Annotated in this window: 49 protein-coding genes and 1 pseudogene (1 of these 50 running past the window's edge); 27 read left to right on the top strand and 23 right to left on the bottom strand. The window is 70.7% G+C overall.

The window, feature by feature from the left end; translation table 11 throughout:
- On the bottom strand, window positions 1-72 hold the 5' portion of the coding sequence (locus AB0I15_RS47285; protein WP_358112135.1) for a 2,3,4,5-tetrahydropyridine-2,6-dicarboxylate N-succinyltransferase. It extends 762 nt beyond the left edge of the window; 72 of the gene's 834 nt are visible here — the first part of the coding sequence; its start codon is at window positions 70-72; its stop codon lies off the left edge, out of view.
- A gap of 37 nt (window positions 73-109) precedes the next feature.
- Between AB0I15_RS47285 and AB0I15_RS47280 the strand changes: the two genes are divergently transcribed.
- Window positions 110-925 carry a hypothetical protein gene (locus AB0I15_RS47280; protein WP_358112132.1) on the top strand — a complete coding sequence of 272 codons (816 nt, stop codon included), beginning with the start codon at window positions 110-112 and terminating at the stop codon, window positions 923-925.
- A 23-nt stretch (window positions 926-948) separates the two neighbouring features.
- Here AB0I15_RS47280 and AB0I15_RS47275 read toward each other — a convergent pair whose 3' ends face one another.
- The 3 genes from AB0I15_RS47275 to fdxA form a co-directional block, all read right to left on the bottom strand.
- The gene (locus tag AB0I15_RS47275; RefSeq protein ID WP_358112128.1) at window positions 949-1,605 is read right to left on the bottom strand and encodes a DUF4178 domain-containing protein; all 657 of its coding nucleotides are present in this window, start codon (window positions 1,603-1,605) and stop codon (window positions 949-951) included.
- Between the two features lie 91 nt (window positions 1,606-1,696).
- Window positions 1,697-2,767, bottom strand: coding sequence for a succinyldiaminopimelate transaminase (gene dapC / locus AB0I15_RS47270; protein WP_358112125.1), 1,071 nt, complete (start codon window positions 2,765-2,767; stop codon window positions 1,697-1,699).
- Between the two features lie 108 nt (window positions 2,768-2,875).
- Complete coding sequence (fdxA, locus tag AB0I15_RS47265) at window positions 2,876-3,202, bottom strand: ferredoxin (RefSeq protein WP_358112122.1); 327 nt, start codon at window positions 3,200-3,202, stop codon at window positions 2,876-2,878.
- A gap of 105 nt (window positions 3,203-3,307) precedes the next feature.
- Here fdxA and AB0I15_RS47260 point away from each other — a divergent pair, with 105 nt between their 5' ends.
- From AB0I15_RS47260 to AB0I15_RS47220, 9 genes are all read left to right on the top strand, one after another.
- Window positions 3,308-3,538 carry a hypothetical protein gene (locus AB0I15_RS47260; RefSeq protein WP_358112119.1) on the top strand — a complete coding sequence of 77 codons (231 nt, stop codon included), beginning with the start codon at window positions 3,308-3,310 and terminating at the stop codon, window positions 3,536-3,538.
- Window positions 3,539-3,555: 17 nt separating this feature from the next.
- Window positions 3,556-4,626 carry an ABC transporter substrate-binding protein gene (locus tag AB0I15_RS47255; protein WP_358112116.1) on the top strand — a complete coding sequence of 357 codons (1,071 nt, stop codon included), beginning with the start codon at window positions 3,556-3,558 and terminating at the stop codon, window positions 4,624-4,626.
- A gap of 102 nt (window positions 4,627-4,728) precedes the next feature.
- Complete coding sequence (locus AB0I15_RS47250) at window positions 4,729-5,505, top strand: methyltransferase domain-containing protein (protein ID WP_358112113.1); 777 nt, start codon at window positions 4,729-4,731, stop codon at window positions 5,503-5,505.
- A gap of 196 nt (window positions 5,506-5,701) precedes the next feature.
- The gene (locus tag AB0I15_RS47245; RefSeq protein ID WP_358112110.1) at window positions 5,702-8,140 is read left to right on the top strand and encodes a hypothetical protein; all 2,439 of its coding nucleotides are present in this window, start codon (window positions 5,702-5,704) and stop codon (window positions 8,138-8,140) included.
- Window positions 8,141-8,146: 6 nt separating this feature from the next.
- On the top strand, window positions 8,147-9,967 hold the full coding sequence (locus AB0I15_RS47240; RefSeq protein ID WP_358112107.1) for a UvrD-helicase domain-containing protein: 1,821 nt from the start codon (window positions 8,147-8,149) through the stop codon (window positions 9,965-9,967).
- Window positions 9,968-10,084: 117 nt separating this feature from the next.
- Entirely contained in the window at window positions 10,085-11,860 is a 1,776-nt protein-coding gene (locus tag AB0I15_RS47235) for a sigma factor-like helix-turn-helix DNA-binding protein (protein WP_358112104.1), read from the top strand.
- A gap of 20 nt (window positions 11,861-11,880) precedes the next feature.
- On the top strand, window positions 11,881-13,311 hold the full coding sequence (gene cysS / locus AB0I15_RS47230; RefSeq protein ID WP_358112101.1) for a cysteine--tRNA ligase: 1,431 nt from the start codon (window positions 11,881-11,883) through the stop codon (window positions 13,309-13,311).
- A gap of 693 nt (window positions 13,312-14,004) precedes the next feature.
- The gene (locus tag AB0I15_RS47225) at window positions 14,005-16,491 is read left to right on the top strand and encodes a penicillin acylase family protein (protein ID WP_358112262.1); all 2,487 of its coding nucleotides are present in this window, start codon (window positions 14,005-14,007) and stop codon (window positions 16,489-16,491) included.
- A 275-nt stretch (window positions 16,492-16,766) separates the two neighbouring features.
- Window positions 16,767-17,618: a hypothetical protein gene (locus AB0I15_RS47220; RefSeq protein ID WP_358112098.1), complete on the top strand. Its 852-nt coding sequence runs from the start codon at window positions 16,767-16,769 to the stop codon at window positions 17,616-17,618.
- A gap of 16 nt (window positions 17,619-17,634) precedes the next feature.
- On the opposite strand, the gene AB0I15_RS47215 is transcribed toward AB0I15_RS47220, so the two are convergent.
- Window positions 17,635-18,057 (bottom strand): hypothetical protein, encoded by a 423-nt coding sequence (locus AB0I15_RS47215; RefSeq protein WP_358112095.1) that lies wholly within the window; start codon window positions 18,055-18,057, stop codon window positions 17,635-17,637.
- A 75-nt stretch (window positions 18,058-18,132) separates the two neighbouring features.
- On the opposite strand from AB0I15_RS47215, the gene AB0I15_RS47210 reads away from it, so the two are divergent.
- Window positions 18,133-19,077: a hypothetical protein gene (locus tag AB0I15_RS47210; RefSeq protein WP_358112092.1), complete on the top strand. Its 945-nt coding sequence runs from the start codon at window positions 18,133-18,135 to the stop codon at window positions 19,075-19,077.
- 508 nt (window positions 19,078-19,585) lie between these two features.
- Here the strand turns inward: AB0I15_RS47210 and AB0I15_RS47205 are convergent.
- From AB0I15_RS47205 to mshB, 3 genes are read right to left on the bottom strand one after another with little or no spacing between them, the layout of a single operon-like run.
- On the bottom strand, window positions 19,586-20,080 hold the full coding sequence (locus AB0I15_RS47205; RefSeq protein WP_358112089.1) for a flavin reductase family protein: 495 nt from the start codon (window positions 20,078-20,080) through the stop codon (window positions 19,586-19,588).
- 33 nt (window positions 20,081-20,113) lie between these two features.
- A complete protein-coding gene (locus tag AB0I15_RS47200) occupies window positions 20,114-20,548 on the bottom strand; it encodes a DUF6113 family protein (protein WP_358112086.1) in 435 nt (144 codons plus the stop codon).
- A gap of 11 nt (window positions 20,549-20,559) precedes the next feature.
- Window positions 20,560-21,465 (bottom strand): N-acetyl-1-D-myo-inositol-2-amino-2-deoxy-alpha-D-glucopyranoside deacetylase, encoded by a 906-nt coding sequence (mshB, locus tag AB0I15_RS47195; protein ID WP_358112082.1) that lies wholly within the window; start codon window positions 21,463-21,465, stop codon window positions 20,560-20,562.
- 44 nt (window positions 21,466-21,509) lie between these two features.
- Between mshB and AB0I15_RS47190 the strand changes: the two genes are divergently transcribed.
- Both AB0I15_RS47190 and AB0I15_RS47185 read left to right on the top strand, forming a co-directional pair.
- A complete protein-coding gene (locus AB0I15_RS47190; RefSeq protein WP_358112079.1) occupies window positions 21,510-23,576 on the top strand; it encodes a prolyl oligopeptidase family serine peptidase in 2,067 nt (688 codons plus the stop codon).
- Between the two features lie 635 nt (window positions 23,577-24,211).
- On the top strand, window positions 24,212-25,672 hold the full coding sequence (locus AB0I15_RS47185) for an alpha/beta fold hydrolase (protein ID WP_358112076.1): 1,461 nt from the start codon (window positions 24,212-24,214) through the stop codon (window positions 25,670-25,672).
- Window positions 25,673-25,714: 42 nt separating this feature from the next.
- On the opposite strand, the gene AB0I15_RS47180 is transcribed toward AB0I15_RS47185, so the two are convergent.
- From AB0I15_RS47180 to AB0I15_RS47170, 3 genes are read right to left on the bottom strand one after another with little or no spacing between them, the layout of a single operon-like run.
- A complete protein-coding gene (locus AB0I15_RS47180; protein WP_358112073.1) occupies window positions 25,715-27,472 on the bottom strand; it encodes an ABC transporter ATP-binding protein in 1,758 nt (585 codons plus the stop codon).
- Window positions 27,473-27,475: 3 nt separating this feature from the next.
- The gene (locus AB0I15_RS47175) at window positions 27,476-29,164 is read right to left on the bottom strand and encodes an ABC transporter ATP-binding protein (RefSeq protein ID WP_358112070.1); all 1,689 of its coding nucleotides are present in this window, start codon (window positions 29,162-29,164) and stop codon (window positions 27,476-27,478) included.
- A 54-nt stretch (window positions 29,165-29,218) separates the two neighbouring features.
- Window positions 29,219-30,385 (bottom strand): MFS transporter, encoded by a 1,167-nt coding sequence (locus AB0I15_RS47170; RefSeq protein ID WP_358112067.1) that lies wholly within the window; start codon window positions 30,383-30,385, stop codon window positions 29,219-29,221.
- 45 nt (window positions 30,386-30,430) lie between these two features.
- Here AB0I15_RS47170 and AB0I15_RS47165 point away from each other — a divergent pair, with 45 nt between their 5' ends.
- Genes AB0I15_RS47165 through AB0I15_RS47140 form a run of 6 tightly spaced genes read left to right on the top strand, consistent with a single transcriptional unit; the run spans window position 30,431 to window position 38,268 of the window.
- Window positions 30,431-33,928 carry a nitrate reductase subunit alpha gene (locus AB0I15_RS47165; RefSeq protein WP_358112064.1) on the top strand — a complete coding sequence of 1,166 codons (3,498 nt, stop codon included), beginning with the start codon at window positions 30,431-30,433 and terminating at the stop codon, window positions 33,926-33,928.
- Window positions 33,928-35,514: a nitrate reductase subunit beta gene (gene narH, locus AB0I15_RS47160; RefSeq protein ID WP_358112061.1), complete on the top strand. Its 1,587-nt coding sequence runs from the start codon at window positions 33,928-33,930 to the stop codon at window positions 35,512-35,514. Before AB0I15_RS47165 ends, narH begins: the two co-directional genes overlap by 1 nt.
- Window positions 35,511-36,065, top strand: a complete 555-nt coding sequence (narJ, locus tag AB0I15_RS47155; protein WP_358112059.1) for a nitrate reductase molybdenum cofactor assembly chaperone — start codon at window positions 35,511-35,513, stop codon at window positions 36,063-36,065. Before narH ends, narJ begins: the two co-directional genes overlap by 4 nt.
- Entirely contained in the window at window positions 36,062-36,793 is a 732-nt protein-coding gene (gene narI / locus AB0I15_RS47150; protein WP_358112056.1) for a respiratory nitrate reductase subunit gamma, read from the top strand. The genes narJ and narI overlap by 4 nt, the downstream gene beginning before the upstream one ends.
- A complete protein-coding gene (locus tag AB0I15_RS47145; RefSeq protein WP_358112053.1) occupies window positions 36,790-37,410 on the top strand; it encodes a phosphotransferase in 621 nt (206 codons plus the stop codon). Before narI ends, AB0I15_RS47145 begins: the two co-directional genes overlap by 4 nt.
- Before the next feature lie 51 nt (window positions 37,411-37,461).
- Complete coding sequence (locus AB0I15_RS47140; protein WP_358112050.1) at window positions 37,462-38,268, top strand: NAD(P)H-binding protein; 807 nt, start codon at window positions 37,462-37,464, stop codon at window positions 38,266-38,268.
- Between the two features lie 24 nt (window positions 38,269-38,292).
- Here the strand turns inward: AB0I15_RS47140 and AB0I15_RS47135 are convergent, their stop codons facing one another.
- From AB0I15_RS47135 to AB0I15_RS47120, 4 genes are read right to left on the bottom strand one after another with little or no spacing between them, the layout of a single operon-like run.
- Entirely contained in the window at window positions 38,293-38,964 is a 672-nt protein-coding gene (locus AB0I15_RS47135; protein WP_358112047.1) for a phosphotransferase, read from the bottom strand.
- Between the two features lie 9 nt (window positions 38,965-38,973).
- Window positions 38,974-39,552: a DUF305 domain-containing protein gene (locus AB0I15_RS47130; protein WP_358112044.1), complete on the bottom strand. Its 579-nt coding sequence runs from the start codon at window positions 39,550-39,552 to the stop codon at window positions 38,974-38,976.
- 53 nt (window positions 39,553-39,605) lie between these two features.
- Window positions 39,606-40,451, bottom strand: coding sequence for a DUF1996 domain-containing protein (locus AB0I15_RS47125; RefSeq protein WP_358112041.1), 846 nt, complete (start codon window positions 40,449-40,451; stop codon window positions 39,606-39,608).
- Window positions 40,452-40,468: 17 nt separating this feature from the next.
- On the bottom strand, window positions 40,469-42,187 hold the full coding sequence (locus AB0I15_RS47120; RefSeq protein WP_358112038.1) for a discoidin domain-containing protein: 1,719 nt from the start codon (window positions 42,185-42,187) through the stop codon (window positions 40,469-40,471).
- A gap of 311 nt (window positions 42,188-42,498) precedes the next feature.
- On the opposite strand from AB0I15_RS47120, the gene AB0I15_RS47115 reads away from it, so the two are divergent.
- The 4 genes from AB0I15_RS47115 to AB0I15_RS47100 all read left to right on the top strand — a co-directional run bounded on the left by AB0I15_RS47115 (window position 42,499) and on the right by AB0I15_RS47100 (window position 46,067).
- Window positions 42,499-43,488, top strand: a complete 990-nt coding sequence (locus tag AB0I15_RS47115) for a LacI family DNA-binding transcriptional regulator (RefSeq protein ID WP_358112035.1) — start codon at window positions 42,499-42,501, stop codon at window positions 43,486-43,488.
- A 105-nt stretch (window positions 43,489-43,593) separates the two neighbouring features.
- Complete coding sequence (locus AB0I15_RS47110) at window positions 43,594-44,148, top strand: hypothetical protein (protein WP_358112031.1); 555 nt, start codon at window positions 43,594-43,596, stop codon at window positions 44,146-44,148.
- 81 nt (window positions 44,149-44,229) lie between these two features.
- Window positions 44,230-45,060 (top strand): helix-turn-helix transcriptional regulator, encoded by an 831-nt coding sequence (locus AB0I15_RS47105; RefSeq protein WP_358112028.1) that lies wholly within the window; start codon window positions 44,230-44,232, stop codon window positions 45,058-45,060.
- Window positions 45,061-45,104: 44 nt separating this feature from the next.
- Window positions 45,105-46,067 carry a zinc-binding dehydrogenase gene (locus AB0I15_RS47100; protein WP_358112025.1) on the top strand — a complete coding sequence of 321 codons (963 nt, stop codon included), beginning with the start codon at window positions 45,105-45,107 and terminating at the stop codon, window positions 46,065-46,067.
- 65 nt (window positions 46,068-46,132) lie between these two features.
- Here the strand turns inward: AB0I15_RS47100 and AB0I15_RS47095 are convergent, their stop codons facing one another.
- The 5 genes from AB0I15_RS47095 to AB0I15_RS47075 form a co-directional block, all read right to left on the bottom strand.
- The gene (locus tag AB0I15_RS47095; RefSeq protein ID WP_358112022.1) at window positions 46,133-47,320 is read right to left on the bottom strand and encodes an RtcB family protein; all 1,188 of its coding nucleotides are present in this window, start codon (window positions 47,318-47,320) and stop codon (window positions 46,133-46,135) included.
- 117 nt (window positions 47,321-47,437) lie between these two features.
- Window positions 47,438-47,944, bottom strand: a complete 507-nt coding sequence (locus tag AB0I15_RS47090; RefSeq protein ID WP_358112019.1) for a PepSY domain-containing protein — start codon at window positions 47,942-47,944, stop codon at window positions 47,438-47,440.
- Window positions 47,945-48,192: 248 nt separating this feature from the next.
- The gene (locus AB0I15_RS47085) at window positions 48,193-48,504 is read right to left on the bottom strand and encodes a cupin domain-containing protein (protein WP_358112016.1); all 312 of its coding nucleotides are present in this window, start codon (window positions 48,502-48,504) and stop codon (window positions 48,193-48,195) included.
- Between the two features lie 71 nt (window positions 48,505-48,575).
- Window positions 48,576-49,361, bottom strand: coding sequence for an SDR family NAD(P)-dependent oxidoreductase (locus AB0I15_RS47080; RefSeq protein ID WP_358112013.1), 786 nt, complete (start codon window positions 49,359-49,361; stop codon window positions 48,576-48,578).
- Window positions 49,358-50,764, bottom strand: a complete 1,407-nt coding sequence (locus AB0I15_RS47075) for a DHA2 family efflux MFS transporter permease subunit (protein WP_358112009.1) — start codon at window positions 50,762-50,764, stop codon at window positions 49,358-49,360. Before AB0I15_RS47075 ends, AB0I15_RS47080 begins: the two co-directional genes overlap by 4 nt.
- A 79-nt stretch (window positions 50,765-50,843) precedes the next feature.
- Between AB0I15_RS47075 and AB0I15_RS47070 the strand changes: the two genes are divergently transcribed.
- The 3 genes from AB0I15_RS47070 (at window position 50,844) to AB0I15_RS47060 (ending at window position 52,201) form a co-directional block, all read left to right on the top strand.
- Window positions 50,844-51,464: a TetR/AcrR family transcriptional regulator gene (locus tag AB0I15_RS47070; protein ID WP_358112006.1), complete on the top strand. Its 621-nt coding sequence runs from the start codon at window positions 50,844-50,846 to the stop codon at window positions 51,462-51,464.
- Window positions 51,465-51,535: 71 nt separating this feature from the next.
- On the top strand, window positions 51,536-51,781 hold the full coding sequence (locus AB0I15_RS47065) for a hypothetical protein (RefSeq protein WP_358112004.1): 246 nt from the start codon (window positions 51,536-51,538) through the stop codon (window positions 51,779-51,781).
- A gap of 12 nt (window positions 51,782-51,793) precedes the next feature.
- Window positions 51,794-52,201: a hypothetical protein gene (locus AB0I15_RS47060; RefSeq protein WP_358112002.1), complete on the top strand. Its 408-nt coding sequence runs from the start codon at window positions 51,794-51,796 to the stop codon at window positions 52,199-52,201.
- Window positions 52,202-52,210: 9 nt separating this feature from the next.
- Here the strand turns inward: AB0I15_RS47060 and AB0I15_RS47055 are convergent, their stop codons facing one another.
- The 3 genes from AB0I15_RS47055 to AB0I15_RS47045 all read right to left on the bottom strand — a co-directional run bounded on the left by AB0I15_RS47055 (window position 52,211) and on the right by AB0I15_RS47045 (window position 57,357).
- Window positions 52,211-53,377: a CU044_5270 family protein gene (locus AB0I15_RS47055; protein WP_358111999.1), complete on the bottom strand. Its 1,167-nt coding sequence runs from the start codon at window positions 53,375-53,377 to the stop codon at window positions 52,211-52,213.
- Window positions 53,374-53,925: an RNA polymerase sigma factor gene (locus AB0I15_RS47050; protein ID WP_358111996.1), complete on the bottom strand. Its 552-nt coding sequence runs from the start codon at window positions 53,923-53,925 to the stop codon at window positions 53,374-53,376. Before AB0I15_RS47050 ends, AB0I15_RS47055 begins: the two co-directional genes overlap by 4 nt.
- Window positions 53,926-54,159: 234 nt before the next feature.
- Window positions 54,160-57,357, bottom strand: a complete 3,198-nt coding sequence (locus AB0I15_RS47045; protein ID WP_358111993.1) for a BTAD domain-containing putative transcriptional regulator — start codon at window positions 57,355-57,357, stop codon at window positions 54,160-54,162.
- Between the two features lie 141 nt (window positions 57,358-57,498).
- Here AB0I15_RS47045 and AB0I15_RS47040 point away from each other — a divergent pair.
- Window positions 57,499-57,671 (top strand): annotated as a pseudogene (locus tag AB0I15_RS47040) (cytochrome P450); the annotation flags it as partial.

Raw genomic sequence — 57,671 nt, 5'->3', positions numbered from 1 at the left:
CAACTCAGCGCGGCGCTCCCACAACTCGTCCACCACAGGGGGTATCGGTGACGAGGTGCTCACGTGACTCATGGCCACGGAGCTTATCCGGCCGGGTAGGTTTTTCAGGGTGCGCCTGCGCTTCTCCCGTGGAGTCATCACCATCGCGATCATCGTCGTCGTGCTCGCGGTCGGCATCTCCGTGGGCCTCTACCACCTGCTGAAGAAGGCGACACCGCTGGCCGTGCCGGAGGCCCACTGCACCGTGCGCACCCCGGACGGCGAGCTCTACCTCAGCCCGGAGCAGGCCCAGATCTCGGCCACCATCGCGGCCGTGGCGGCTCGGCGCAGACTGCCCGAGCGGGCCGTGGTGATCGCGTACGCGACGGCGCTGCAGGAGTCGAAGCTCGAGAACCTCGACTACGGCGACCGCGACTCGGTGGGGGTGTTCCAGCAGCGCGAGTCGCAGGGCTGGGGCAGCAAGAAGCAGCTCATGGATCCGGTCTACGCCACGAACAAGTTCTTCGCCGCGCTGGTCAAGGTGAAGAACTATCGCAAGATCCCGCTGGCGGAGGCGGCCCAGGCAGTGCAGCGGTCGGCGGGCGGCTACGCGTACGCGCCGCACGAGTCCGACGGGAAGATCCTGGCGGGCGGCTTCACCGGGCGGGTGCCCCAGGCCGTCCACTGCTGGTATCCCCCGGGCAAGAGTCCCGTGCCGCAGCCCAAGGCCACCGATGCGCGCAAGCAGCTCGCCAGGGCGCTCGGCAGCACGGTCATCACCACGAAGAAGCGCGGGTGGCTGGTGGCGGCCTGGTCGGTGGCCCACGCCGAGAAATACGCGCTCAACCGGGTCGGCTACAGCGGGGCCACCTGGGTCAACAACGTCGAGCTCGAAGGCTGGCAGACCGGCGGCAAGTCCGGGACCCGCCAGGTCGACCTGAGCTAGCCCGCCCCCTGGCCCGCGCGGGGTCAGGAGGCGCGGCGGACGATGGAGATCGAGCCGGGCGGGAGGGGCTGGGCGTAGCTGGCGGTCCAGGCGCTGCCCTGGATGCGCTCGAAGGAGAGCAGCCGCCCGTCGGAGGCGCGGTAGTCGGCGAAGTCGAGCAGCCCCCGGTCGGGGTTGCCGGTGTCGCCCTCGCTCCTGAAGGCCGCCGTCCCCCGCTCGATCGGGAAGAACTCCACGCCCTCCATGATGAGCATGCTCTTGGCCGGGACCATGCCCTGCGTGGGCACCTCGGTCCAGAGCTGGACCTCCAGATGCGGCGGGTCGCCGGCCCTGACCTCCACCGAGAGCCACTGGAAGCGCCGGGAGACGTCACGCAGCAGGTATTCGGTCCACTGCTGCCCCTGCCAGGAGATGTACATGGCGCCGAGCACGCGCGCGGGTGACCCGTGCACCTCGATCCGGTCGCCGACCCGGATCGTGCGCGGGTCGGTGTAGTCGGTGCCGGCATGCCCGGGAGCACTCACCGGTGCCGGCATCGGGCTCTCGATCGGAGCGACCTCGGCCGGCGGCGCGCTCGTGCGGCCCTTTCTGTCCTGCCGCAGGGTGGTCAGAAACGCCCCCAGCAACAGCAGGACGGTGGCGATGCTCAGCCCGAGAACGACCATGGAGGTCATGCTCATCGATCAGCTCGCTCCACTCGCGGTCTGCCTCGGCATAAGCCCTTATCAATTTATGCGGGTAAGCCCGTTCGGCTGGCTATGACGCGCGATCCTACTGGAGCCGGAGCACTGCCGCACCGATCCGCTCATCTGATGCGGTGAGCGCGATGCGGATGTGGCGTCCACCTGCTGATCCGTAGAACTCGCCCGGCGCGACCAAAATGCCGATTTCGGAGAGTTTGCCCACTTGATCCCAAGCGCTCTGCCCGTTCGACGCCCAGAAGTACAGACCCGCCGTCGAATGGTCGATGCTCCACCCCGCCTTCTCGAGCGCGGGGCGCAGCAGGGCGCGGCGGGCGCCGTAGAGCTCGCGCTGGCGGTCGGCGTGCGCGTCGTCGCCGAGCGCGACCGTCATCGCGGCCTGTACGGGCTGGGGCATCAGCATGCCGGCGTGCTTGCGCGTCTCCAGCAGGCGCTTGACCAGGACGGGATCGCCCGTCACGAACCCGGCGCGGTAGCCGGCCAGGTTGGAGCGCTTGGAGAGCGAATGGACCGCGAGCAGCCCCTCGTGGGAGCCGCCGCAGACGTCGGGGTGCAGGATGGAGACCGGCTGCTCGTCCCAGCCGAGCTCGATGTAGCACTCGTCGGAGGCCACGACCGTGCCGCGCTCGCGCGCCCAGGCCACGACCTTGCGCAGGTGCTCGACGGGCAGCACCCGCCCCGTGGGGTTGCCGGGCGAGTTGATCCAGAGCAGGTCCACGTGCTCGGGACCGAGCGCGATCGTGCTGTCGGACGCCGTGCCCACCGCTCCGGCCAGCCGGGCGCCCACGTCGTAGGTGGGGTAGGCCAGCTCGGGGAAGACCACCCGCTTGGCGCCCAGGTAGGTGGGCAGCCAGCCGACGAACTCCTTGGAGCCGATCACGGGGAGCACGTCCTGCGGCTCCACCGTGACGCCGTGCCTGCGCCGCAGCCACCCGGCCGCGGCCTCGCGCAGCGCCTTGGTGCCACGGGTCAACGGATAGCCGGGACTGTTGGCGGCGTGCGCGAGCGCGTCCTGGACGATCTGCGGCACCGGATCGACGGGCGTGCCGATCGAGAGATCGACGATCCCGCCGGGATAGCCCAGCGCACGCTCTTTGTACGGCTCCAGCCGATCCCAGGGGAAGTCTGGCAGCTTGTTCACGATTCTCCAGGGTGTTGCGTTTGCCGTACTGAGGCGCGTGCGTACGCCGCGTGAACGGGGCGCATCCTCCTGGATGCCCCCGCGCACGGCGTGTCCATCGGGACCTCGCTAGTGGCCCTCGCTCTGCGGTGGCAGGACGGACACCACCGCGTGGTCCTTCTCGATCTTGCCCACCTTCGACGCACCTCCGGGCGAACCGAGGTCTTCGAAGAATTCCACGTTCGCCTTGTAGAAGTCCTTCCACTGCTCGGGAAGGTCGTCCTCATAGAAAATCGCCTCGACGGGGCACACAGGCTCGCACGCGCCGCAGTCCACGCACTCGTCGGGGTGGATGTAAAGCATGCGCTCGCCCTCGTAGATGCAATCGACGGGGCATTCCTCGATGCACGCCTTGTCCAGGACGTCCACGCAAGGCTGCGCGATGACGTAGGTCACCTCGAGCTCCTTCTTCTCCGCACCATGGCATGACTTCGACCGCGGTTTGCTACGCCCTAGTATTGCCGTGCTTGCCGGCTGGCCGAAACGGAGGGTGGCAAACTCGTGGCCGCACGCCTTGTCATCGCCATCACAAGTCAGGACATCGGCACCCGGATCACCACCCGCAGGCGCGTTCCTGAAGGGTTCCGCGACGCGGTCGGGATCCTCGTGTCGTGGGAGGACGGAGTTCTCAAAGTCCGCAAAAGGGACGGCACTGTGGTGGAGATCCCGGAAGAGACACTGGTAGCGGCCAAGGTCGTTCCGGCCGCGCCTCCTCGACCTGGGCGAATGTAACAGTAAGTATTCGTTGTGTGACTGTACGTACCTGCGCCGCCGCAGCAGCCATCCTCGCCAGCGCCGGGTGCGGCGCGTCGTCCACGGAGCCCACCTCCACCGACACCAAGAATCTTCCGCCGGTCAACGCGCGCGCGACCTCGATGAAGGCCGGCTTCGGCACCATGGAGCGACTCGCCGAGACCGCCAAGCGCGAAGGCCAGCTCAACGTGATCGGGCTGCCCCGCGAATGGGTCGGCTTCGGCGAGATCATCGACACGTTCGCCGACAAGTACGGGCTCAAGGTCGTCGAGCTGGAGCCCGGCGCCAGCAGCCGGCGCGAACTGGACGCCGCAGCCGCGCTCAAGCCCGACGTCTTCGACCTGACCATGGACGTGGCGGTCTCCGGGGCCGACCGGTTCGCGCCGTACAAGGTGCAGGGCTGGCAGGACGTGCCCGACGACGTCAAGGAGCCGTCCGGCGCCTGGTACGCCGCCTACGGCGGCTACATGTCCATCGGGTACGACCCCCGCGCGGTCAAGCCCCCCGCCTCCTTCGCCGACCTGGTCAATCCCGGCTACCGCGTCGCGCTCGACGGCGACCCGCTGCGTTCGGCGGCGGCCTTCGACGGGGTCATGGCGGCCTCCATGCGCTCCGGGGTCCCGGAGCCCGAGCAGGGCGTGGCGCTGTTCGGCAAGCTCAAGCAGGCCGGGCGGCTCACCGATCCGTCCAGGGCCAACACGATCGTCGCCTGGGACCACCTGAACGCCGCCCGCAGCGCCCACGGGCCCGAGACCTGGAAGGTGACGATCCCGAGGGACGCGCCGCTCGGCGGCTACCACGTGCAGGCGATCAACGAGGCGGCCCCGCATCCGGCCGCGGCCCGGCTCTGGCAGGAGTTCCTGTTCTCGGACGAGGGCCAGAACCTGCTCCAGAAGGGGTTCGCCAGGCCGGCCCGGGGCGAGGCGATGCTCATGAAGGGCACCCTCGACACCGAGCAGGCCGCGAAATTGCCCAAGACGCCCGGTCCTCCCGTGCTCATGACGATTCCGCAGGCAGATGCCGCGAAGGCGTACCTGAAGAGGGAATGGACCAAGAGTGTGGGATGAGTCCGTTGTGACTTGATATGTCGTAGGGACGTTCAGGCTCTAAAGTGAACGGACAGCACGGCCACGGGGGCCCGATGTCTGATCGAATGAGAGCTGATCGTCTTGCGATATGACACACCGGGATTGGAGCGGTGGAACAGTCGCGCCTACGACAGCAGCTTCGGCTACGTCTCTACGCAGGGCGCGCCGCTGCTCGACCTACTCGACCCCCGGCCCGACGAGCGGGTGCTCGACCTCGGCTGCGGCACGGGGGTGCTGACCGCCCAGATCGCCTTCAGAGGCGCGGACGTCCTCGGCATCGACGGCTCCGCGGCCATGATCGAGAAGGCTCTGGCGCAGTTCCCCGGCATCGACTTCATCATCGGCGACGGGCATGACTTCACGGTCGTGGACCCGTACGACGCGGTCTTCTCCAACGCGGCCCTGCACTGGATGAGCCGCGAGCCCGGCGCGGTGATCGCGAGCGTCCGCGAGGCTCTCAAGCCTGGCGGGCGCTTCGTCGCGGAGATGGGCGGGGCCGGCAACTGCGCCGAGCTGACCGCCGCGATGCTGACCGCGTGGCGCGAATACGGCCTGCGCGAGCCCGAGCTCCCGTGGTACTTTCCCACGCCTGCCGAGTACGCCCGCCGCCTCGAGCAGGAGGGGTTCGTCGTCAGGTTGCTCGAATACTTCGACCGGCCGACCCCCCTTGACGAGTGCCCCGGCGGGGCTGCCGACTGGGTGCGCATGTTCGCCGCCTCGGTGCTCGAAGGGCTTCCGCCGGAGATCGTGGAGCCCCTGCTCCGTCGCGTCAACGAACTGGCCGCGCCCGCACTTCGCAGGGAGACTGGCTGGATGGCCGACTACGTGCGTCTACGCTTTGCCGCTGTTCGGCGTTGATGCGTCGTGCGGGATGCGTAGGGCTGTTTTGCCGGACTATGGTCTGTTCCGTGGGCGGCGAGATTATGGCTGCACCGCTGCGGCGGCGTGAGGGGCTGGTGAACGGAACGGGATGAACTTCTGCCTGAGCGACCTCGTACCACCGTTGAGGTGGAGCGACGCGTCGACGATCACGCTACTCACCGGGCAGCCGGACTTGCCGGACGCATGGTGGCGCAGTCTGCCGATACCGCGGGTCCTCGCGGCGATCGGCCCCGACTCGCTGGGTGAGCTGCTGACGGAGATCGCCCTGGAGCACTGGCCCGCGGCGGCGGTGGGCGACGTCCTGCCGGCGCTGTACGTGCTGGACCCGGACGACGCCGACGAGCCCGCCGTCGCGATCGCCCTCGACCGGGCCGGCTCGTGGGCCGGGCTGCTGGCGCTGACCAGCAGGGAGCTGGTGGACCAGCCCTTCATCCAGGCACGGCCGGTGCTGAACACGCTGTTCTCGGCCATCCTGGTCCGTCTCGCGCACCCGCACCTGGCCGGGATCGCCCTCCCCGGGCGAGACACGGCCGGGCGGGACTCGGCGGGACGGGACGCGGCGGGGCGGGACGCGGCGGGGCGGGACGCGGCCGGGTCCGACGCGGCCGGGCGGGCCGCGCAGGAGCCTCTGGCGCACGAGCCCTTCGCCCACGAGCAGGCCGCGCACGAGCAGGCGGCCCATGACCACGCCCGCCAGGAGCAGCCGGCCGCCTACGAGCAGGCCGGGCACGAGCCGTTCGCCGCCGGGGACGTGCTCGACGGCCCCGAGCAGCCGGCCGGGCACCTGGCCAAGGCGGCCGAGGCGGTCGTCGGGGGACGGGTGGCCGAGGAGGAGCACGAGCGGCTCTCCGAGATCCCCTCACCGATCCCCGCACCGATCCCCGCGCCCGGGATCGTGGCCCAGTTCCCGTCCATCGGGCTGGTTCGCGTCGAGGATGAGGACGTCGTCCATCCGGTTGTCCATCCGGTCGTCCATCAGGAGGATGCTGCCCTTCAGGAGGGTGCGCCCGACGAGGCCGAGCGGGTGGTGGACGCGGACGCCGAGCCGGTCTCGGATGAGGGCCCTGAGCCTGAGCCTGAGTCCGTGCCTGTGCTGGACGCGGCCGAGGATCCCGAGCCGGAGCCGGCGGCCGAGGAGGCGGTCGCTCTGGAGGCCGCGCAGGCTGAGGAAGCCGAGCAGTCCGAGCGGCCCGAGGAGCCTGAGCAGTCCGAGCGGCCCGAGGAGGAGGCCGCCGGGACGCCGGGCGTCGAGGAGCGGGAGGCGGCCTGGGAGCAGGAGAGCGCCGCCCACCAGCAGGCCGACCTCGCGGACCAGCAAGGCGACCTCGCGGACCAGCAAGGCGACCTCGTGGAGCGTGCGGACGCCGCCGAGCGTGCGGGCGCGTTCGAGCAGGCCGACGTCTTCGAGCAAGCCGACGTCTTCGAGCGCGACGACGCCGAGGCGCCGGTCTCCGAGCAGGAGCACGCGGCCGAGCCCGTCGCCGAGGCGGATGCCGGTGCCGAGATCGCCGAGCCCGTCGCCGCCGACCCCGGGATGAACGGGCGGGGCGATGGCGAGGGGCAGGAGCTGCCCGAGCTCATCGAGGCCGCGTTCGCCGGGCTCGACGACAAGAGCTGGGCCGTGGCGCAGAACCGGGTCTTCACCGACGAGCCCTCGGCGGTCGACCAGCTCGCCAAGCTCTTCGCCGTCCCCCCGGCCGAGATCGCCGCCACCGAGGACGAGCTGCGTACCCGTCTCGACCACTGGCTGGCCAGCGAGGAGGCGGCCCCGTACCGGGCGCATCTGGACGAGCTGGTCAGGACGCTGGGCCCGGCCGCTCCCAAGGAGCAGCTCATCGGCGCGGCCGACTGGCACAACGTGGAGATCCGCGCGCTGGAGGTGCCGGCCTGGCAGTTCGTGCTGGCCACGCTGGCCCCGCCGCCGCAGGCCGAGCCTGTCCAGGCGCAGCAGCAGCCGGTGGAGGTGCCGCAGTCGGCGTTCGGGCCGGTGGAGCTGGTGCCCCCGCCGGGGCCGCCGCAGTTCCAGGCGTTCACGCCGGTCGCCCCGCCGCTCAATGAGCTGAACGGCGGGCAGGTCGAGGAGGAGCAGGAGGATCAGCCGCCCAAGGACGTCTCCCAGACCAGGCGCTGCTTCCGTCAGCCCGACGGCCGGTGGTGGCTGCGCATCGACGTGACCGCCGAGCAGCTCGCCGGAGGTGAGTGCGCGTTGCCGACGGGGTTCGCGTCGTACCTGGGGCTGGCGCCGAGCGAGAGCAGGACGGTCAGGAGCGCCGCGGGCGAGCTGACCATGACCTGGCACGGCAGACCGGTGCTCGAGTCCATCGAGCGCCTCCTCATGGACGTGGGCGCCAGAGAGGGCGGTCACCTGTTCCTGACGCTGTCCGACGAGGGCGTGCTGCGGGCCAGGCACCTCCCGGTCGCCGCCCAGGGCGCCGAGAAGATCACCAAGGCGCTGCGCCTCGTCGGGTACACGGCCCCTGGGGGCACCCGAGACCAGGCGGCCAGGGTGATCGCCACGAGGGTGGGCATGACGGGCCCCGTGGTCCTGCCGGAACTGCTCGACAGGCTCCGCGAACGCGGGGACCGCGATCTGCTCGAACTCTTGGACTGAGCCCCCGTGCCGCGGCTCGCGATCGGCCCTGAGTTTCCCAGGGAGCTCAGCGCACTGGACCAGCCGGTGCGCAGGGACGCCGTGGTCGCGCTGCGCCGATTCCTGCTGAACGTGTCCGGCGCCCCGCACCCCGAGAGGGTCAGGGGCGCCAGGGACCCGAGGGTCGCGACCCTGCGCCTGGCGCCGGGCCATCGTGGGGTGGTGGTGCGCCAGCGGGACGTCTACTGGCTGCACGCGGTGCTGCCCGACCCGGAGGCCTGGTCGTACGGCCGCCGCCACCGTTACGGCGTCAACCCCGTGATCGGCGTCGTCGAGGAGTGGGACGCCGAGGCCCTCGAACGGGTCGAGCCGGCATTACGCAGGTCCGCCGGGTCCACGCGGCTGTTCGACCCGATCTGCGACGGCGACCTGCTGGGGCTCGGCCTGGACGCGCACGCGCTGCCGCTGTTCCGGCTGATCACGACCGAGGCGGACGTGGCGGCGCTCGAACCGCTGCTGCCGCCCACCCAGTACGTCCCGCTCGCCGTGCTGGCCCGTGGCGGCACGCTGGCGGAGGCGTGGCGGGAGCTGGACGCCTGGCGCTCCTCCGACGAGGAGAGCGGGCCGATCGACCCCGAGGACCTGTACGCGGCGCTGCGGCGCAGCCCCGACCGGGCGGTGTTCGTCCCCGACAAGGTGGCGCTCGACCGGGTGCTGGAGGCGCCCCAGTGGTGCGTGTTCCTGCACCCGCCCCAGCACCGGCTGGCCAGGGCGGCCCGTTTCGAGCACCCGGCGCTGGTCGTGGGCGGCGCGGGCACCGGCAAGACCGTCATCGCCCTGCACCGGGCCGCCCACCTGGCCACGCGCGGCGCCGGGCCCGTGCTGCTGGTGACGTTCTCGCAGGGGCTGGCCGAGGAGCTGTCGGCGAAGCTGGACCTGCTGATCGAGGACGAGGTGATCCGCAAGCGGGTCGAGGTGGACAACCCCGAGCGCCTGGCCCTGCGCATCGTGGCCGACGCGGAGGGCCGCCGGCCCGCCCTGGTCGGGCCCGGGGCGCGCTCGCTGGCCGAGCTGACCGACGAGGCGCTGAGGTTGCTGTCGATCGCCACAGGTGATCTGCTCGACGACGTGGATCCGGCGCACAAGCCGTACCGTCACATCGTTGTGGACGAGGCTCAGGACATCAGCACGGCGCAGTGGCGGCTGCTGCGGGCGGCGGCGCCGCACGCGCGCGACGACCTGTTCATCGTCGGCGATCCGCACCAGCGGGTCACCGACACGCGGGTGGCGCTCGGCGCGATCGGGATCCCCGCCGCGCAGCACACGCTCAAGCTCTCCTACCGCCTGCCCCAGGAACTGCTCTCCTTCGTCGTCCGGCTCCGCGGCGGCGGCCCCTCGACCGGCCTGGTCAAGGGCGCCACCGACATGTACGGCTTCACCGCCACGCACAACGGCGAGCGGCCGATCGTCAGGATGTACGACACCCCGGAGGCCGAGCTGGCCGGGCTGCGCGCCATGGTCGAGTCGTGGCTGGCGGACGGTGTGCCGGCCGGGGAGATCGCGGTCGGCGCGCGTACGCCGCGGCTCGTGCGGGCGGCCAGGAAGGCGATCGACGGCCTGGACGTACGGGCCTCGACCTTCCAGCATCTCAAGGGACACGAGTTCGAGCGGGTGGCCCTCGTCGGCGTCGCGGAGGGCGTGGTGCCCGAGCCGCCGCCGGAGGATCCGTACGACCGGGCTCGTGCCCTGCAGCGCGAACGGAGCATACTGTTCGTCGCCTGCACCCGTGCCCGCTCGATGCTCTATATCTCCCATTCCGGAAGAGGCAGCCCGTTTTTACCCCTCTGATCACATAGTCTGAACTGCGGATATCTTCCCTTTGCCGGTTGGACCTCAATGAACCTCAGCCTGAGCGACCTCGCGCCACCCCTGCGCTGGACCTCCCCTGGTCTGATAGCGCCGATCGTGGAGGAGCCCCAGCTGCCCGAGGCCTGGTGGCAGGCGATCCCCCTCGACCGCGCGTGCGGCATCGTGGGGGCGCAGACCGTGGCGGGCCACCTCGCCGACCTGGCCGTGGCCTCCTGGGGTCATCTCATGCTGGGCGACATCCTGCCGCTGTTGCGCTTCTCCGACCCCGCCGAGGCGGAGCGGACGCCGGAGACGCTGGGCAAGGACGTGGTGCAGAAGCTGTTCATCGGCGTGTTCGAACGGCTGTTCGAGCCCGCGCCCGAGGCGGTTCCCGCGCCGTCCCGGCCGGACAAGCCGCTGCCCGACCTGATCGACGAACTGTTCGGCGCCCTGGACGACCGGCAGCGGGCCATCGCCCGCGACCGGCTGTACGCGGCGCAGCGGGCCACGCTGGACGAGCTGGCGCAGCGCTTCTCGGTGACGCGGGAGCGGATCCGCCAGATCGAGCGCGACCTGCGCGAGCACGTGGAGGCCTGGCTCGGCAAGCCGGACGCGGCCCCGCTGGTGGCGCACGTCGCCTGGCTGCGCGGGCGGCTGGGCTCCGCGGTGCCGGCCGACGACCTGCAGGCCGCCGTGCCGTGGCACCGGGCCGACCTGCGCTCGCTGGGGATCCCGGCATGGCGGTTCGTACGCACGCTGCTGACCGGCTACGAGCAGTCCGACGGCTGGCTGGTGGCGGGCGGGGCCGACGACCTGAGGGAGAAGACGCGCCAGCTCTTCGCCGACGGGCCGCGCCCGCTCGGTGAGGCGGTGTCCATGGTGGCCCAGCTCGGGGTGCGCGAGGACGTCGCGGAGCGGTGGATCCTGGCCGTCCCGCAACTGCGCCTGCTGGGCCAGCACGTGGTGCCGTGGCCGCGCAGCATCAACGAGAAGGCCGAGGCGGTGCTGGCGGTGGAGGGAGCGCCGCTGACGCCGGAGGAGATCCAGGAGCGCATCGGCGAGGACTACAGCCTGGTCGGCATCCGCAACCAGCTCACCGCCGACGAGCGCTTCCGCCGGGTCGACCGGAACAAGTACGGCCTGACCAGGTGGGGCGGGGACGAATACCTGGGGATCAGGGAGATGATCGCCAGGGAGATCGAGCGGGCCGGCGGCGAGGCGTCGGTGAGCACGATCGTGACGAACCTGACCGCCCGCTACGACGTGAGCGAGAGCTCCGTACGCGCGTACTCGGGCGGGCCGGGGTTCGAGCGGACCCAGCGGGGGTGGATCCGGGTGGCGGGCACCGCGCCCGGTGGGGAGGCGGAGCCGTACCAGCCGCGTAAGGACGTCTCGGAGACCCGGCGCAGCTTCCGCTCGCGCGACGGGCGCTGGTGGCACCGGGTGGACGTCAACGCCGAGCACCTGCGCGGGTCCGGGTCGCCGCTGCCGACAGGGTTCGCGGCGTACCTGGGGATGGCGCCCGGCGGGCAGCTCACCGCCTCCGCGCCGTCCGGCGACGTGGTGATCAGCTGGCACAACCAGCCCACCATGGGGTCGATCAGGAACGTGCTGGCGGAGTACAAGGCGAACGAGGGCGACCACGTCTTCCTGACCGTGTCGGACGGGGGCGAGCTGCTGACCCGCTACCTGCCCGCCGCGCCCGTCGGGATGCCGCCCATCAACCGGGCGCTCTACCTGTTCGGCTACACCGCTCCGGTCAGCTCGGAGATGGAGGGGTTGCGGCTGATCGGGGCCAGGATCGGGCTCCCCGACACGGCGACGCGCGAGGAGGTTCTCGGCAGGCTGCGCGAGCGCGGCGACAGGGACATCCTCGGTTTCCTGGGCGGATGACGCCGGGCTAAGCTCGGGAGATGTTGCGGATCTACGACACGCGTACCCGGCAGGTCGAGGAGATCGCCGCCGGGCGGGCGCTGCGGATGTACACGTGCGGGCCGACGGTCTATCGCCACGCGCATGTGGGCAATCTGCGCACCTACCTGCTGTCCGACCTGATCAGACGGGTCCTGGAGCGGCGGCGGGTGCGTGTCGTGGCGTGTCAGAACATCACCGACGTCGGCCATCTCATCGAGGACCCCTCCGGGGAGGCCGCTCTCGGCGACGTGGCTTCCGGCGAGGCTGCTTCCCGCCAGGCGGTTTCCCACGAGGGTGAGGACAAGGTCCTGGCGCAGGCGCGGGCCGAGGGGCGCTCGCCGCTGGAGCTGGCGCGCTTCTACGAGAGCTCCTTCAGGAGCGACACGGCCGCGCTCAACCTGCGCCCGCCTGAGCACACGCCCCGGGCGAGCGAGAGCATCGACCTGATGGTGGAGCTGATCGCCAAGCTGATCGAGAAGGGGCACGCGTACGCGGTGCCCGACGGGTCGGTGTTCTTCGACGCACGAACGTTCCCCACCTACGGCGAGATCTCCGGGAACCGTCTCGACGCGCTCAAGCCCGCCCACCGCATCGACGCGGTCGATCCCCGCAAGCGCTTCCACGCCGACTGGGCCCTGTGGAAGCCCTCCTCGGAGGGTGAGCTGACCTGGGACACGCCGTGGGGGCGGGGCTTTCCCGGGTGGCACGTGGAGTGCTCGGCCATGTCGCTGCGCTTCCTCGGGTCGAGCTTCGAGCTGCACATCGGCGGGATCGACCTGCGGTTCCCGCACCACGAGGACGAGCGGGCGCAGTCCGACTCGGCGGCCGGGCACGAGGTGGTGCGCCACTGGGTGCACGGGGAGCACCTGCTGTTCGACGGGCGCAAGATGGCCAAGTCGACCGGGAACGTGGTGCTGCTGTCCGACGTGGTGGCGGCCGGGCTCGATCCGCTGGCGGTACGGATGGCGTTCCTGGAGCATCGCTACCGGCAGCAACTGAACCTGACGTGGGACACGCTGAAGGCCGCCGACCGCACGGTGCGGAGGTGGCGGACACGGGTGGCCGAGTGGTCGGAGTCGATCAGCGCGCCCATGGCCACCGCGTACGCCGAGCGGGTGGAGTCGGCGTTCGACGACGACCTGGACACGCCGGCGGCGCTGCGGATCCTGCGGGAGCTCGAGCGGGACGAGTCGGTGGCGCCGGGGGCCAAGTTCGAGACGTTCCTGCACCTGGATCAGGTGCTGGGGCTGGACCTGTCGGCGGACATCGGCAAGGCGCGGGTGCTGCCGGCCGGGGCCGGGGAACTGCTGGAGGCGCGGGCGCGGGCCAGGGACGCGAAGGACTGGGAGGCCGCGGACCGGCTGCGGGACGAGCTGGCCGAGATGGGGGTGCGGGTCTCGGACACGTCCGAGGGTCAGACCTGGGCTTGACGTGAGGGTCGGGCCGAGGTCTGACGTCAGGCCCCCGCCCCACCCCGACGTGACGCCCTGCCGGACCCTGGCGTCAGGCCCGCCTGAGTCGCGACGCTCTGCCGGACTGTGGCGTGCGGCACGCCTGCGGTCGCGACGCTCTTTACCGGACTCTCCGGCGTGAAGCCTGGCTGAGTCTCGACGCGACGCCCTGAGTGGCGCGAGCCGCCGATGGTGGGCGCGGACCCTTTGTACGCCCGCGCCCACCGCCCTTCATGGCCTCTGACGCCCTCTCAGCCGCGCCTCGCCCCCTCCCTCCACGCGCCCATCCCCTTCCTGCACTCGCCTTCGCCCTCTTCGCTCACCTCTTTTCCACGCCTCCGCATGCCACCTTCGCGCATCCCCGGGCACACATATGCACTCGTGAGAGCCGCCTTCGTACACCCCGCAAGGCACCTCTGTAAGCTCCCGCATGCCCTCGACCCCGCCCCTCACCGAACATGTGCCGATCGCCGCGAGACGCTCCCCCATGGCGCGGCCCGCCCTCAGGGCGGGCGGCGGGCGCGGGTTGTGAGCCCTTCGTTCTCCCCTGTGACGACCGTCCCGAATGTCCTTTCCGGCAGTGTTGAAGGCGGCCGGAGGAGTGATCGCGAACTGCCAAACTTGATGCGGCGAATTCGCAAAGAGGAGGTGTCGGTGAGGCCTTACGCGTGGATGCCGTGGCCGTTGCGGTGGTTCGCTCGGGTGTTGACCGTGCTCCTCGCCCTGGCCCTCGTACTGGCCGGGGTCCTCGTCTACACGGTGCGCAAGTCGTTCCCGCAGCTGGAGGGATCGTTACGCCTGCCCGGCTTAACCGGAAGTGTGGAGATTTATCGTGATAAATCAGGAATCCCGCACATCTACGCTGACAACTCCGCGGACCTCTTCATGGCCCAGGGCTTCGTCCACGCCCAGGACCGCTTCTACGAGATGGACTTCCGCCGCCACCTGACCTCCGGCCGCCTCTCCGAGCTGTACGGCCGGGCCACGCTCGACCAGGACAAGGCGCTCAGGACCATGGGCTGGCGCAAGGTCGCCGAACAGGAGCTGCCCGAGCTGGCCCAGCAGACCCAGGGCTACCTCAACGCGTACGCCAAGGGCGTCAACGCCTGGCTCAGCGCCAACCCGAACGCCTCCGACCGCAGCCTCGAATACTCCGTACTCAAGATCCAGAACGGCGAGTACACCCCGGAGAAGTGGACCACGGTCGACTCCGTGGCCTGGCTCAAGGCCATGGCCTGGGACCTGCGGTCCAACATGGAGGACGAGATCGACCGCGCGCTCGCGCTGACCAAGCTCCCCAGGGAGCGCGTCGAGCAGCTCTACCCCGGCTACCCGTTCGACCGCCACACGCCGATCGTCAACGAGGGCGCCGTCGAGCAGGACCGCTTCGACCAGCGCGCGGTGCCGAGGGTTCGCTCGAACCGGGTGTTCACGCAGGCGGCCAGGACGCTGGACTCCGTACCGAGCACGATGAGCGCCGCGGACCGCGAGGGCATCGGGTCGAACTCCTGGGTGATCTCCGGCGAGTACACCGCCAGCGGCAAACCCCTCCTGGCCAACGACCCGCACCTGTCGCCGCAGTTGCCGTCCGTCTGGTACCAGGCCGGGCTGCACTGCCGGAAGATCACCGAAGACTGCCAGTACGACGTCACCGGCTACACGTTCTCCGGCGTCCCCGGCGTGATCATCGGGCACACGGACAAGATCTCGTGGGGCTTCACGAACCTGGGGCCCGACGTGGCCGACCTCTTCCTTGAGCAGGTGGAGGGGGACACGTACCTGTACAGGGGCCAGCGGCTCAAGCTGGAGACCAGGAAAGAGCAGATCAAGGTGGCCGGGGGCGCCCCCGTCACGATCACGGTCAAGAGCACGCGGCACGGACCACTGATCAACGAGGTGATGGCGGACGCCCGTCCCAGCGGCGAGGCCAACGCCGTGGCGCTGCAGTGGACGGCGCTGACGCCCGGCCGGACGGTGGACGCCATCTTCGCGCTGAACAAGGCGGGCGACTGGGAGGAGTTCAAGGCGGCCGCCTCGCTGTTCGAGGTGCCCGCCCAGAACCTCGTGTACGCCGACACGGCGGGCAGGATCGGCTACCAGGCACCGGGGCGCATCCCCGTACGCGAGAAGGGCGACGGCACCTGGCCGGTGCCCGGCTGGACGGGCGAGTACGACTGGAAGACCGCCCCCATCCCGTACGACCAGCTCCCTTCCGTGCAGGACCCGGCCGACGGTTTCATCGTCACCGCCAACAACGCCGTCATCGACCCCAAGCGGTACAAACCCCTGCTGACCGCGGACTGGGCGCAGGGCTACCGCTCCGAGCGCATCCGCGACCTCATCAAGGAGGCGATCAAGAAGGGCCCGATCGACGCGGCGACCATGGCGAGGATCCAGCAGGACACCCACAACGGTTTCGCGGAGACGCTGGTCCCGGCCCTGATGGCGGTGGACCTGGCCGGTCCCGCCGGCGAGGCCAGGCAGTTGCTGAAGACGTGGGACCGCAAGCAGGGCCTCGACTCGGCCGCCGCCGCCTACTTCAACGCGGTGTGGCGGCAGGTGCTCAAGCTGACGTTCGACGACGACCTGCCGGAGGCGGCCAGGCCCGCCGGAGGCGACCGCTGGTACGAGGTCATCAGGGGGCTCCTCAACCTCCCGGACGACCCCTTCTGGGATGACGTCACCACCAAGAACCTCACCGAGACCCGCGACGACATCCTCCGCCAGGCGATGGCCTCGGCCCACCAGGAGCTGGCCGAAGCGCTCGGCGAGGACGTCAAGTCATGGCGCTGGGGCGACCTGCACCGGCTGGAGCTGGTCAACGGCACGCTGGGGACCTCCGGTATCTGGCCGATCGAGGCGCTGTTCAACCGCGGGCCGCTCGGCGTGCCCGGCGGCAAGGACGCGGTGAACGCCACGGGCTGGAACGTCCAGAGGGGGTACGGGATCACCGCCGTACCCTCGATGCGCATGGTCATCGACCTGTCCGACCTGGACAAGTCCCGCTGGATCAACCTGACGGGCGCTTCGGGGCACGCCTTCCACACCAACTACTGGGACCAGGCGGAGGCGTGGGCGAAGGGGGATCTGCTGCCGATGTACTCCAAGCCGGAGTCGATCAAAAAAGCCGCGACCCACCTACTCGAACTCTCCCCCTGACCCCACGACCATCATCACGTCAGACCATCACGCCGTACGCACGGCCGACCTCGAACGTACGGCCGACCTGACCCCAGCCCATCACCCCGCACGTACGGCGTTCGTTGCCTCAGCCCGCCCCGCTGTCGCCGGCCAGGCTGCCCCGCCATCGTTGCCTCAATCCGCCCCACCGTCGCTGCCTCAGACCATCGCCCCGAACGTACAACCGTCGTCGTAGTCGAGATCCAGCCCCTGGTCCGACGCGCCCGGCCCCGCCCGGCTGCCAGCATGGCGCCATGCCTCGCCTCTGCTACCTCATCGGTGCCCTGCTCGTGCTCGCGGGCCTCGTTCACCTGGGTGTGTTCGTCGTGGACGGCGGCCCGTGGGAGGGCGCGGTGTCGTGGCGCAAGCCGTTCACGTTCGGCGTGTCGTTCGGGCTGAGCGTGCTGACCCTGACCTGGGTCTCACGATTCCTGCGGCTGCGTGCCGGGCCCTACCTGATCGGCGCGTTCGCGGTCGCGTCCACGGTGGAGGTGACGCTCATCACCGTGCAGGCGTGGCGAAGCGTGCCTTCGCACTTCAACATGGAGACCGCGTTCGACACGGCCGTCGCGCGGACGCTGGCGGCGGGCGGCGTCGTGCTCATCGCCATCGCCGTCACCATGACCATCGCCGTGTTCCGTCCCGGGCCGGGTCTGGCGCCGAGCATGCGCCTGGCCGTGCGGGCCGGCTTCGCCACGCTCCTGGCCGCCATGGTGTTCGGCGGCATCATGATCGCCCGTGGGGTGGTGGAGGTGGTGACGGGCGACCAGCGGCTGGCGTACACGGTGGCCACGGCGCTGAAACCCGCCCATGCGGTGTTCATGCACGGCGTCCTCCTCTTACCGGCCCTGGCGTGGCTGCTCACCCGCACCTCGCACCCGGAGGAAGCGCGCCTCCGGCTGGTGCGCCTGGCGACGTGGATCTACGTGACCGTGGCCACGGCCGTCTCCGCCCTGGCCGTCGCGGGCGTCACCCCCGTGTCTCCGTCCACCGCGTCGATCCTCTGCGCGGGCGCCATCTCGGGCTTGGCCATCGCCGTCCTGGCCCTCGGTTGGATCAAGGACCGGCGGCGGCGCGGCCCTCACAAGGTGACACAGCGCGTGTGAAATTTACATGCGGTTGTCAACCGGCCCTTTTTGATCTTCTCCACCACAGCGCCTTGCGAGGGTAGCCGCCGTCATCCAGGTCGGCGAGACGTTCGAAGATGTTGTACGAAGCCTGGTGACCACAGACGACCACGGAGAGAAGCATGGCCAGCAGATAGAGCGGCACCATGGGCAGCCCGACGCACCAGGCCCACTGCGTGGCATGTCTCCCTTCGTGGCGGATGAGCTGCTCCTCCAGCGAGTCTCGCCTGGTCAGGACGACATTTCCGACCGTGAACGCCCCCGCGATGGGGAAGCGGTAGCGGTAGCCGAAGGCCAGGATGAGCCCGTCGGGGCCGGGTCGCCTGGCCGCACCACCGACCATCGAGATCAGCAGACCGAGCGGCGTGGAGAGATTGATGTAGTTCGCCGCACGCCGGAACCGGAAGCGCCTGTCCATGCGTCTCAGTCTTGACCAATCTTGACAAGTCGGAATAATGATCCCCGTCCTGAAATCTCCCACAAGAGCAGGATTATGAGATTCTCCATCCTGGGCGCGCTGCTCGGCACCGTCGCACTGGCAGGAGCCGGCGGAGTTGCGATCACCCAGACGTCAGCGACCGATTCCCTACCCATCACTGGCTCTCCTCTCAACGCACGGGTGGCGTTAGCCGCCGACCCGTCCACGTCACCACCAGCGGATCCCTCAGGCTCGCCGAGTCCGTCGGCGACCCCCACGAACGGGGAGTACACCGCCAAGACACAGGTGGTCAAGAGAAGAGGCGCCTCATACCTGAACGTGTCCGTCACGTACGAGGGAGCGGCACTCTTCAACGTCACACAGAAGGTGTGCAAGAGGAGAACCTGTAAGACCGCGAGCACGGACATCACGGTCGTCAACGGTCAGGCGAAGTCCACGACGAGACTGGGCTCCGGTACTTACAGGAAGAGAGGGCAGGCCGGTGTCAGCATGGCGCCCCTGCCGACCGTCACCGTGAGAGAGACGGTCACCGTCACCGAACCAGGTCCCACGGTCACGGTCACCGAACCCGGCCCGACGGTCACTGAGACGTTCACCTGTCAGCCGTACGTCGAGCCGACGGACACGATTCCTCCCTCCGAGGAACCCACGGGCTCCGTCTCCCCGACCGACTCCGTGTCCCCGACCGTTACGGACACGGCGCCACCGTCCGAGACGCCGACCCCCACCCCGTCGGACACCGTCACCCCAACCGTGACCCCGACCAGCACTCCCACCGAAACCCCGACCGTGACACCACCGACCGTCACGCCGACCGTCACCCCGACGGACACCGTGTCTCCCACGGTGAGCCCGACGGAGATCCCCACGTGTCCGCCGCCGTCATCGGAGCCTCCGCCCGACACCCCCACGGAAACACCTACGGAGACCCCGACCGCGACCCCGACCGACACCACCACGGCCACGCCGTCGGAGTCGATCAGCGCTCCCACCCAGTAAGACCAACCGGGACGCGACGAACGTGATCCGGGCCAGGCCACCACGCGCCTGGCCCGCTTCACGAGGCTTACCTGGGCCGAGTCCCCCACCTATCGGACGCGCTCTGCCCCGCTGGAGAAGCCTCCAAAAGAAGGCCGCACCCCTCAAGGAGTCGCACCTTTTGCGGAGCCGTACCCCGTTGCGAGCCGCACCCGTTACGAAGCCCTACCCGTCGCGAGCCGCGCCCGTTGCAGAGCCTGCCCCTTGAGAAGGCGCCCGTCCCTTGAAGGACGCCGCTGATCGAAGCGACTCGGCGGTGGAGAGCCCGCCTTACCTAGGTGAGCACGCACGGTCGGCTGAGAGATCCTTCTCACCCGCCAGGGCCGCCCGTTCGGAGAGGCCCCGCGACCCACCAGGGCCGTCCACCTGGAGAGACCTGCTCGCCCGCCAGGCCGGCCCGTCTGGAGAGACCAAGCGCCTACCCACCGGCCTCGCCCTCTCGGAATGGCCCGCCGCGCCCGGGGCTGCGTCAAAGGGTCTTGTATTGGCCCTCGTGGTAGATCAGCGGTGGCCCGTCGGAGGGTGTGTCCAGGGCAGTTACCTCGCCCACCACGATCGAGTGGTCCCCACCGTCGTGCACGGCCGTGGTGGCGCACTCCACCGTCGCGATCGCCCCGTCGAACAGCGCCACCCCCGACTCCCCCCGATGGTGCGGCCACCGCGCGAGTTGCCCGTTCAGCGGCCGCCCCCGGTGGGCGAAGAACCGCGAGGCGCCCTCCATCGAGGCGGGCAGTATCGAAACCCCCCACACCCCGGCCTCCATCACCGCGTCGTGGAACCTGGCCACCTTCTCCGCGCAGAACAGCACGAGCAGGGGGTCGAGGGAGACGGAGGTGAAGGAGTTCACCGTCATCGCGTGATCGACGTCGCCCATCCTGGTGGTGACGATCGCGACTCCGGTGGCGAAACGGCCGACGACCTTGCGATAGCTCCCCGGGTCCACGTGCCGCTCTATGGAATGCACGAAGTTACTTTATGCCTCTACTACTTTGTGACTCTACGTCGGGTTCTTCGGGGGATATCCGTGCATCAACCATGACCCTCCGCCCGACGAGGGCGAAAGCAGGTAGGCCGCCACAAGTGCCACGAGGCCCCCGTACAGGTAGATGTAGCCTGCCGCCCCCTGGGCGATCACGAGGTCGCCCGACCCCAGCTCCAGCGTGAACGGCATCGTCACCAGCAGCCAGCCGATCGCCGTCGCCATGGCTCCGAGCCGCGCGCGCATCAGCTTGCCCGCGCCCAGGCACACCCCGAACAACGCCAGCACCCAGGCGACCGCCGAGACCGGGAGCTGGCCGATGAGGGGCACCGGACCGGGCTGCCAGGCGGGATGCGTGAACCCGCCCACGACCGCCATGACGACTCCCAGCACGAACAGCATGCCGTACGCGGCCCCGCCCAGCGCCGACTCGGCCTGGCTGCGATGTTCCATGTCGAATGAGGTTAGTGGATGCCCGAGAAGAGATCGTTCTCGCGGTTGTGCGGTTCGCCCAGGCCCCCGGCCTCGATGGGAGGGCCGGGCACGGGAGGACCGGGCACGCCGATGGCCAGCGTGTAGTGCTCGACGCCCAGCACCTCCTGGCCGATGTTGTTCGACAGGGCGAACCAGGGGTCGTCGACGCTGATCTGGGTGGCGTGGGCGCGCATGGCCTCCATCTTGTTGCCGATCCAGGGGCGGGCGTCGATCTCGGTGGTGATCTCTTCGTCCTCGCTGCCGAAGCCCATGTCGTCGACGTTCTCGGTGACGAAGTCGATGTCGGCCGCGCGCATAGCCTCGTCCGCGCGGCGCATGACGGACTTGGCCATCGCCGTGTGGTAGAACTTCGCGATCTGCCAGGGCTCGCCCTCGCCGAAGTCGGGTTTCGCGGCCAGCTCGAACGCTCTGCGCGAAACCCGGTGGGCCTGGATGTGGTCGGGGTGGCCGTAGAAGCCGTTGTCGTCGTACGTGACGAGGACCTGGGGGCGTACCTGGCGGATGACCTTGACCAGCTCGCCCGCCGCCTCGTCGAGGTCGGCGCGCCAGAACGCCTTCGGGTGGTCGTTGGACGCGACGCCCATCATGCCCGAATCACGCCAGCGCCCCGGCTCGCCGAGGAAGCGGTGATCCTCGACGCCGAGCGCCTGGCAGGCGGCGGCGAGCTCGCCGATCCGGTACGGGCCCAGCGCGTCGTCCTGATCGGCGGCCAGGTGGGCGAGGTCGCTGGGGATGACCTCTCCCTCCTCGCCGAGTGTGCAGGTCACGAGCGTGACGTGGGCACCCTCGGCGACGTATTTGGCCATGGTCGCGCCGGTGCCGATCGACTCGTCGTCCGGATGGGCGTGCACGAGCAGAAGCCGTCGATCAGTCATGACCACGAGCGTAACAATGGCGTGTTCCTGGCAGGATTGACCCCATGAGTGAGAGCTTCCCGCGTCTGTCTGCCCGGACCCGCCGGTTCACCCTCGGGGTGCCCAGGGGGTTCACGATCTCCCCCGACGGCGGCCGGGTGGTCTTCCTGCGGACGAAGTCGGGCACCGATCCGGTGACCTGCATGTGGGAGCTCGACACGGAGACCCATGTCGAGCGCCTGGTGGTCGACCCGCGCACGCTCCAGGGCGATGAGGAGGAGCACCTGCCGCCGGAGGAGCGGGCCAGGCGCGAGCGCAGCCGCGAGGCGGCGGGCGGCGTGGTGGCCTACGCGACCGACTCGTCCGCGACCTGGGCCTGCTTCGCGCTGTCCGGCGCGCTCTTCGTGGTCGAGCTGGCGAGCGGGCAGGCACGCGAGCTGGACACGCCGGGTGCGGTCATCGATCCGCGTCTGTCGCCCGACGGGCGTTATGTCGCCTACGTCACCGGTGGCGCCCTTCGCGTCCAGGACCTGGCCACGGGCGACGACCGCGCGCTGGCCACGCCTGAGTCGGAGACGGTGACGTACGGGCTGGCGGAGTTCATCGCGGCCGAGGAAATGGACCGGATGCGCGGCTACTGGTGGGCGCCGTCGAGCGACGCGCTGCTGGTGGAGCGGGCCGACGAGGCTCCCGTGGACGTCTGGCACATCGCCGACCCGGCCAACCCCGACCGCCCGGCCGTGGCCCAGCGCTATCCGGCCGCCGGGACGCCCAACGCGGTCACCGAGCTGTTCGTGCTGGGGCTCGACGGGTCGCGGGTGGCGGTGCCGTACGAGGAGGAATACCTCACGACGGCCGCTTGGGACTCCCACGCGCTGTCGATCGTGACGCTGACCCGCGACCAGAAGACGATGCGGCTGTTCCGGGTCGATCCGGCGACGGGCACGTCCACTCTGGTGCGCGAGGACACCGACCCGGCCTGGGTCGACATCGTCACCGGCGTGCCCGCCCACCTCGACGACGGGTCGCTGGTCTGGGTGGCCGACTCGGAGGGCGGGCACCGGCTGTTCGTGGGCGACCGGGCGGTCACTCCGCCGACGCTCCAGGTGCGGGCGGTGCTCGACGTCGATCACGACAGTGTGCTGTTCAGCGCGAGCGGCGACCCGACCGAGATCCACCTGTGGACCTGGGACGGGCACTCGCTGCTGCCCGTCTCGACCCGTTCCGGGGTGTTCTCGGGGCGGATGTCGGGCGGGGTCGGCGTGCTGAGCGAGCAGAGCCTCGACGCCGAGGGCGTGTCGACCACGGTCGTACGACGTGACGGCATGGCGGTGCCGATCCCCTCGTACGCGGAGCGCCCCGGCCTCGACCTGCGCGTCTCGCTGGGCCGTTCGGGGCGCCGCGAGCTGGCCACCGCCGTGGTGCTGCCCTCGTGGTACGAGCAGGGGTCGGGACGGCTGCCCGTGCTCATGGACCCGTACGGGGGGCCGCACGCGCAGCGGGTGCTCAACCGGCGCGGGGCGTACCTGGAGAGTCAGTGGTTCGCCGAGCAGGGCTTCGCCGTCATCGTGGCCGACGGGCGGGGCACCCCCGGCAGGGGCACCGACTGGGAGCGGGCCGTGCTCAACGACCTGGCGACCCCGGCGCTCGAGGACCAGATCGACGCGCTGCAGGGCGTGGCCGAGCAGTACCCCGACGACCTCGACCTGACGCGGGTGGCCATCCGTGGCTGGTCCTTCGGCGGCTTCCTGGCCGCCCTGGCGGTGCTGCGCCGCCCGGACGTGTTCCACGCGGCCGTGGCGGGGGCGCCGGTGACGGACTGGCGCCTGTACGACACGTGCTACACCGAGCGATACCTGGGCGATCCGGGTACGCAGCCGGAGGTGTACGAGAACTCGTCACTGTTCGGCGACGCGGTCAAGCTCGAACGACCGCTGCTGCTGATCCACGGCCTGGCCGACGACAACGTGGTGGCCGCCCACACCCTCCGCCTGTCGTCGGCCCTGCTGGCGGCCGGTCGTCAGCACAGTGTGCTGCCGCTGTCCGGGGTGACGCACATGACGCCGCAGGAGGTGGTGGCGGAGAACCTGCTGCTCCTCCAGGTGGACTTCCTCAAGAAGTCCCTGGGCTGACCACCCTCCGGGAGCCACCCCGGCCCGTACGGGAGGTCGCTCCCGTACGGGCGGGCGTACCCAGATGGGCAAGCACGCCCTTACGGAAGAACGCGCCGGTACGAGCGCGGCACCCTCACACGAGTCCCCCGCCGTACCCGAGCCCGCACCCTCACACAAGTCCCCCGCCGTACCCTCACCCGAGCGAGACCCCCTTACTGAAAGCGCGCCCTCACGCGAGTCCGCCCCTCACCCGAGACCGCCATCTCACCCCGCGAGCCCGCCTCTCACCCACGACCTACCGCCCTACCCCAAGCGCGCGCCTCACCCACAACCGCCATCCGCCCCCAAGAGCGCACCCTCACTCCATAGACCGCCGTCCCACCCGAAGCGTGCCGTCGCCCAAGGCCCGTCCTCTTACCCCGAGACCCGCCGCCAACTGCGGGAGGCCGCCTGCACCCTCCCGAGGCTGCCCCATTACCCACAGACCAAGACCGGCCCATTCCCCGGTCCGCCACATTCCTGGGCTGCCTCATCCCGGTTTGTGCCATCCCTGGGCCATCCCTGGTCTGTCAGCCCCTGGTAGGACTTCACCCCCCGAAAACCAAACCCTGGTCCGACGCGATCCAGCCACCCGCTCCGCCATCCTGAACCGCATGCTGAAGCCCCTCGCGATCACCCTGACCCTTCTAGGAGCCGGCCTACAGGCCACCCCAATCGCCACCGCGACGACCACCACCGCCACCTCGGCCACCACCGCCCAGGCAGGCTCAAGAACCGGCACCAACTCGGCAGGGGCGTCCTCCGCCCTGGAGTGGCAGGCGTGCCCCAACGACAAGATCGGCATGCAGTGCGCCGACCTCCAGGTCCCGGTCAACTGGCAGAAACCCGACGGCCGCAAGATCACCCTCAAGTTGGGCCGCCTGAAAGCCACCGGCACCTCGGAGGGCTCGGTTCTCGTGGCCTACGGCGGTCCCGGCGCCCCCGGCATCGCCATGACGCAGTCCCTCCCCACCTGGTGGGCCAAACTGCGCGACCGCATGGACATGGTCACCTGGGACACCCGCGGCTACGGCGAGCAGTTCCAGGGCCTCAGCACGGGCCTGCAGTGCGCCTGGACCCGAGTCCCCATCGCCGACGCCCCCGAAAACGACGCCGACTTCGGCCGCCTCTCCGACACCAACCGCGGTTACGCCGAGGCGTGCCGCCTCAAGGATCCCGAGCTGTTCGCCAACATGAGCTCGGCCGATCACGCCAGAGACATGGAGGCGATCAGGAAGGCCCTGGGCGACGACAAGCTCAACTACTACGGCGCCTCCTACGCGGGTTTCTTCGGCCAGACCTACGCCCGCCTGTTCCCCGGGCAGATCCGCACGATGGTCCTCGACGGCACGTGGAACCACAACGCCACCGACTGGCAGCGCGAGATGGAGGAGATGGCCAAGAGCAATGAGCAGTTCCTGCGGCGCTTCTTCACCTGGTGCGACACCAACGACTGCGAGGACGTGCCCGGCCTCTGGCGGGCGCTGATCGCCAGGGCCGACCGCAAACCGATCCCCACCACGACGGCCAACATCGCCTACAAGGCCCGCGATCTGCAGTCCTTCGCCCTCGGTCTGGCCCGCCAAGGTGAAGCCGGCTGGCCCAAGCTGGTCCAGGCGATCCGTAGGGCGAGCAAGGGCGACGCCTCCGACTTCGTACCGGCCAGGGGCGCCCGCTACCCCGACCAGACCACCGGCGTGACGGAATGCACCGACTGGCCCCGCTTCGCCACCCGCAAGGAGATGACGGCCGCCTACAACCGCCTGCGCGCCGTGGCCCCCAACGCAGGCACCGCCAACTCGCTCGCCTCGGCCACCCTCAACTGCATCGGCTGGCCCGTACCGGTCACCAACCCCCCGGCGGCCCTCCCCAAGGGCGTCCCACCCATCCTAGGCGCGGGCGCATGGGGTGAGTCGGACGCGGTAGAGCGCGCCCTCTCAACCGTGCCAGGCAGCAGCACCATCCACCACGACGGCCCAGGCCACACCCTCTACGGCACCAACACCTGCGCCCGCGACCACATCAACCGCTACTTCGCGGACCGCACGCTGCCTCCCAAGAAAACCCAGTGCTGACCACCCCACAGCACCAACCCCCTCCCAAAACGAAAGAGGGCCTTACCGGCTCAGGCCGGTTGGGGTGCCGTGCCAGCTTGTCCAGAGGGCCGCGTACGACCCGCCCTCGGCCACCAGCTCCTCATGCGACCCCAGCTCACTGATCTGCCCGTCCTCCACCACGGCCACCCGATCGGCATCGTGCGCCGTATAGAGCCGGTGGGCGATGGCGATCACCGTCCGCCCCGCCAGTACGGCGGCCAGGGATCGCTCCAGGTGCCTGGCCGCCCGGGGGTCGATGAGGGAGGTGGCCTCGTCGAGCACCAGGGTGTGCGGGTCGGCCAGCACCAGCCGGGCAAGGGCGAGCTGCTGCGCCTGCGCGGGAGAGATCGCCAGCCCGCCGGACCCTACGGAGGTGTCCAGTCCTGAGGGCAGCGCCAGCACCCACTCCAAGGAGTCCACCGCCGACAGCGCCTTCAGCACGGCCGGGTCGTCGGCCTCGGGCCGGGCGATGAGCAGGTTGTCCCGAAGCGACCCCTTGAACACGTGATGTTCCTGGGTCACCAGCGCGACGTGCCCCCGCAACTCGTCGAGGGGCAGGTCGACCAGTGGCACCCCGCCCACGGTCACCGACCCGGTGCGTGGCCCGTGGATCCCGGCCAGCAGCCGTCCCAGCGTGGACTTGCCGGCCCCGGAGGGCCCCACCATGGCCAGCCGTTCCCCGGGCCGCACGGTCAGGGAGACGCCGTGCAGCACGTCGCGCCCCTCGCGGTAGGCGTACCGCACCCCGGATGCCTCCAGGGACTCGCCGGCGGGCTGGGCGGAGGAGGGGACGCGGTCGTCGGGGACGTTGGCCACGCCCAGGAGCCGGGCCATCGAGGCCCCGCCCACCTGCAGTTCGTCGATCCACATGAGGAACCGGTCGAGCGGGTCGATGAGCTGCTGGGCGTAGAGGGCGGCGGTCGCCACCTGGGCCAGCGTGACCCAGGAGTTGGCGTAGAACAGTCCGCCGACCAGCAGCGCCGCGACCACGGGGATGACGTAGCCCAGCTCGACGGCCGGATACCAGCGGGTGCGCAGGCTCAGTGTGTACCGCTCGGCGGCGAACGATCGCGCGATGTCCTCGTCAGTGCGCCCCCGCCGCCGCTCCTGCAGCCCGAGCGCCTCCACGGCCCGGGCGCCATCGACGGTCTCGGCCAGTCCTTCCGTCATGTCGGCGTAGGCGGCGTTCTCGCGCAGGTAACCGTCGCGGGCCCGCCGCAGGTACCACCGGGTGGAGGTGTGGATCAGCGGCCCGGCGATCAGCATCGGCAGCATGAGCAGCGGGCTGACCAGCAGCAGCGCCCCGATGGTGATGACGAACGTGACCAGCGCGATCAGCGTCTCGGGCACGGCGTGGCGGACGGTGCGGGACAGGGCGTCGACGTCGCGGGAGGTGCGGGTGATCAGGTCACCGGCTCCGGCCCGCTCGACGGTGGACAGCGGCAGGGCGAGCACCCGGCCCACGAACTCTTCGCGCAGCTCGGCCAGCACCTTCTCGCCGAGCTTGGCCGAGGCCAGCACGGCGTAGCGCATGAGGGCGCCCTGCAGCACCAGGAAGGCCCCGATGGCGGCGGCCACGAGGGCGACGTTGACCTCGGCGCCGTATTGGAGGTCCTGCACCAGGGCGCCGAGCTGCCACGGGACGACGAGCCCCGCGATGGCCGCCAGCCCGTGCAGGAGCAGGGCGAAGGCCAGCCGGCGCGGGTATTTCACGGTCAGCCGCCGCGCGTAGGCGCGCACCTGTTTGCGATCTGCCACCGGCAGGATCTCGCGGGCCATGCGTCAGTCCTCCCCACGAGTCACGGTCGCGGCGTATTCGGGCGAGCTGTCCAGGAGCTGCCGGTGAGTGCCTTCGGCCAGCACCCGGCCGCCTTCGACGTAGATGACGTGGTCGGTGCGGTCGAGCACCAGGGGGCTGGTCGTGCAGATCAGCGTGGTGCGGCCGGCGCGCGCCTTGGCCAGCCGCTCGGCGATGCGGGCCTCGCTGTGGGCGTCGACGGCGCTGGTGGGCTCGACCAGGATGAGCACCTCGGGGTCGGCGAGCAGCGCCCTGACCAGCCGCAGGCGTTGCTGCTGCCCGCCGGAGAACTCGCGCCCGGCCTCGGCCACCCGTGAGTCGAGCCCTTCGGGCAGGGCCTCCACGATGTCGGTGGCGCAGGCGGCGTGCAGCGCCCGGCGCACCTCCTCGCTGGAGGCGCCACCGCGCACGTCGAGCTCGTCGCGCAGCCGCCCGGTGAACAGGCGGGCGCCGTTGTCGGCGACCAGGATACGGGCGCGGACCTCGTCGATGGGCAGTGAGCGCAGCTCGGCCGGGCCGAACGAGACGTCCCCGTCGGCGTAGCGGCCGAGCCGGTCGGCGATGGCGATGGCGTCGTCGGGAGTGCCGGAGGCGATGGCGGTGAGCGCGCCGGGCTGGAGGGTGACGCCGCTGAACGAGTCGCGCAGGACGCCGCCCTCGCTGGTGCCGGTGCCGCCGCCGACCTCGGGCTCGATGGACAGGATCCGGATCACGCGCCCGGCCGCGACATGGCCCTTGGTGAGCTTGTCGGCGGCCTCGGTGAGCGTGCGCATGGGGCCGATGAGGAACACCGCGTAGAGGTAGAAGGCGACGAGCTGGCCGGTCGGGATCTCGCCCGCGACGGCGAACGAGGCGCCGATGCCGGTGACGATCGCGATGAGCAGGCCGGGCAGCACGATCTGGGCGCCTTCGAGCACCGACTCGACCCGGGCGACCCGCACGCCGGCGTGCCGCACCCGCTGCGACTCCTCGCGGTAGTGCTCGGCGAAGACCTGCTCGCCGCCGATGCCGCGCAGCACCCGCAGGCCGGCCACGATGTCGGCGGCCCGGGTGGACAGGTCGCCGGTCAGCTCGCGCTGGCTGCGCTGCCGCCTGTGCAGGGGTCGCAGCAGCGGCCCGACGGCCAGGGCCATGAGCGGCACCCCGAACAGCACGAGCAGCCCGAGCGGCAGTGAGGTGGAGATGAGGATCACGGTGACGGTCACGATGGCCACGACCGCCCCGGTGCCGCGCAGCAGGATGTCCATGGAGCTGCCGATGTGGGCGATGTCGGAGTTGCCGACGCTGACGACCTCGCCGGTCGAGAGCCGTTTGGGCAGCGTGGCCCCGAGCCTGGCGGCCTGACGGGCGGTGAGCTGCACGGTGCGGTAAGCCGCCGCGAGCCAGTTGTAGACGGCCATCCGGTGCCGCATGACCCCGGTGAACGCCTGCACCAGCCCGAGGGCGAGCAGGATTGACGACCACAGCAGCAGCGCCCTGGTGTCCTTGGCGGTGACCGCCTCGATGCCCTTCCCGAGCACGGCCGGCATCAACGCCTGCACCAGCCACCACAGGGTCGCGAACCCGATGCCGGCCAACAGCGACGCGGCCTGCCGGCGGGCGTTCCACCACAGGTAGCGCAGCGGGCTGCGGATGTCGGGCACGCCGGGATCGGCCTCAGGAAGGGAGCGCATAGCCTGACAACATTGACAAGGTACCCCCTCGCCCGGCAAACCATTTTCGTCGGCTCACAAGGCCCGAAATGCCCGTTTCGTATAGACCAGTGCGACCAGGGCGGTGATCGCGAGCAGGACGTACCCGATCAGGTACGCCCCCGTCGCCGTGTAGACGACCCCCATCACGAGCGGCGGAAAATATCCGCCCAGCCCGCCCGCCGCCCCCACCAGCCCCGTCACCGTCCCCACCCTCGACGCCTCCACCAGCCGCGCCACCAGCGCGAAGACGCCGCCCGTGCCCAGCCCCAGGAAGAACGCCATCAGCACGAAGCTCACCCCGGCTGGCACCTCGGCCGGCGGGCGCAGTGCCAGCACGAGCGCCATGAGCGCCGTGCCGCCGAACGAGATCAGCAGCACCTTGACCGGCCCGATCCGGTCGGAGAGCGTGCCGCCGAGCGGCCTGGACAGGACGGCCGCGATCGAGAACCCGGCCGTGCGCAGCCCGGCGTCGGTCTGGAGGAAGTGGTAGACGTTCTGCAGCAGCGTCGGCAGGTACGTCGAGAAGGCCACGAACCCGCCGAAGGCCACCGCGTACAGGAAGGCGCACTGCCAGGTGGCCTTGAGCTTCGTCGCCTCCCGCATCCTGGGCAGCGCGGGGACGGTCGCGGGCGACCACAGGGGCGAGTCGCGGCTGGCGCCCAGCATGATCACGCCCGTCAGCGCGAGCAGCGCCGCCATGAGCAGGTGCGCGCCGGGCCGCCCGAGCACCTCGACCAGGCGGGGTGTGCAGAACGCCGACAGCGCCGTGCCGCCCATCCCCGCGCCGAACACGCCGGTGGCGAAACCCCGGCGCGCGGGCTCGTACCAGGCGTTGACGAAGGGGATGCCGATCGCGAACGACGTGCCCGGGATGCCCAGCAGGAACCCCCAGAACAGCAGCCACCCGTACGAGTCGGACCAGCCGACGAACAGTACGGGGACGATCGAGACGAAGCAGATGATCGCGAACATCCGCCGCCCGCCGAGCCGGTCCGCCAGCATCCCGACCGGGATCCGGCCGAGCGAGCCGACCAGCACCGGGATCGCCACCAGCAGCGAGGTCTGCGTCGGCGAGAGCCGCAACAGCCTGCTGTAGCTCCCCGAGAGCGGCCCGATGAGGTTCCACGCCCAGAACGTCACCGCGAACGCCGCCGTGGCCAGGACGAGGTTCCGCACCTGACCTTTACGAGGCTCACCCATACACCCTGTGTAACAGACGGTCACCATCTGTGATGAAGTGGGGGCATGAGCGCCGAAGAACTCCTCCTGCGGACCGGCCGCTTCCTCCGCAGGACGACCACCAGCGCCGACCTGCGCACCCTCTACCTGACGGGCGGCACGGAGGGCGACGCCTTCTACCGTGACCGCTGGAGCCACGACAAGGTGGTCAGGTCCACGCATGGGGTGAACTGCACGGGTTCGTGCTCGTGGAAGGTGTTCGTCAAGGACGGCATCATCACCTGGGAGACGCAGGAGACCGACTACCCGAGCGTGGGCCCCGACCGCCCCGAGTACGAACCGCGCGGCTGCCCGCGCGGCGCCGCCTTCTCCTGGTACACCTACTCACCGACCCGGATTCGCTACCCGTACGCGCGGGGCGTGCTGGTCGAGCTGTACACGGAGGCGCGGACCCGGCTCGGCGACCCGGTGGCCGCCTGGGCGGAGATCACCACAGATCCGGACAAGCGGCGCACCTACCAGAGCGCCCGCGGCCACGGCGGCCTGGTCCGCGTCACCTGGGACCTGGCCACCGAGATGATCGCCGCCGCCCACGTCCACACCATCCAGGCGTACGGCCCCGACCGCGTCGCCGGCTTCTCCCCCATCCCCGCGATGTCGATGGTCTCCCACGCCGTCGGCGCCCGGTTCGTGTCGCTGATCGGCGGCACCATGCTCTCCTTCTACGACTGGTACGCCGACCTGCCCGTGGCCTCTCCCCAGGTGTTCGGCGACCAGACGGACGTGCCGGAGTCGGCGGACTGGTGGGACGCGGCGTACTTGATCATGTGGGGCGCGAACGTCCCCGTCACCCGCACCCCCGACGCCCACTGGATGACCGAGGCCCGCTACCGGGGCCAGAAGGTCGTGGTGGTCTCGCCCGACTACAGCGACGCCGCCAAGTTCGCCGACGAGTTCCTGAGCATCCACCCCGGCACCGACGGCGCCCTGGCCATGGCGATGGGCCACGTGCTGCTCAAGGAGTTCTTCGTCGACCGCGACACCCCCTTCTTCACCGACTACGTCAAACGCTTCACCGACCTGCCCTTCCTCGTCACGCTCGAGCAGCACGGCGACGCCTACGTGCCCGGCGCCTTCCTCACCGCCCGCGACCTCGGCTCCCAGGAGGAGGCGGCCGAGTGGAAGACCGTGCTCATGTCGCGGACCGGCGACCCGGTGGTCCCGAACGGCTCGGCGGGCTTCCGCTGGACCCCCTCCGGCGAGGGCCGCTGGAACCTGGACCTCGCGGACACCGACCCCCGGCTCACCCTGTACGGCGGCGAGACCGCACCGGTCCTGCTCCCGCGCTTCGACGGCGGCCACACGGTACGCAGGGGCGTCCCCGTCGCCAGGATCGGCGACCACGTCGTCACCACGGCCTACGACCTCCTCCTGGCCCAGTACGGCGTGCACCGCCCCCACCTGCCCGGAACCTGGCCCACCGGTTACGACGACGCGGCCGAGCCCTACACCCCGGCCTGGCAGGAGCCCATCACCGGAGTGCCGGCCCGGCGGGCGGTGAAGATCGCGAGGGAGTTCGCGAAGACCGCCGAGACGACCCGGGGCCGATGCATGATCATTCTGGGCGCCGGCACCACCCAGTGGTTCCACGGCGACACGATCTACCGGGCGTTCCTGTCGCTCCTCCTCCTGACCGGCTGTCAGGGCCGCAACGGCGGCGGCTGGGCGCACTACGTGGGACAGGAGAAGTGCCGCCCGCTGGGCGGCTGGTCCCTGCTGGCGGGCGCCCTCGACTGGGCGCGGCCGGCGCGGCAGGTCCCCGGCACCCCGTTCTGGTACCTGCACACCGACCAGTGGCGCTACGACCGCTTCGACGCCGGCGACCTGACCAGCGCGCTGGCCAAGGGCGCCTTCCGGGGCAGGCACACGGCCGACCTGGTCACCGAGGCGGTCCGCCACGGCTGGATGCCGATGTCCCCCGCCTTCGACCGCAACCCCCTCGACCTGGGCGAAGCCGACGACCCCGTCGCGTACACGCTCGAAGAGCTCGCGGCGGGCCGGCTCAGGCACGCCGCCGAAGACCCGGACGACCCCCGCAACTGGCCCCGCGTCCTGACCCTCTGGCGCTCGAACCTCTTCGGCTCCTCCGCCAAGGGCAACGAGTACTTCCTGCACCACCTCCTCGGCGCCACCACCAACCTGGAGCACCCGGATCCACGGGCGCCGTCGGGCAAGCTCGACCTCCTGCTGACCCTCGACTTCCGGATGACCTCCTCGACCCTCTTCTCCGACATCGTGCTCCCGGCCGCCACCTGGTACGAGAAGCACGACCTGTCCTCGACCGACATGCACCCGTTCGTGCACGCGTTCAACCCGGCGATCAGCCCGCCCTGGCAGACGAAGACCGACTTCGCCGCCTTCCACGCCATCGCCCGCGCCTTCAGCGTGCTGGCCAAGGACCGTCTCGGCAGGCGCAGGGACGTGGTGGCGGTGGCGTACCAGCACGACACCCCCGGCGAGCTGGCCGGACGGCCCGAGCACCCCGAGCTCAAGGTGGTGGAGCGCGACTACGGCGCGATCGCCGAGAAGCTCGCCGCCCTGGGCCCGCTCACCGAGAAGCTGGGCATCCCGGTCAAGGGCGTGACGTTCCTGCCCGACCAGGAGGTGGTCTGGCTGGGGCAGCGCTGCGGCCTGGTGCCGCGCGGCGCGGCCAAGGGCAGGCCGGAGCTCGACACCGACGCCAAGGCGTGCGAGACGATCCTCGCGCTGTCGGGCGTGAGCAACGGCAGGCTGGCCGAGCAGGGCTTCCAGCAGCTCGCCCGGCGCACGGGCATGAGCTTCGACGGGCTGGCCCATGAGGGGCACCGCATCGTCTTCTCCGACACCCAGGCCAGGCCGGTGCACGTCGCCGCCAGCCCGGAATGGTCGGGCACGGAGTCGCACGACCGCCGCTACTCCCCGTTCACGATCAACGTCGAGCGCGGCAAGCCCTGGCACACGCTCACCGGGCGCATGCACTTCTACCTCGACCACGACTGGATGCGCGAGTACGGCGAGGCGCTGCCGATCTACCGCCCCCCACTCGACCTGGCCGCACTCGACGGCGAGAGCGGCACCCTGCGCTACCTGACCCCGCACAGCAAGTGGTCGATCCACTCCGAATACCAGGACAACCTGCTCATGTTGTCGTTGTCGCGCGGCGGTCCCACGATCTGGATGTCCACCGGCGACGCGGCCGGGCTCGGCATCGCCGACAACGACTGGGTGGAGGCGGTCAACCGCAACGGCGTGGTGGTGGCCAGGGCGATCGTCTCCCACCGCATGCCACGGGGCACGGTCTACGTGTACCACGCGCAGGACCGCCTGATCGACGTGCCGAAGTCGGAGGCCACGGGCCGCAGGGGCGGCACGCACAACGCCCTGACGCGGGTCCTCATCAAGCCCACGCACCTGATCGGCGGCCACGCCCAGCTCTCGTACGCCTTCAACTACCTGGGACCGACCGGCAACCAGCGTGACGAGATCACCACCATCCGGCGCAGGTCACAGGAGGTGCGGTACTGATGAAGGTGATGGCCCAGATCGCCATGGTCATGAACCTGGACAAGTGCATCGGGTGCCACACGTGCTCGGTCACCTGCAAACAGACCTGGACCAACCGGCCGGGCGTCGAATACGTCTGGTTCAACAACGTCGAGACCCGCCCCGGCCAGGGCTACCCCAGGCGCTACGAGGACCAGGAGCGCTGGCGCGGCGGCTGGGTGCGCACCAAGGGCGGCAGGCTCCGGCCACGGTCCGGCGGGCGCCTGCGCAGGCTGCTGACGATCTTCGCCAGCCCGCTCATGCCCTCGATCCAGGACTATTACGAGCCCTGGACCTACGACTACGAGAACCTCACCACCGCCCCGCTCTCCGACGACGTCCCCGTCGCGCCGCCCCGGTCGTTGATCAGCGGCGAGCCGACGAAGATCCGCTGGAGCGCCAACTGGGACGACGACCTCGGCGGCGACCCGTCGCCCGATCCCGTGCTGGGCAAGATGGAGGACAAGGTCAGGCTGGAGTTCGAGCAGGCGTTCATGTTCTACCTGCCGCGCATCTGCGAGCACTGCCTCAACCCGTCGTGCGTGGCCGCGTGCCCGTCCGGCGCGATGTACAAGCGGGCCGAGGACGGCATCGTGCTCGTGGACCAGGACAGGTGCCGGGGCTGGCGGATGTGCGTGACGGGCTGCCCGTACAAGAAGGTGTACTTCAACCACAAGACCGGCAAGGCCGAGAAGTGCACGTTCTGCTACCCGCGCGTCGAGGTGGGGCTGCCGACGGTCTGCTCGGAGACCTGCGTGGGCCGCCTGCGCTATCTCGGCGTCCTGCTGTACGACGCCGACCGCGTGACCGCCGCCGCCTCCGTGGCCGACGAGCGCGACCTGTACGAGGCCCAGCTCGACCTGTTCATCGACCCGCACGACCCGGTGGCGGCCACCGCCGGGCTCCCGGCCGAGTGGCTGGACGCCGCCCGCAGGTCCCCCGTCTACGACCTGATCAAGAAATATCGGATAGCCCTCCCCCTGCACCCGGAATACCGCACGCTGCCCATGGTCTGGTACGTCCCCCCGCTCTCCCCCGTCGTCGACGCCCTGGCCACCACCGGCCACGACGGGGAGGACGCGGGCAACCTGTTCGCCGCCATCGAGTCGCTGCGCATCCCCGTCGGCTACCTGGCCGAGCTGTTCACCGCGGGCGACCCGGCCCCGGTGACCGCCGCGCTGCGCCGGCTGGCCGAGATGCGGTCGTACATGCGCGCGGTCAACCTCGGCGAGCGGCCGGACGAGGAGCGGGACGACCTGCGAGCCCTGTACCGCCTGCTCGCCCTGGCCAGGTACGAGGACCGCTACGTCATCCCCACCGCCTACGGCAACGTGCCCGGCGTCGTGGAGGAGGGCGGGTGCAGCCTCGACTACGACGGCGGGCCCGGCATGCAGGGCCCGTTCGGCGAGGCGTCGGGCCGTCCCGTCCCGGTCTCGATCGAGACCTTCCACGGGCTGAAGGAGCGCCAGACCAGCGACGAGGTCACCCACGACCGGGTGAACCTCCTCAACTGGGACGGCCGCGGCACCCCGGCCGGGCTGTTCCCGCCCAGGAGAGGAAAGTCATGACCCAACCCGTCGTCTGGCAGGCCGCCGCCCACCTCCTCGCCTATCCCGACGAGCGCTTCTGGCGCCGCCTGCCGCTCATCGAGGAGGCCGCCGAGCCCCATTTCGGCCGCTTCCTCACGCTCGCCGCCGAGCTCGGCCCCGGAGAACTGGCCGCGCACTACGTGGACACGTTCGACCTGCACCGGCGCTGCTGCCTCTACCTGACCTACTACACCGACGGCGACACCCGCCGCCGCGGCGAGTCGCTGGCCGCGCTGAAAGGCCGCTACCGCGCGGCCGGCTGGGAGCTGATGGAGGACGAGCTGCCCGACTTCCTGCCGGTGATGCTGGAGTTCGCCGCGGTCGACCCGTCGGGCGCCGCGCTGCTCTCCGAGCACCGGGCCGGGCTGGAGCTCCTGCTGACCGCGCTGTCGGAGCGCGACTCGCCGTACGCGCACGTGATCGGCACGATCTGCGCCGCCCTTCCGCCGCTCACCTCCGCGCAGCGGGCCGTGGCCGCCCGCCTGGCCGCCGGGGGGCCGCCCGCCGAGAGCGTGGGCGGGTACCGGTGAGCTGGGCCGAGAGCATGCTCTGGGTGGTCGTGCCGTACGTCACCATGGTGATCTTCGTGGGCGGGCTGATCTGGCGCTACACCTACGACAAGTTCGGCTGGACCACCCGCTCCTCCCAGCTCTACGAGTCGCGGCTGCTGCGCGTGGCCGGCCCGCTGTTCCACTACGGCCTGCTGTTCGTGATCGTCGGGCACGTGACCGGACTGATCATCCCGATCTCCTGGACCGACGCCGTCGGCGTGTCCAACGCGACCTACCACCTCAACGCGCTCATCTGGGGCGGGCTGGCGGGCCTGGCCACGCTGGCGGGGATGGCTCTGCTGATCTACCGCCGCCGCGCCACCGGGCCGGTGTTCCTGGCGACCACGACCAACGACAAGGTGATGTACGTGGTGCTGGGCGCCTCGATCGTGGCCGGGGTGATGACGACGGTGGCGGGGTTCGTACCGAGTGAGGTGAGCTACCGGACCACGGTCGCGCCCTGGTTCCGCGGCGTCTTCGTCCTCCGGCCGGACGCCGCGGCGATGGGGCACGCGAGCGGTCTTTACAAGGTGCACACCCTCATCGGGATGGCGCTGATCGTACTTTTCCCGTTCAGCCGCTTGGTGCACGCGCTTTCCGCGCCGTTGGGCTATTTGTTCCGTCCTTACATCGTGTATCGGAGCCGCTCGGATAGCGCGCCGCGGCGCCCGGCAGGGGTGCGAGTACGCCAGAATCGTCCCTTGTGAAGCACGGGTACACCAACAGCACGGTTGGCGACGGGGCCCTGGTCGTGAAGTGCTACCAGGGGCCCGAGGCGGCGTTCAGGCTGAGCACGGAGAGCCGATATCTGCGCCGTCTGCGCGGCCGGCTCCCGGTTCCGCGCGTCCACGAGATCACCTCGACGAGCCTGACCACCCGCTTCGTCGACGGTTCGCACGGCCAGGACCTCCTCGACGACGGGCGCGTGGTGGAGGTGTTCACCGAGTGCGGGCGCATGCTGGCGCGCATCCACCGGCTGGGGATCGTGCACGGCGACTACGGCCCGCAGAACATGCTGTTCCACCCGGCCACGTTCGAGACGACCGCCATTCTCGACTGGGAGTGGGCCCACCCCGGCCGGCCCGTCGAGGACCTGGCCTGGTGTGAGTGGATCATCCGCAGCCACCACCCGGAGCACGTGCCGCTGCTGACGCACTTCTTCGCCGCGTACGGCGAGCCCGTACCCGGCTGGCCGGAGCGCCAGGCCGCCATGGTGGCCCGCTGCCGCGCCCTGCTCGACTTCTGCGTGCGGTGGGAGCCGGGCGGAGGCGGCGAGCAGGTCTGGCGCGAACGCCTCGCCACCACGGCCGCCTGGACGGAGTGACCCGACGGAGTAATCGGCGAAACTGTCGGTGGCCTTTGCTTGACTCGGGGCATGACTGAGCAGGTGATCCTCGTCCTCGGTGCCACGGGCTCCACCGGCCGTCGCGTGGCGGAGCTGTTGCGAGCCGCCGGCCATTCCGTGCGTGCCGCCTCACGCAGCGGCGCGACCACCTTCGACTGGGGCAGACCTGACACGTGGGCGCCGGCGCTGTCCGGCGCGTCGGCGCTCTACCTCATGGCCCCCGACGGCACCCCGGTCGATCCCGCGTTCGTGGCGCTGGCCGAGGCGCAGGGCGTCGGGCGCATCGTGCTGCTGTCGAGCTCGGGCATCGAGATCATGGGCGACGAGCGCCTGATGGCCGCCGAGCGCACGGTGCGCGACAGCGGCGCCGCGTGGACGATCCTGCGCCCGAGCTGGTTCGCCCAGAACTTCGACGAGGGCTTCCTCCAGCCCGCGATCACGGCGGGCGAGGTGATGCTCCCGATGGGCGACGTGGGCCAGGCGTTCGTCGACGCGGGCGACATCGCGGCCGTCGCCGCCGCGGCCCTCACGGAGGAGGGTCACGCCGGGCGCTCCTACGAGATCACGGGCCCGCGTTCGCTGCCGTTCGGGGAGGCCGTCGAGATCATCGGCCGGGCGATCGGCCGTGAGCTGCGCTACCTCGGCGGCGACGAGGACTACATCGCGGCCCAGGGGTTCTCCGGCCAGGCCATCGCCGAGGCCAAGACGTTCGCCGCCCTGCGCGACCTCGGCGACCAGCCGGTCTCCGAGGCGGTGAGCCAGGTGACGGGCCGCCCGCCGAAGCCGTTCGAGACCTACGCGCGAGAGGCCGCCGCCGCCGGGGCCTGGCGGCCGTAGACCCGCAAGGCCTGCGGAAGTCCGCTACCGGAGCCGCCGGATCAGGGCCACCGCCTCGTCCAGCAGCCCTGTCTCCCGCTCGCTCATCGCCCGGTCCGCCCCGCGCCGTGCCCTGGCCAGCTCCAGCGGCTCGCCCACGTCGAGGGCCTCGCCGAGCGCCGCGACCAGCGCGCGGAGCGACGAGTGCGCCGGCTCCCGCCAGTCGGGCAGCTCCGGATCCACGGCCGCCTGCGCGAGGATCACCACCGACAGCGCGCAGTCCAGCTCGGGCCGCCCCTCCGCCGCGTTGCACCAGTCGATCACCACGGGCCCGCGCGGCGTCAGCATCACGTTGTCCGGATGCAGGTCCAGGTGCAGGATCCGGTCGCCGGGTGCGGCCGACTGCCTGACCGGGATCTCGTGCAGCCGCCGCAGCAGCCGCGCCAGGATGTCGCCCACCTGCTCGGGCGCGATCTCCCCGGCGAAGAGGGCGTGCAGCATCGTGGGGCCGGACAGCCGTCCCATCACCAGGTCGGTGGGCCGTCCCTGGCCGGGGTGGACCTCGGGCACGGGATAGCCGTGCGCGGCGACGTACGCCATGATCGCCGCCTCCCGTCCGGCGTCGATGTCGGCGCGGTAGCGGCGCAGCACCCGGTCGTCGCCGAGCGCGTAGACGTCCGCGCTGCGCCCCGACCCCAGCAACTCCCCGATCTCCATCCAGCCAACCTACCGAGCCGCGACGCGATCCAGCTCGGCCAGTTCGGCGGCATGCGCGCCGGCCATCGCCGCCGCCAGCCCACGCACCTCGGCCGCGCCGCCCGCGCTCTGCTCTCCCTTGGCCACCAGCACGAGCTGATCCAGGTACGCCCGCAGCAGCGTCACGAACCGCCGGTCGAAGTCCGCCTTGCGCAGCGTGCCCAGCTCCCGCAGGTCGTCGGCGGTGGGCATGCCCGGCATGTCGTGCTGGACATGCGGGTTCTCCCCCGTGACGCGCGCCTGGGCGAGCAGCGCCCGCAGCCGGCTCCGCCCGGTGGTGCCGTGCGCCGTGCCGAGCCGGCCGGCCAGCTCCACGAGCGGCGGGCTGGCCGAACGCTCGGGGGCCAGCTCCAGCAGCGGCAGCGCCCGCGTGTGCAGGGCGTCGGCGAGCTGCAGCCACGCCACGTCAGTGGTGCTGAACGCGGCGGACGGCGCCGCAGGGGCGGGTGCGGCGGGGGACGGCGCCGCGGGGGCAGGCTCCGCGGGGGAGGCGGAGCAGCCCAGCAGGACGATGATCAGTGACAGGAACGCGAACCCCCGGAGCACCATGCCTCCCAGGTGAGGTCCGGGCGGATGGCAGGACCACCCGCCCGGAGAACGGGTTACGACGGGCGCCCGTCGGCGCCGCACTTGATGATCGGGCGGATGCAGTCACGCACCCGGCGCTCCATCTCCGCCGCCGGCCAGGCGTTGAAGAAGTCGCCGTGCATCGTGAACCCGCCTCCCGACGCCAGCCGGAACCGCGACGGATCACCGCTGACGGGGTAGCGGATCACCTGCCGCAGCTTCGGCACCGGCACGGGATGCGTGCTCGGGCACTGCCCGGCCACCGGATAGGCCATGTGGCTCTTGTGGTCGGCGGAGTCCAGGTCCCGCCCGTTCCAGCACTGCGGGAAGTCCAGGTACGACTCCAGCATCGTCCCCGACGGGCAGTTGACGAAGTCCTTCGAGGCGCCCACGTGCCCCGCGTGCAGGCACGACCACCGGGAGATCGTCGTACTGTCCGGCGCGGTCGCCTTGGCGTTGCCCGCCACGATCCGCAGCCCCAGCGGCAGCGACTGGATGCGGGCGATGATGTCGTCACGCACCCCTTCGCCCAGGTAGTAGAACGTGACGATGGCCGGCTCCACGGGAGCGCCGTCCCGGTAGAGGGTCGGCACCCAGTACGACGACTTGTCCACGGCCGGGTTGCAGTTGGTCGCGCCGTTCTGCAGGTCGGCCAGGTTGGTGTGGGCGTTGGTGACGCGGCTGCCGAAGAAGCTGTGCATGTGCGAGGCCCCCGGCAGCCCGGGGAAGACGATCGGGTCGTCGGGCAGGCGGTGGCTGAACGGGCAGTCGGCGAGGAACTCCGCCACCCGTACGGGCTCGGCCACGGCGGGGCGCGGCACCACGGCGAACGTGGCGAGCAGTACGGACAGCAGGGCGAGCAGTCGTGAGGCGCGTAGCATGGCGGCTCCCTTGGTGATCATTGATAGACCCGCACGTAGTCGACGAGCATCCGGGCCGGGAACGGCGTGGAGGCGTCCGGAGGCCCCGGCCAGTCACCGCCGACCGCGAGGTTGAGGATGAGGTAGAAGGGGTGGTCGAAGATCCAGGGACCCCGGGTCTGCTCCACCTGGTCCTTGCTGATCGTGAACACCGTCCGCCCGTCGAGCGTGTAGACGATGCCCTTGCTGTCCCAGTTGGCGGCCCAGACGTGGAAGTCGTCGGAGTAGTCGGCCCCGTTCGGCAGCGTGTACGGCGACCCGACGCCTCCGCCGCCGTTGTACGCGGGCGCGTGGACGGTCGAGTAGGACGTCTTCACGTCCTTGCCCAGGACCTCCATGATGTCGATCTCGCCGTTGTACGGCCACGGCCGCCCGGTCAGGAAGTCGGCTCCCATCATCCAGAACGCCGGCCACAGCCCGTTCCCCTTGGGCACCTTGATCCGGGCCTCCACCCGGCCGTAGGTGAAGTGGAACTTCGTGCCGGTGTTCATCCTGGCCGAGGTGTACTGGCAGGTGGTGCTGCCGGTCAGCGGGTCCGTCGGGCACGAGGAGCCCGGCGTGGCCTGCTTGCGGGCCTCCATGACCAGATGTCCCTGGCCGTCCATGGAGGCGTTGTCGTGGTTGGTGTAGTACTCCAGCTCGTTGTTCGGCCCGGTGCCCGGGTCGGCCCGCCACTTGCCGGCGTCGGGCTTGCCGCCGGACGGGCCGTTGAACTCGTCGCTCCACACCAGGGCGGGCGGGTTGGCGGGGTCCTTCGGCGGGGCGGGTGGGTCGGTGGGGTTGCCGCCTGTGCCGTACACCTGGAACTCCCACAGGCTGTAGCCGTAGGGGGTGGCGCGCTGGGTGCCGTACATGCGGACGTACCGGCCGGAGCCGCTGACGTTCAGCGTCTGCTTGAAGCCGGTGCTGGTCGTCGTGCTGTAGACGGTCGTCCAGTTGGAGGCGTCGGGCGACACCTGGATCTGGTACGCCCTGGCGTGGGCCGGGTCCCACTGCAGCACGACCTTGCTGATCTGCGCGGTCGCGCCCAGGTCCACGTAGATCCAGCCCGGGTCCACCCAGCCGGTGGTGGAGCTGGTGGCCCACCTGCTGGCGGGGTCGAGGTCGAACGCCCTGGCCGGGGTGCACTCCCAGCAGTTCCCGTCGTGCTGCGAGGTCGAGGCCACGCCGGGCTTGTTGTACGACAGCAGCCGCTCGCCGCCCGAGCCGCTCCCGGTGCCGTACACCTTGAGCTCCCAGAGGCTGTAGCCGTACTGGGTGGCGCGCTGGGTGCCGTGGACGCGGACGTAGCGGCCGCTGCCGGAGACGGCCAGGGTCTGGTTGCCGCCGGTGCCGGTGGTCGTGGAGTGCAGGTTCGTCCAGGAGGTGCCGTTGCCGGACACCTGCACCTGGAAGGCCGTGGCGTACGCGGCCTCCCAGCTCAGCTCGACCTGGCTGATGGCGGCGGTGGCGCCGAGGTCGACCTGGATCCATTGGGGGTCGGCGAAGGCGCTGGACCAGCGGGTGCCCGCGTCGCCGTCCACGGCGGCGGAGGCCGGGAAGGCGACGTTCTCGGTGGAGGAGGCGGTGGCGGGTTTGCCCTGGGACAGCAGGGCGTCGGCGGCGCCGGCGGGCAGCGCCGCCGCCAGCGACATGGTGATCATGAGAACGACGAGCGTCGCCAGGCGGCGCAGGGCTGGGCTGCGGGGTGGACTCACAACGTCTCCGTCAAACTGGGGGGATGGTTCGAGGGAGCGCTCCCTGAAATGGAGACTGCTCGCGTCTCATACCGCTGTCAAGGTCCGCGTTAACTCCCGGGAAACCTACCTGACGCATTAGAGAGCGCTCTCTCAACGCCTCTCGGAAAGGCGGATGCCCATCTGACCTGGCATGACGACCGGCCCCCTGGTGTAACGCTCTTGGGCCCGCCCACCGCCCGAGAAACACCCGAAAAACGACCCGTCTTGACTGCCGGCCGTCCCGCACCGCACCCTTCTGAGGGAGCGCTCTCTCATATCGGAGGAGGCACGTGAACCGTCCCACCCTCGAGGCCGTGGCCGCCCGCGCCGGCGTCTCCAAGTCCAGCGTCTCCCGCGTGATCAACGGCGCCTCCACCGTGGCCCCGTCGATCCGCGACGTCGTCCTGAGAGCCGTCAGGGAGCTCGGCTACGTCCCCCACGCCGCCGCCCGCAACCTGGCCACCCGCCGCACCGACGCCGTCGCCCTCGTCGTCTCCGACCCGCCGAAGGGCCTGGTCTCCGACGACCCGATGTTCTCGGCCGTGGTCCGCCAGGCCAGCAGGAAACTGGAGGCGGCGGGCAAGCAGGTCGTGCTCATGCTGGCCGGCTCCGACGACGGCCGCGCCCGCGTGGCCCAGTACGTGGCGGCCGGTCACGTGGACGGCGTCGTGCTCATCTCCATGCACGGCACCGACACCCTGCCCGCCACGCTGGCCCGCAAGGGCCTGCCGATCGTCTCGCTGGGCCGCATGAACCCCACCGTCCCGTACGTGGACAACGACAACCTCGGCGGCGCCGGCCTGGCCGTACGCCACCTTCTCCAGCGGGGCAGACGCCGGATCGCCACGATCACGGGCCCCCTGGACATGATCGCCTCCCAGGAGCGCCTCACCGGCTACACCACCGTCATGCGCGAGACGGGCCACCGCTCGATCGTCGCGCTCGGCGACTTCACCAGGATCTCCGGCGCCGACGCCATGCGCCAGGTGCTCCAGGACGACCCGGGCCTGGACGCCGTCTTCGCCGCCAACGACCTCATGGCCATCGGCGCCCTGCGCACCCTGCGCGAAGCGGGCCGCAGGGTGCCGGACGACGTCGCGGTGATCGGCTTCGACGACATCGAAGCCGCCCTCTACACCGCCCCCGCGCTCACCACGATCCACAGCCCGATGACCGACTGGGCCACCGCGACCGTGAACCTCCTGCTCGGCCTCTTCGACGGCGGCCCCGACACCCCCGTCCTCCTCCCGGCCGAACTGGTCGTCCGGGAGTCGGCGTAATCACACCTGTGTAATTGACTGCGCAACTCTGGAATAACGGCAGGCACCGATGTATGCATACATAGTGGACAGGGAGGTCGCAATCTAGCCATATGGGCGGCATTTATGGCGCGACGACACACCCGGAAAGGCGCAAGAAGGAGCGCCCGCGCACGCCGATCAAGACGACGCCCCAAGCGCAACAACGCGCTCACGATCCTCATCACGGAAATTCTCAGCATCGTCATCATCGCCATTTCCGTCTCACGTGACGACTGGGCCACCGCGGGCTGGGCGGCCTGCGTGGCAGTGGCCATCCCCTGCTGGCTCATCGCCTGGCAGATCCCTACGCACTGTGGCGTCACCACGCTGAAGGGCTCGCCGTGCCAGAACCCGACGAAGGGCATCCTGTTCGGCTGCGGGAAACACACATGGGACAAGGTGTTCGCGAGATTCGGCCTCAAGCGCCGCCCGGCCGCGCAGGTAAGGCGGAAAGCCACTCCCGCGGCACCGCCGCGCCCGGCGGACGCGGCGGCGTTTCACGAAATGCCGGATAACTCGACGGTGGCCGTTCAGATCGTGGAAAGCCGCCGCGACTTCTTCACATTCTGGCTGGCGGTGACCGCGACCCTGGCCGGCGCCATCTCCGCGGCGAAGGACATCAGCGAGTTGTTCGACTGAGCGGCGGGCAGCCCCGAGCGCTACGGCAGGAAGCGCGAGCCAGGGAGAACTTTGGGGCCAATGGTCGCCTATGGTGTTTTTGTGACAGCCAGTCCAGGTCACCGTGACCAGCTCAAAGTGTTCCTGCGGGCCAAGAGGGAGGCCCTCAGGCCCGCCGACGTCGGCATGCCCGCCGCGGGGCGCCGCCGTACTCCCGGGCTGCGCCGGGAGGAGGTGGCCGTGATCGCCGGGGTCGGGGTGTCCTGGTACACCTGGCTGGAGCAGGGACGCGACATCAAGGTCTCCGGTGCCGTACTGGATGCGATCGCCCGCGCGCTGAAGCTCGACGAGGCGGAACGCACGCATCTGTACGTGCTCGCCGGCCTGAACCCGCCGGACCCCGAGGGCCGGCCGGGCGCGCCGGTGAGCGAGCAGCTTCGCGCGGTGCTGGACGCGTGGATGCCCAACCCGGCGCACGTGCTGGACCGGCACTACAACCTGGTGGCGATGAACGACGCGGCCAGGTGGGTGTTCGGGTTCGACGACGACGTCAGTAACTGCATGGTGGCGTTCTTCACCCACCCGACCTACCGTGGCCGGTTCACCGAATGGGACGAGTTCGCCCAGGACATGGTGGCCGACTTCCGCGCCAGTTCGGTCCGGTACCACGACGACCCGCTCTTCGGGCGGATCGCCGAGGAGTTGTGCACGGCCAGCCCGCGCTTCGCCGAGCTGTGGGCGCGGCCGGAGGTCCGCTCCCGCTCCCAGGGGATCAAGGCGATCACCCACCCCGAGGCCGGGGATCTCACCTTCGAGTACTCGCTGCTCCGGCTGCCGGATCGGGCGGATCTCAACGTGGTGCTGCACACGCCGCACCCCGGCACCGACACCAAGGAGAAGGTGCGCAGCCTGGTGGTGGCAGACCCAGGATGAGCTGATACTGCCTCGGCGAAGGCCGTCCCAGCAGGATGGACGGCATGAAGGCGATCACGATTCCCGAATTCGGCAGCGCTGACGTTCTCCGCCTGGACGACGTCCGGATCCCCGAGCCTGGGCCGGGGCAGGTCTCCATCGACGTGGACTACGCGGGCGCCAACTTCGCCGAGGTCCTCTACCGGCGGGGCGTGGTGGACGTGCCGCTGCCGTTCGTACCGGGCATCGAGGTGTCCGGTCGCATCCGGGCGCTCGGCCGCGGCGTCGAGGGGCTGCGGGTGGGCCAGGCCGTCGCCGCGCTGACGATCGTCGACAGCGGTGGCTACGCCGAGGTGGTGACCGCCTCTGCCGACCTGGTGGCCTCCCTGGACGGCCACGACCTGGGGATGGGCGTCGCGGCGGCGCTGCCGTCCAACAGCACCACCGCGTTTCTCGTACTCGACCGGGTGGCCCGCATCGAACCGGGCGAAAGCGTGCTCGTGCACGCCGCCGCCGGAGGCGTGGGCAGCCAGCTCGGCCAGGCCGCCCGGCTGCTGGGCGCGGGCCGGGTGGTGGGCACCGTGGGCAGCCCCGCCAAGATCGGGACGGCCAGGGCGTTCGGCTACGACGAGGTCGTCCTGCGCGACCAGGTGGCCGAGGCCGGTCGGTTCGACGTCGTGGTGGACATGGTCGGCGGCCCAGCGCGACGGGGCAGCTTGGACCTGCTCGCGCCGATGGGCCGGATGGTGGTGATGGGCAACGCCTCCGGCGCCGAGGACGTCGGGATCTCGGCCAACGAGCTGTGGTTCACCAACAAGGCGGTCTGCGGGTTCAACCTGGCCGCGTTCGCCGCCGCCTTCCCCGCCGAGGCGGGCCGCGCGCTGCACCGGGCGGTGGCCGCGGCGGCGAGCGGGGAACTGCGGCTGCGGGTCGAGTCACTGCGGCTGGAGCAGGCCGCGGAGGCACACCGCCGCATCGAGTCGGGCCGCACCACCGGCAAGCTCGTACTCGAAGTCGACCAGATGTGAGCGCCGCGCGGCGACCGGCTCGAGCACGTCGAGCCGGTCGCCCTCCAGGCGGTCTCGGTAGGGCCTCAGCCCTTGATGCAGATGAGCTGCCGCAGGTGCGCGACCACCTGCACCAGATCCGTCTGGGCGGCCATCACGGACTCCAGGTCCTTGTACGCCCCCGGGATCTCGTCGATGACGCCGGAGTCCTTACGGCACTCCACCCCCGCGGTCTGCTCCTCCAGGTCCTTGACCGTGAACGTCTTCTTGGCCTTGTTCCTGCTCATCTTCCGCCCCGCCCCGTGCGAGGCCGAGTTGAACGCCGCGCCGTTGCCCAGACCCTTCACGATGTACGTGCCGGTGGCCATCGAGCCCGGGATGATCCCCAGGTCACCGCTGCCCGCCCGGATCGCGCCCTTGCGGGTCACGAGCACGTCCACGCCGTCGTACCGCTCCTCCGCCACGTAGTTGTGGTGGCAGGAGATCGGCTGCTCGAACGCGATGTTCGGCAGGTGCCGCCGCAGCACGTCGCAGACCAGGCCCATCATGAGCGACCGGTTGCGCCGCGCGTAGTCCTGGGCCCAGAACAGGTCGCGCCGGTAGGCGTCCATCTCCGGCGTACTGCCGAGGAACACCGCCAGGTCACGGTCGACCAGCCCCTGGTTGTGCGACAGCCCCCGGGCCACGCCGATGTGGTGCTCGGCGAGCTCCTTGCCGATGTTGCGCGACCCCGAGTGCAGCACCACCCAGACCACGCCCTCGTCGTCGGCGCACACCTCCAGGAAGTGGTTGCCGCCGCCGAGCGTGCCCATCTGCACCTCGGCCCGCTCCCGCCGCGCGTGGACGGCCGGCGCGAGCTCGTCGAAGTCCTTCCAGAACTCGGCCCACCCGGTCGCCTTCATCCCGTGCACCTGGCCGGGATCGACGGGCCGCTTGTGGTGCCCGAACCCCACCGGGATGGCCTGCTCGAGCTTGCCGCGCAGGTAGGCCAGGTTGTCGGGGAGCTGCGAAGCCTTGTACGAGGTCTTCACCGCCGTCATCCCGCACCCGATGTCCACCCCGACCGCGGCCGGCGACACCGCGTCCTTCATCGCGATGACCGAGCCCACCGTCGCGCCCTTACCGTGATGCACGTCCGGCATGACGGCGACACCGTGCACCCACTCCAGGTTCGCCACGTTGCGTAGCTGCTGCATCGCCTGCGGCTCGACCGACTCCGGGTCCGCCCACATCCTGAGGGGCCGCCGAGTTCCGGTCACCTCGTTGTACGCCATCTCGTATCGCCTCCTCCCGATCACATTCCGAACGCGATCTATGAGGCCAGAGTACGCAGACCCACCGCAACCGAATTGGCCCTGGCGACGATGTCACCATGAAGGCACTCGGCACCGCTAACCGATCTTGGTCACGGCGCCGGTCCTGGCGTCGACCTTGATCCCCTGCCAGCCGCCGTCCAGGGTGGCGACATCGGCGTCCCAGACGAGCAGGTCGTTGTCGTACCGGTCCAGGCTCATGTGGGTGATCTTGCTCTGCGGCGCCGAGGCGGACACCTTCTCCACCGCGTCCTCGAAGGTGACCTTGGCGTCCTTGACGATGCCCGCGACCCTGGACTTCTCCGCTTCGCCGGTGTCCTTGGCCCTGGGGCCGGACACCACCTTGCCCGAAGCGCCCACTTCCAGCAGCCGCTCCGTACCGTCGGATCCGGCGAGCTGGACCTCCCAGACCTGGCCGCCGTTCTGGGACTGAACCGAGAGGATCGTGGAGCCCTTGACGGCGTTCATGGCCACGGCGCCCGCCTTCTCGAGGCTCGCCGTGTCGCCGGGCGCCTGGCCCGGGGTGCCGCTGGGGTCACCCGGTGACCCCGACGGTGACATGAGGCCGGCGGCGGCGCCCTCCACGGGCGCCGCCCCGCGGGCACCGGACCGCGTGTCAGCGCTTCCACAGGCCGCGGCCACGAACAGGGCAGAGCCGAGGAAGATGGCGCTAATGATGGCATTTGTCCGTCTTGCACCGTCCATACGGATGACGCTGCCCGGGACTCGACAAAGGCACGCCCGAAAATCGGGCAACAGCGGCCAGCCCGGTGCCCCTCCCTTCGCACAGGGAGGTCACGTCCCGGCCGCCTCGCGTCGCGGCCGCACATGCCTCAGTTACCGAACTGCTTGGTCTCCGGCTTCTCGACCAGCAGCGTGTGCGCCGGCTCGTCGGCCACCGGCCGATGCCGCAGCCCACGAGGGATCACGAAGACGTCCCCCGGCGTCATGACGACCGGCTCACGCCCCTCCAGCTCGATCCTGAACGTGCCGTCCCAGCACAGGAACAGCTCGTCCTCGTCGTGGTGGTGCCAGGGGAACTCCCCGTGCAACTGGGCCACGCGGACCACGGTGTCGTTCACCTCGGCGAGCTGCCGCTGCTGGAAGGGCCCTGGCAACGTCGCGATGACCTCGGGAATGTTCACGCTCTCCTCCTCTTTGGATGCCTGCGATCCATCCAACCGGCCGAAGTGGACCTCTCCCAGAGCCAATTAGCTCAAATTGGCCATCCTTTCGAGCCAATCACCTCCAAGGTGAGCGCGTGCAGCCGCTCCGCCGCCCGCCGGTCGAAGGCGGGCCCCGCCACGTCGATGGGCCGCTCCCGCATGAAAGCCGTGAGGGGCGCAGCAGGCGGATCGTCGATGCGCGCCATGATCGGCCGGATGCCCTCCTCGACCGGCATCCCGTGCCGCTTCAGCGCCTCGACGTGCGCGGCGGTCGTCTCGTCGTACTCCCCGGCCACGCTCGTCGCCACCCCGCCCGGATGGATCAGCACATATCCGGTACGGTCTCCCCGCCGCGCGGCGAATGCCACCCCCAGCAGGTCGTTCGCCTTCCCGGCCTGGAACTGGGCCGTCATCCCGTCGTACCCGCGCTCCAGCATGAGATCGTCCCAGTGGACGAGCCCCGTCGGCTGCCCCGGCCCCGACACGTTGACGATGAGCCTCACCCCGGCCAGCCCAAAACTCAGCAGGAACCTGCTCAGATAGTCCAGCGCGAACGTCCCCTCCACCCCGTCCGCCGTCACGAACCGCCGCGTACGGAAGAACCGCGCCCCCAGCACCAGCGCGTCCACCTCGGGAAACCGTTCGTTGACCGCCTCGATCACCCGCCGGTTCTCCCCGATCAGGCTCAGGTCGGCTCCGATGAACACCGCTCCCGGCAGCGCCTTCGCCGCGTCCCGCCCCACGACCACGACCGTGTCGCCCCGATCGAGGTAGGCCCGCGCGAGCGCCTTCCCCATCCCGTCGGTCCCGCCCGTGATCACCAGCGTCTTCGTCATGGGGTCCTCGCGAGTTCGTCCCGTACGGGCGCCTGCGCGCCGGGCCTGCCCGGCAGCAGCGGGATGACCGCCAGCACGATCACATTGGCGGCGACGGCGAGCCAGAAGATTCCGCGGAACCCGGTGATCACGTCCGCCGCGCTCTGGATCACGATCGTGACGAGTGCGACCCCGAGGGCCGCCCCGAGCTGGTTGAGCATGTACAGGACCGAGCTGCCCTGCGCCACCATGGGCGGGGGCAGCGTGCGGTAGAGCGACCCCATCGTCGGCGCGCTGAAGAACCCGCTCCCCAGCCCGATCGTGAACGCCGCCAGCGCCGGCCACACCTCCGGCGTGTCGGCCCCGACCCGCGTCAGGGCGAACGCGCTGACCACGGCCACGATCGCGCCGCCGGTGGCCAGCCCGCGGGCGCCGAGCCGGTCGGACAGCCGCCCGGCCAGCGGCATCGCGATCGATCCGCCGAGCCCGACCGGAGCCATGAGCAGCCCGGCGGCCAGGACGCCGTGCCCGTGCGCCTGCTGGTAGTAGAGCGGCAGCGCGAACAGGGCGGAGAACAGCCCCATGCCGCCCAGGCCCATGATCGTCACACTGGCGCTGAAGCCGCGATTGGCGAACAGCCGCAGGTCGATCAGGGGAGAGGCCTTCCTGGCGTGCACCGCGTACCCGATCAGCAGCACTCCGCCCACCACGAAGGGCAGCAGCACCTGCCAGACCGCGAACGCCCCCTGCTCGGCCGTCTGCGACAGCGCCAGCACCACGGCCGCGAACCCGGGCCCGAGCAGCGCCAGCCCGACCACGTCCAGGCGCGGGCCGCCGCCCCGCCCCGCCTCGTCGCGAGGGAGCACCCGCAGGGCCAGCAGCAGCGCCACGGCCCCCACGACCACGCTGATCAGGAACATCGCCCGCCACGTCAGCGTGCCCAGGATCGCCCCGCCCGCGATGGGTCCCAGCACCGGGCCCAGCGACAGCACCACCCCCATCAGCCCCATCACCCGCCCGGCCCGGCTCGGCCCGGCGGCACGGGCCAGCAGGATCAGCACCAGCGGGTCGAGCAGCCCGGCGCCGACCCCTTGCAGCACCCGGAACGCGATGAGGCTGCCGACGTCCCAGGCCAGTCCCGCGGCCAGCGAGCCCGCGAGGAAGATCGTCAGCCCGGCGATCCACAGGCGTTTGCCGCCGTACCGGTCGACGGCCCAGGTCGTGAACGGGATGGTGGCCGTCACGGCCAGCAGGAACCCGGTGGACGCCCAGCCGATCACGCTGAGCGAGGTGCCGAAGGCCGAGGCCAGGGTGCCGGTGGCGACGGCCGCCATCGTGCTGTTGAGGATCCCCAGCAACCCGCCGAGCAGCACCACGGCGATCGTCGCCAGCAGGCGCGCGTCGAAGCGCTCATTTGAACTCATTGGTTCAAGCTAGTTATCTCGCACGTTCGCGCGCAACCCGTTCGTCCATGAACTTGAACCAGCGCGTACAATTCGACACATGACCAGTACGCGGGGACGGATCGACAAGCGGCAGGCGATCCTGGAGGGCGCGTTCACCGTGTTCGCCCGCCAGGGCTACGCGCAGTCCTGCGTGCAGGAGATCGCGGACGAGGCGGGGGTGGCCAAACCGACGGTCTACAACCACATGACCGACAAGGCCACGCTGTTCCGGCATGCCATGGAGGCCTCCGCGCGGACCACCCTCGACCAGCGGATCGCCGCCCTGGAGCCGCTCACCGCCCCGGGCGACGACCTGTCCGCCACGCTGGAGGAGGTCGCCCTCGACCTGCTCCGGCTGCACACCGACGGCCGCTCGTGCGCGCTGCGCCGGCTCCTCTACTCGGAGATCACCCACTTCCCCGACATCCTGGACATCGTCAAGGAGAGCGGTCCCGACCGCCTCAACCAGGTCCTGGCCGACCGGCTGGCCCGGCTCGCCCTCGCGGGCCGCCTGCGCACCACGGACCCCGACCTGACGGCCGAGCAGTTCATGGCGCTGCTCCTCGGCCCCCTGGAGGCCCGCTCACAGATGGGGACCCGCCAGCTCGAGGACTCCGAGCTGCGGGTCATGGCCCACGCCGCCGTGGAGACGTTCGTCCGGGCTTGGGGCGTGTCCTAACCAACACGCATGGCGAATAAGGCCGACAAGACCTCTTGTCGCTGGTAAGCAAGGGATATAGTCTGCCGCGTGTGGTGGAACGAGACGACTACGCGGCCATCCGCGATCGGATCATCAGGCTCTCTCACCTCCACGGCCTGCGCTGCGACTGGGCGGAGACGACCCGGCGGCAGCGCTTCCTCCTGCTGTGGGACCCCGAGGGCCGGGTCGCGGCCCGCGCGATCGTCCCGCTCTACCCAGGGGAGGCCCCCTACCTGGTGGACCTACTCGAACGAGGGCTGGCGCACCTGTTCGGCGACGGCTGGCTGAAGGACTGACTGGAGCACCCGATGACCGCAGACCGCGTCGACGTCCACGTCACCATGGCCGGCACCCTGTGGCTCGCTCAGGTGGACGGCGTGGCCGGCGGCATGTCCGCGCGCACGCTCAAAGAACTGCACGCGGACATCGCCGAGGCGCTCCCCTTCCTGTTCGCCGACCGTGCCCAGCCGCCGTCGCCGTCCTACCACTACGCCCTGCCGGGCCTGTCCGAGCAGGATCTCGACGACTTCGCCGCCCTCCAGCGCCAGGCCGCCGCGATCGCCGAGGACTACACGCGCACGCTGAAGAAACGCGTCAAGCACATGCACGAGCTCGGCCTGTCCGACGGCGACATCGGCGAGTTGCTCGGCCTCACCAAGCAGCGCATCCAGCAGATCCGTACGAACGCCAACGACGAGGCCCGCCAGACCGCGTAACCCGCCAGGTCACGAGGCGGGCCTGGCGTCCGTCCAGCCCGCCTCGAGCAGCACATTGGAGCTGCGCACGAGGCCCGGCTCGAAGGCGCTCTCCTCCTTGCCCGGCTTCACCGCGACGGTCTCGACGGCCAGCGGCCGGCCGGTCTCCTCATCGAAGATCAGCCGATTCTCGGTGACCCCGCCCCTCGGCCCGGGCTCCTCGATCGACACGGCCGTGCCCTGCCGGTTCTCGGAGTCGGTCACGTCCTCGGTGACCTCGACGCCGTCGAGCTCGGCCAGCATGCGGAACGCCGCACCCCGCACCTCGGGCGTCACCGGCATGTCCATGATCAGGCCGACGCTGACCCTGAAGAGCCACACGTCGCCGGACATCTTCTCGCTCGAGGACTCGGTCCCGTGCCCCTTGTACGAGGCCAGCAGCCACCTCTTCAGCTTGCCCGGGTCGCCCGGCAACTCGCGCAGATCCTGCATCGAGACGTTCTTGCCCAGCCAGAACACCTTGTCGCCGTCGACCAGAGGGCTGCGGTCGGTCCTGACCTTGCCCTCGGAGGTGGACAGCGTGGCCGCGAGGCGCTTGCCCGGCACCACGATCTCGATCTCGGACGGGGACCCCGCCCGCTCCCACGCCTGGCGGTCGGTCTCCCCCGCGGGCTGGACACCGAGCGACTGGCTACGGAACCACTGCTCACCACCGGTGGCGCTGGGCGTCCAGCCCTCGCTCCGCTGCTTCTCCACGACCAGGTATCCGCCCTGCTTGGCGGCGAACAGGGTCCGCAGCACCGTCACGCTGTGCCAGTAGTCGCCGCTCCCCTCACGCTGCCGGCCGGCCTTCTCCGCCGCGGCCAGGAGCACCTCACGCGCCGACAGCTTCACCCGGGGCGCACTGGTGGAACCTGGGCTCTCACTCACCGCAAGCCGCCCGCCATCAGGCGCAGGCGGCGTCGTGGGCCCGTTTCCCGACATGACCACCGCCACCGCGGTCACAGCCGCCGCCGCGGCCCCGGCCAGCCCCAGACCCCAGGCGGGCCGCACCGCCGCGGACCGCCGTCGCGCCGCCTTCGGCCGCCGCGGACCGGACATGGCCCGGGCCAGCTCAACGGCTCTGGTGTGCTCGTCCACCGGCCGCTCACCGAGATGCGCGGGCCGCGCGGCCCGAAGTTCGTCGATCGGGTTCATGACCACTCCTCGCTGAGATTCCGCACGTGGGACCTGGACGGCGACACTCCGCCCCGGCCGGCCTGAGCCGGGAATTCCGTCTCCATCGCCTGCTTGAGCCGCTTGCGCGCCCGATGCAGCCGCACCCGGTACGCCGCCGACGAACACCCGATCACCCGAGCGGCCTCCTTGGGCGACAGTCCGTGCCAGGCGACCAGGATGAGAATCTCCCGGTCGTCCTCCTGCAGCGAGGCCAGCGCCCGCAGCACCCCCATCCGCTCGGTCACCTGCTCGGCCACGTCCCCCTCGGTCCAGGCCCGCAGCTCGGCGGCCATGGCCTCCCGCCGGACCTCGGCCCGCACGTTGTCCCGCAGCACGTTGCGGGCGACACCGAGCAACCAGGGCAGCGCCGGCTCAGGCACGTCGTCCAGCCGCCGCCAGGCGATCGCGAACGTCTCGCTCACCACCTCGTCCGCGACCTGGCGCCCTGCCCGGCTGACCACGTAGGCCCAGACCCGTTGTCGGCATTCGTCGTACATGCCGGTGAACCGGTGCGAATCATCCGTCACCGCCCAGCCCCTTCATTCGGAATGCGTTCCTCTGACACCAGGAAGTGGTCCGAGCCCTTCCGTTGTTACACGGGTTCCGGAGGACGGCGGGGCGGCTTCTGTTACACGGGTTCCGGAGGACGGCGGGGCGGCTTCGCGTCATGGAGGTGTTCCGGGCCGGGGTGTCGCACGCGAGCCCGCCAGGGAGCCTGGTGACCGTCGCGTTCGGGTCTCAAGAAAGCGCGCGCTCCTCGTTCACGAACCGAGCGTGATCGCGGTCAGCTCTCGCCAGTCCCGCTGCCGGCCGGCCCGGCTCGCCTCGGCGAAGACCGCCTCATCGAGGCGATCACGGGCGGCCTCGGCGATCCGGGACGCGTCCCGCTGCGAACGATCCGCCGTGCCCCGCACCCCGTCAGCGGCCGCCAGCAACCGCACCGCCTGCTCGTCATCGCCCTGACGCAGCGCCAGGTCCGCGATCCCGACCAGCACCTCGGCGATCACCGGCGGATAAGCGTGCTCCACCGCCGCATCCAACGCCGCACCCCGGTACGCCCGAGCCTGCTCGAGATCATCGGCCAGATAACCGGACAGGTCCATCACCTTGGCCCGGAAGGCGACCCCCATGTCCTCACTGCCCAGCACCGCCCGCACCGTGGCCAACCGCCCACGCGCCGCCTCCGGCTCCCCCTGCCAGCGCGCCAACTGCGCCTGTGCCAACTCCAGCTCGGCCAGGGTGTCCGGCCAGGTCATCCCGCCCGCGTACCGCTGCGCCTCGGCCATCGCCACCTCGCCGGCCCGCTCATCACCCAGCAACCAGAACAACTGCGCCTGCCGCGCCCGCACACTGATCACGTCCTCGCTCGCCCCCACCTCGCCCAGCGCCGCCGCCGCCTCCTCGAAGTGCTCACAGGCCAGGCCGAACACCCCCCGCATCGCCAGCCGCTCGGCCAGGAACGTCAACGCCATCGAGATCCCCCACCGATCCCCCAGCCCCCGGAACTCCGCCAACGCCAGGTCGACATCGGCATCCACATCGGTCTCGTCGCCCCCCAGCGTCAACCGCAACCGGCCCCGCGTCAGCCGCGCCTGCGCCCGCACCCACGGGTCGTCGTCATCGGCGATCAACGGCTCGAACGCCGGCAGGAACCCCGTCGGCTCCCGCAACATCCGCTCCAGCGGCCCGACGAACCCGAGCAGCGAATTGCGATATCCACGGTCCCGGGTGACCCGATGCGCCGCCTGAATCCACTCCCGCGCCTGATACTGATCGCCCCCGATCCCCGAACTCACGAACACCGTCACCATCGTGTACGCCATCGCCCGCACCTCGTCGGGCACCTGCCCCGGCAACGACGCCGCCGCCACACTCAGCTCGGTGCCCTCGGCCCGATGCCCGCTCAAGAACCAGTACCAGCCCACGGCCCCGACCAGCCGCATCGCCTCTTCCGCCCACCCCTCGGCGATCGCCCCACGCAACGCCGCCCCGATGTTGTCGTGCTCGGCCCCCAGCACCGCCAGCCACTCGAGCTGCTCGGCCCGCCTCAGGTGCGGATCGGCCGCCTCGGCCAGCTCGGTCACATACCCCAGATGCGCCCGCCGCGCCGCCTCTCCCTCCCCCGCCTCGGCCAACCGCGCCGCCGCGTACTCCCGGATGGTGTTCAACATCCGGTATCGCGGCATCCCGCCACTGCCACCGCCATCGGCCTCGGCCACCAGCAGCGACTTCTCGATCAACGCGGTCAGCACGTCCAGCACCCGCTCACCACCGGCCGGCGCACCGTCGAGCCCGTCGCACACCCGCTCGGCCGCCTCCAGACTCACCCCACCGGCGAACACCGACAGCCGCCGCAGCACCCCCCGCTCCGCCTCCGACAACAGATCCCAGCTCCAGTCCACCACCGCCCGCAACGTCTTGTGCCGCGCCAACGCCGTCCGGCTCCCCCCGGTCAGCAACGCGAACCGATCATCGAGCCGCCGCGCCAACTGCTCCACCGACATCGTCCGCAACCGCGCCGCCGCCAACTCGATCGCCAACGGCATGCCGTCCAGCGCCCGGCAGATCCGCGCCATCGCCGCCACCGACCCCCCGTCGCCACCCACACGCGCGCCCGTGCCGACGTCCTGACGCACCAACCCCGCACGGTCCCGCAACAACCGCACCGCCGCCGATCCGGCCACCTCCGCCGCACCCGCCCCCGGCGCCGGCAGCGCCAACGGCTCCACCTGCCACAGCACCTCGCCCGTAATGCCCAACGGCTCCCGGCTCGTGGCCACGATCCGCAACCGCCGGCACTCCCCCAGCAACCGGTCCGCGAACACCGCGGCCGCCTCGATCACATGTTCACAATTGTCCAGTACCAACACCACCGCACGCTCGCGCATCGCCGCCACCAGTCGATCCATCGCGTCCCCGCCCCGCGCCCCACCCGGCAACGCCTGGTCCCGCAACCCCAGCGCCGTCAACGCCGCCTGTGCCAGCTCACCCCCCGCCCGCACCGACGCCAGCTCCACCAGCCACGCCCCATCCGGCAGCTCCCCCAGCAGCACCCGCGCGCACTCGGTCGCCAGCCGCGTCTTGCCCGAACCGCCCGGCCCCGTCAACGTCACCAGCCGATGCCCCAGCACCAGCCCCACCACCGCGGACACCTCCGCGTCCCGCCCCACAAAGCTCGTCAGCTCCGCCCGCAGATTCGACCGCCGGCCCTCCGCCCGCTCCCCCAGCTCGCCCCGCAACAACGCCGTGTGCATCGCCGACAGCTCCGCCGACGGATCCGCCCCCAGCTCCTCCGCCAGCAGCTCCCGCGTCCGCGCGAACACCGTCAGCGCCTCACTGCCCCGCCCCGCCTCGGCCAGCGCCCGCATCAACGCCGCCACGAACCCCTCCCGCAGCGGATAGGCCCCCACCAGATCGGTCAACTCCGACACCAGCTCCGAACCCCGGCCCAGCCGAAGGTCGGCCTCCACCCGGTCCCCCAGCGCCGACACCCGCGACTCCTCCAACCGGGCCGCCACCGCATCGAACGCCTCGCTGCCCTCCAACGCGATATCGGCCAGCGCCCGGCCTCGCCACAGCCCCAGCGCCGACCGCAGCAACTCCGCCCGCACCCCCGGCTCAGCCCCCCGCGCCTGCCCCACCAACTGCTCGAACCGGCACACATCCACCGCCTCGGCCGCCACCGCCAGCCGATACCCACCCGCCTCGGCCTCCACCAGGCCGCCCGGCACCACCCGGCGCAGCCGCGACACCAGCGCCTGGACCGCGTTCACCTCGTCCGCCGGCGGCCGCTCCCCCCAGATCCAATCCACCAGCCTCGCCCGCGACACCACCCGCCCGGGCTCCAGGGCAAGCGCCGCCAGCAACGCACGCAACCGTGCCCCCGGAACCTCGACCACGGCCCCATCACGATCGCGGACCTCGAACGGCCCCAGCAATTCAACGCGCACATCAGACATTGTGCCGAAAGGTGACGACGTCTCGAACCGGGTGCCAGCGAAAACGGAGTGCCATGTCAGTGTCCATGTCAGCACGGCGACGGCCCGGTATCAGAACGGTCGGCGATGGTGATCGTCATACGCGAGACGAGAGGAACGGCCATGGAGCACACCATCACGGCGCTACCGACCGCACGTCGGCCCGGCTGCCCGTTCGACCCGCCCAAGGAGCTGATCGAGGCCCGCGAGCACAGCCCGATCAGCCGTCTTCCCTTCCCCGACGGGCACCAGGGCTGGCTGGTCACCGGCTACGACCTGGCCCGGTCGATCCTGGC

It is taken from the genome of Nonomuraea sp. NPDC050643 (assembly GCF_040654715.1).
Classification (GTDB): Bacteria; Actinomycetota; Actinomycetes; order Streptosporangiales; family Streptosporangiaceae; genus Nonomuraea.
The sequence above is the reverse complement of the archived record's forward strand: the minus strand, read 5'-3'. Positions and strand labels throughout refer to the sequence as shown.

Bases quoted from the DNA above. Each gene is read 5' to 3' on its own strand.
- AB0I15_RS47275 (WP_358112128.1), bottom strand. From the start codon at position 1,605: ATGAGCATGACCTCCATGGTCGTTCTCGGGCTGAGCATCGCCACCGTC.
- cysS (WP_358112101.1), top strand. From the start codon at position 11,881: ATGTTGCGGATCTACGACACGCGTACCCGGCAGGTCGAGGAGATCGCC.
- AB0I15_RS47225 (WP_358112262.1), top strand. From the start codon at position 14,005: ATGCCGTGGCCGTTGCGGTGGTTCGCTCGGGTGTTGACCGTGCTCCTC.
- AB0I15_RS47220 (WP_358112098.1), top strand. From the start codon at position 16,767: ATGCCTCGCCTCTGCTACCTCATCGGTGCCCTGCTCGTGCTCGCGGGC.
- AB0I15_RS47215 (WP_358112095.1), bottom strand. From the start codon at position 18,057: ATGGACAGGCGCTTCCGGTTCCGGCGTGCGGCGAACTACATCAATCTC.
- AB0I15_RS47210 (WP_358112092.1), top strand. From the start codon at position 18,133: ATGAGATTCTCCATCCTGGGCGCGCTGCTCGGCACCGTCGCACTGGCA.
- AB0I15_RS47200 (WP_358112086.1), bottom strand. From the start codon at position 20,548: ATGGAACATCGCAGCCAGGCCGAGTCGGCGCTGGGCGGGGCCGCGTAC.
- mshB (WP_358112082.1), bottom strand. From the start codon at position 21,465: ATGACTGATCGACGGCTTCTGCTCGTGCACGCCCATCCGGACGACGAG.
- AB0I15_RS47190 (WP_358112079.1), top strand. From the start codon at position 21,510: ATGAGTGAGAGCTTCCCGCGTCTGTCTGCCCGGACCCGCCGGTTCACC.
- AB0I15_RS47185 (WP_358112076.1), top strand. From the start codon at position 24,212: ATGCTGAAGCCCCTCGCGATCACCCTGACCCTTCTAGGAGCCGGCCTA.
- AB0I15_RS47180 (WP_358112073.1), bottom strand. From the start codon at position 27,472: ATGGCCCGCGAGATCCTGCCGGTGGCAGATCGCAAACAGGTGCGCGCC.
- AB0I15_RS47175 (WP_358112070.1), bottom strand. From the start codon at position 29,164: ATGCGCTCCCTTCCTGAGGCCGATCCCGGCGTGCCCGACATCCGCAGC.
- AB0I15_RS47170 (WP_358112067.1), bottom strand. From the start codon at position 30,385: ATGGGTGAGCCTCGTAAAGGTCAGGTGCGGAACCTCGTCCTGGCCACG.
- AB0I15_RS47165 (WP_358112064.1), top strand. From the start codon at position 30,431: ATGAGCGCCGAAGAACTCCTCCTGCGGACCGGCCGCTTCCTCCGCAGG.
- narH (WP_358112061.1), top strand. From the start codon at position 33,928: ATGAAGGTGATGGCCCAGATCGCCATGGTCATGAACCTGGACAAGTGC.
- narJ (WP_358112059.1), top strand. From the start codon at position 35,511: ATGACCCAACCCGTCGTCTGGCAGGCCGCCGCCCACCTCCTCGCCTAT.
- AB0I15_RS47140 (WP_358112050.1), top strand. From the start codon at position 37,462: ATGACTGAGCAGGTGATCCTCGTCCTCGGTGCCACGGGCTCCACCGGC.
- AB0I15_RS47135 (WP_358112047.1), bottom strand. From the start codon at position 38,964: ATGGAGATCGGGGAGTTGCTGGGGTCGGGGCGCAGCGCGGACGTCTAC.
- AB0I15_RS47130 (WP_358112044.1), bottom strand. From the start codon at position 39,552: ATGGTGCTCCGGGGGTTCGCGTTCCTGTCACTGATCATCGTCCTGCTG.
- AB0I15_RS47125 (WP_358112041.1), bottom strand. From the start codon at position 40,451: ATGCTACGCGCCTCACGACTGCTCGCCCTGCTGTCCGTACTGCTCGCC.
- AB0I15_RS47110 (WP_358112031.1), top strand. From the start codon at position 43,594: ATGGCGCGACGACACACCCGGAAAGGCGCAAGAAGGAGCGCCCGCGCA.
- AB0I15_RS47100 (WP_358112025.1), top strand. From the start codon at position 45,105: ATGAAGGCGATCACGATTCCCGAATTCGGCAGCGCTGACGTTCTCCGC.
- AB0I15_RS47095 (WP_358112022.1), bottom strand. From the start codon at position 47,320: ATGGCGTACAACGAGGTGACCGGAACTCGGCGGCCCCTCAGGATGTGG.
- AB0I15_RS47080 (WP_358112013.1), bottom strand. From the start codon at position 49,361: ATGACGAAGACGCTGGTGATCACGGGCGGGACCGACGGGATGGGGAAG.
- AB0I15_RS47075 (WP_358112009.1), bottom strand. From the start codon at position 50,764: ATGAGTTCAAATGAGCGCTTCGACGCGCGCCTGCTGGCGACGATCGCC.
- AB0I15_RS47070 (WP_358112006.1), top strand. From the start codon at position 50,844: ATGACCAGTACGCGGGGACGGATCGACAAGCGGCAGGCGATCCTGGAG.
- AB0I15_RS47060 (WP_358112002.1), top strand. From the start codon at position 51,794: ATGACCGCAGACCGCGTCGACGTCCACGTCACCATGGCCGGCACCCTG.
- AB0I15_RS47055 (WP_358111999.1), bottom strand. From the start codon at position 53,377: ATGAACCCGATCGACGAACTTCGGGCCGCGCGGCCCGCGCATCTCGGT.
- AB0I15_RS47045 (WP_358111993.1), bottom strand. From the start codon at position 57,357: ATGTCTGATGTGCGCGTTGAATTGCTGGGGCCGTTCGAGGTCCGCGAT.